This window comes from Dapis brunnea BLCC-M229, from assembly GCF_050015995.1.
In the GTDB taxonomy this organism is placed as follows: Bacteria; Cyanobacteriota; Cyanobacteriia; order Cyanobacteriales; family Microcoleaceae; genus Trichodesmium.
Window position 1 is genome coordinate 1 of record NZ_JBNHEP010000065.1, and the last position, 56769, is coordinate 56769.

Consider the following 56769-nt stretch of genomic DNA (forward strand, 5'->3'; position numbering starts at 1 on the left):
AGTTGAATCTTGCTTACTTCCTGTTTCCTGAAAATTTTTATCTGCTTCGGGTTGCCTATTTCCTGTTCGGGAGTTTCGGTAGAAGTCTAAAGTTAAATCTTGGTTACTTCCTGTTTCCTGAAAATTTTTATCTGCTTCGGGTTGCTTATTTCCTGTTGGGGAGTTCTCCAAGAAGTCTAAGGTTAAATTTCGGTTACTTCCTGTTTTCTGGAAATTTTTATCTGGTTGGGAATGTCTATTTCCTGTTGGAGAGTTCTCCAAGAAGTCTATTTGATTGAGGTAAGATTCTAAAACTTGGCAAGTATTATCAGTAGAACCATCATCAATAATAATAATCTCCCAAAAAGTATAAGTTTGAGTAAAAATACTTTCAATCGCTTTAAGAATATAATCAGCATTATTGAAAGTCGGAATAACTACACTAACCAATGGCAAACCATTTGGCATAATTTTGTTTATTAACAGTTGCCACTCTGGTATTTGATTCAAAGAAACTGAATTAAATGAATAGTTTTCTAGGAAAGCATAATAGTCAAAATAATAAAGCCACTCACAGATAGTTTTAAGCACAGAAACAGGAGAAAATCTTAAAGATTTATACAAATAATCAGCCATTTCAGCAAAGTAGCTAGATTTATATAAACACCAACAATTCCAAATTAGAGAACCGTACCGTAAATCTCTTTCTAAATGTTGAATTTCTGGAGGGAGATTAGGGTTAGAAAAAAGTTCATCTAAAATTTTTTCTTCTACTTCTGTTTGAGCAAGTAAATTTCGCGTCATATTACCACCATGTTGACGATAACAGACCGCAACTTTAGGAAACCAAGTGGCTTGACAACCTGCTAAAGCTAATTGAATTACAATATCAAAATCTTCTAGTCTGCGTAAATTTTCATTAAACCCATTTACTCTTTCCAACCATTTTTTCCGAAACATCATGCCACTAGGATTAGTAGCTTTCCATTTTAACCAACTTACTAAGTCTAATTCTGGAGACTTATGCCAAGGTTCAACATCTTGAATTTTTTCTCCTTTTTCATTCACAACCCGCCACCCACTTTGTACCAAACCTATATTTGGTTGAGCATCGAAAATAGCTACTTGTTCTTGAAGTTTATAACAGAGAAATAAATCATCAGCATCCAGGAGGGCAATTAATTCTCCTTTTGCCATTTTTATGCCTTGGTTACGAGTAGAAGATAATCCTTTATTTTCTTGATAAAAATAACGAATTTTTTTCATGTACGGCTGCAATACTTGATGGGTATTATCTGTGGAACCGTCATTTATAACAATAATTTCATAGTCAGTATAGGTTTGATTTAAGACACTTTCAATTGCTTGGGCAATGTAGAGTTCACAATTATAAACAGGAATAATTACGCTTACTTTTGGATTCAGAAAAGTTTGTGACATGATGGTTATATATTTTTAATTTAGCTACTCTTGTTTTGCTATTCCCTAGAAAAAGAAAAAGAAAGATAGTAAGTATTTAGCTTCTAGCTGACAATAAAATAAGTTAATAATACTATAGCTAATAGCTGAGTGCTGTTTGGGCATAATTCCGCAAGAAATGCTTACGAAAGATATTTTTCGCTTGTATGGATTTGGTGATTAAACTCCTATTTATAATACATCCAGTTACTCAATATATTTGATGCTAAAATTATCAATCATCTTAGCTTGACTATCAACTTATTAATAAATTCAAACATTACCAATATTTATCACAGTATGGGAGCATAAATTATTGAAAATTTTGAAATTACTAAAGGTAGTTGAGAAAATTTGCCACGGGGAAAAAGTAGATTGGAAAATGGAGAGTATATAAGAGGCAATGGTAATTTAGTCTAATTAAAATAATGTAACCATTCAGGTGTGAGCTAACCTCCTGTGGAGGAACTGCTTTATCAGCCATAAGCTAATGGGTGCATCTCATATTTATTTGCAAAAATACTTTTTTTCTATTCCCTGTTCCCTGTTCCCTAAAAGCGATAAATTTTTGGCTTTATTCAAATTGAGATGCACCCTGAGCTAATTGGCTTTATTAGAAGTATTATTGACATATCGAGTAAAAATTATTTGATATCAAATTCCTGAAAATTTCCTATTTTTTAGATCCTGATATTAATGCTAAATGCTAACTGAACTCGTCGAATTGAATGGTTACAAAATAACTAACTATCAAAATTAGGAGAATAACAATGGAGCCAAAAATATCTGTAGTTAATCTACATCAAAAAGCAGAAATATATTTGGCTCAAGGAAAATTTGAAGAGGCAATAGCAGTTTGTCACCAAGCATTAGAAATTCAGCCTAATTATTTGGCAGAATGTCATGCTAACTTGGGCAGCATATATGCACAACAAAAACAATGGCAGTTAGCAAATGAAACCAGACATGGAAAATGTTCATCAAAAATAGCATACGTCTTAAAAAAACAGGGTCGTCACAATCAAGTTCGTACTTAGAAATCTCAGAAAAAATTACCACAAGATTGGCTAGAAAAATTTTTTAATTTAACAGGTAATTTGCAAGTTACCTCAAACACTTCAAAAAGTAATATTACTAGGATAAAAGTTTCGGACTCTAGTTACATAAATCTCTTGCCCTCTCAAACAATTGAGCCACAAATTTATCCAAGTTTCCAGGAGAAAAAAGAAAAGTTAGCAGCAGCTTTTGTTGCAATAGTGTCAGAGGGAAAAGGATGTGTTGATTTAGGAACAACTGTAGTTATTACTTCAGATAATAAAGTTGTCACAGATATTGCAACAAGTTGTGCTGAAATAATCATATCTTCCTCTCAATTACCCCCAGTTTACGAAATTAATGGAACTGTGGCTTTTTTACCAGTAAATCTGGGAATAAATAATTACTTCCACTGGATGTTTGATGTATTTGTCAGAATAGATTTATTACGAAGAAGTAATCTGATGTCTACTATAGATATAGATAAGTTTGTTTTTACTCACTGTAGTAAAAAGTTTCCAAAAGAGAGCATAGAAGTTTTGGAAATATCTCCGGAAAATGTCATAGAAGCTCGCTTATTTCCTAAAATCAAAGCTCGGGAATTAATAGTTCCTTCATTAATGGGTAAGCAAGGTAGTCTTAGGGTGACAAAATGGAACTGTCGTTTTTTAAGAAGTTTATTTTTAAAACCCGAAAATATTGGTAAATTAACTAGAAAACAAGAACGTATATACATTAGCAGGAAGCTGACACCATACCGGAGAATTATCAATGAAGAAGAGGTAGTTAACTTACTAGAAAAATTAGGTTTTATTACTGTGACTCTAGAATCAATTTCAGTAGCGGAACAAGCGTCACTTATGTCAGGTGCTAAAATAATAATTTATCCTCACACTGCAGGACTGGCAAATCTAGTCTTTTGTAATCCAGGAACTAAGATAATTGAAATTTTTTCTCCAAAATTTATTAATTCTATATACTGGCAGCTTAGTAATATATGTCGCTTGTCACACTACCACTTAATGTGTGAAGATTATGAGGATGATAACTCAATAAAGTATCCTTGGGGACCCGATATTATTGTTAATTTAGAGCGACTACTAAAAATCCTGAAACTAGCAGGAGTTTAATCAGTAGATAAACATGAATTATCAAAGATTTGTATTAGATTTATATCAAGAAGCTGAATCTTGCTTTGCCCAAGAAAAATTATATGAAGCAGAAATTATCTGTGACAAAATAATTGAGATACAACCAGACTTTGCTCCTGCTTATAATACTCTGGGAAAAGTTCTACAAGCAATGGGTAAATTAAACTTGGCAAAAGAGAATTATCAACAAGGGATTTCGATAAATCCAAATCTAGTAGAAGCTTATACTAATTTAGGTAATTTACATTCCCAACAAAAACAATGGTCTCTAGCAATTACAAGTTATAGTCAGGCACTTCATTTAAACAAAAATCAAGCAGAAATTTATCCTAAATTAGGAGAAGCATTACTGCAATTAGAAAAATGGGATGAAGGGGCCATTACATATAGAAAAGCAACAGAACTAAATCCAAATTTTCCTTGGTCTTACCACAAATTGGGAGAAGCATTACTGCAATTAAAAAAATGGGATGAAGCTATTATTGCCTACAGAAAATTTATTGAACTAAATCCAAATTTTCCTTGGTCTTACCACAAATTAGGAACAGCTTTATTGGAACTAGAAAAATGGGATGAAGCTATTATTGCCTACAGAAAATTTATTGAACTAAATCCAAATTTTCCTTGGTCTTACCACAAATTAGGAACAGCTTTATTGGAACTAGAAAAATGGGATGAAGCTGTCAAAGTTTATCGTCGTGCTATTGAATTAAAGCCTGATTTATATTTGCCTTACAAAAATTTAGGGGATGCTTTAATGCAATTATCAAAATACTCCGAAGCAGTAACAGTTTATCGCCAAGCCATAGAAATAGACCCCTATAAAGATGTAAGTTACAATAATTTAGGTAATGCTTTAGTAAAACTTGAAAGATATTCAGAAGCAGTAGTAGTTTACCGTCAAGCTACAAAAATTCATCCTCATTACTCTGTATTTTATAATCAATTAGCAACAGCATTAGTTAGATTAGCCGAAGTAGAAAAAACTAGAAAATTTGATATTTATACTGAAGCTGCTTTCTGTTATCAAACTTTAATCAAATTTCAATCTAAGCAAAGAGAAAATTATCATAAATTAGGAGATATTTTCCACAAGCAAGGAAAATTTGAAGCAGCAATTGATAGTTATATACAGGCGATAGAATTAAAACCAGATATACCTTGGTCTTATAACAACCTAGGGGAAGTATTAGTTACACTTCAAAGGTGGAATTCAGCAATATTCACCTTTTTAACTGCCTTAAATATTGAGCCAAATATGCCTTGGATATATCAAAAACTCGGAGAAGCGTTAGGACAAATATCTCAAGGGAATTTAGAGAATAAAATTAGTTATTATTATCAGGCAATACAAAATTATCAGACAGAGATAATTAACTCTAAATTAGTGCTGAGTCTACCGCGAAATTCAGACTTATATCTATATTTAGGAAATGCTCTGACAGAAAAAGAGCAATATAAAGGAGCAGTAATTATTTATAATATGGCTCTACAACTGAAGGTAAACGATCGAGAGATTACAAATAAACTCCAGAAAACTTTAGACAAACAAGTTGAGTTAGAACGAGAAGTCGAAAGATGTCGTACAGCTATTAAACAAAACCCAAAATCTTCTAAATTTTACTATGATTTAGGAATATCTTTAACTCGACAAGAAGAGTGGGAACAAGCAAGTCTAGCTTTCCTCAAAGCTATTAAGTTAAAACCCGAAACAAATTGGTCTTATAGTCGTTTCTGGAATTACTTAAAACAGTCAGATAAACTGCAAGAAGCAGTAAATTTTTACCGGAGAATTCTGCAAAAGAAACCAGACTCTATTTTCTCTAACTTAAATTTAGGAGAAGTTTTGACTGAACAAGGAAAAATAGATGAAGCTATTACTTCTTATCGGACAGCTTGTTACCAGCAAAGTTTAAAATATCATCCTAGTTTTGTGAACAAATATTGGCATCAGGAAAAAGTAGCACATCCTAACTTTATTATTATTGGTACTGGCAAAAGTGGCACTACCTCCCTATATAATTATCTGACTCAACATCCTCAAATTTTACCTGCCATTAAAAAAGAAATATATTTTTGGTCTAGATACTTTGATAAAGGAATAGATTGGTATTTAGCTCATTTTCCTCCCATTCCAGAAAAAACAAAATTTTTAACTGGAGAAGCAACTCCTACCTATATTAATAGTTGGCATACTCCAGAAAGACTATTTAGTATTTTTCCTAAAATTAAACTGATTGTAATTTTGCGAAACCCAGTAGATAGAGCAATTTCTCACTATTATCACGAAGTTAGATTAAAGATGGAAAATAAATCTTTATCAGAAGTAATTTATTCTCAATTAGAAAGACTGCAAAAAATTCCAGAATCTTCCCTTCAAGAAGCTTACTGGAATCATATATCTTATTATGTGAGTTATGGAGTTTATGTTGAATTTATCAAAAAATGGATGACTATTTTTCCCAGAGAACAATTCCTCATTTTGAGGAGCGAAGAATTTTATCAAGAACCAGAAACTACGATGGAAAAAGTTTTTAATTTTCTTGATTTACCAAAACATCAGCTCCAGAATTATCAAAAATTAAATTCTGGGTCTTATCCTAATATTCCTCCATTAATTTACTCCACTTTAAGTGATTATTTCCAACCCTATAATCAAAAACTTGAAGAGTATCTAGGCATCAAATTTAATTGGGAATAATCATTTGTAAGCATTCAGCATTCAGCAGTCAGCTATTAGCTATTAATTCATTGCTTGATAAGCAGGAATTAGTCTTAAGAAAATTAAAATAAAAAAACTGACATTGATCAACAGAAGTCTATATTCATTATTTATAAAACAGCTAAAAGCTGACTGCGAATTAGCTGTTTTTATACCGCACAACTTCGTTTTCATATTCCGTAAGAAAACGCTGTGCGACATGAATGCGGAGGATTTCGGCACAGAAATACTTACTTTCCTTTTTTCCTATTGATTAACTTATTCTGATTCATAAAATTATATTCTGAATTCTTCTGTCTGACTCCTATAATCAAATTTACTGTAAACATTCAGACTTTAGCTATGAGTCATTAACTCATTATTTTGTCAGGAGGAATTAGTATCCAAGAAGAATTCAAAGTTATTCAGAAAAAGTTCATCAGCTAACCTTAGTAGTTATTACTTTCACTCATCCGAATACTGACTAGTAATAGCTTCTTAATGGTAAGCATTCAGCAGTCAGCTATCAGCTATTAGCTATTAATTGATTGCCTGATAAGCAGGAATTAGTTTCCAAGGAGAATTCAAAGTTATGTTTGTGCAGCATTCTACAGGAAAGAATAAAAATCATTAGCTAACCGAAGTCAAGTTAAGTGCTTAGGCAAAATTATACCAAATTCAAAAAAGGCTGTTACATTCTAATTTGTAATTTATTCCTACATTTGAATACTTGATGGTTTGCATTCATTGTCAAAATTAAACTTTTTTCCTCCATTTTTTGTCTATTTATCTTTCCTGATTCCGGCGCTCCGTATTTTCTTTTACCTTTTCTGTTACTGTAGCAATATTTTATGAAAATGGTATTAATTACCTAATTTTATTCCCTATAATTTTTACAGCATTAGATTTTTAGCTGTAAAATATGTGTAATTAATTTTGCATAACTACTTATTATGTTAAAAAGCTGAATACTAATAGCTGAATGCTTACTTTTAATCAACCATTTAGCTCACACCATTTCTCCATAAACTTTCGCTGAATATAAAAATCATAATATAGCAATCATATTTCAGTTGTGAGATTTTAGTGGTAATTAGGAGTCAGTCCTCAATCCTCATTCCTCAGAATATAAAAGAGTTTCATTTATCTTAGTCATTCTTAAATTCTATCAAAATCATTCGTGATTGCTATACTTAGTTTAATAAGCTCTAAGCAACAATTATTAAAAGCATTGTTACAGATAAATAGTATCAATACACTCTTAAAGTTAACTAATATACTTTTACCCATACCTTTAAATTTTTGAAAGCTGTCAACTACTTTTTCCTCTTTTAAACCTAATCAAGCTGATAGCTAATAGCCAATAGCTGACCGCTGAATATTTACAATTTACCTGTAAAAAATTACGAAATTTAGATATGTCTTTAAATCAAAATAGTCAAGCTTTAGTATTGCCAAAACCACAATAAGCTGAAACTTACTTATCCCAGGGAAAATTAGAAGCAGCTTATAAAACTTGTCAAAGCATCTTAGCAGATTTACCTAACTTTGTCCCCGCCTACAATACTCAAGGAAAAGTATTACAAGCAATGAGAAAAATAGAATTAGCAATTACCAATTATCGTCAAGCAATACAATTAAATCCCCAACAAATAGAAACCCATAAAATATTAGGAGATATCTTAGTCAAACAAAAACAATTATCTGAAGCGATCGCCTGTTATGAAACAGCTATTAAATACCACCCAAAAGTCTCATTATTTCATCATAAATTAGGGTTAGTCTTCATACAACTAAAAAACTGGGATAAAGCAGTAAACGCTTTCTGTCGTGCAATTCAATTTAATCCCAACTTTCCCTGGTCTTACTATAAATTAGGAGAAGCTTTAATTCAACAAAAAAAATGGCATCAAGCAGTTATTGCTTATCAACGTGCTATTGAAATTAAACCAGACTTATATTGGTCTTATCAACATTTAGGAAATGCTTTAATTAAACAGGGAAAAATAGATGAAGCGATCGTCTATTATCAAGAAATACTTCAACGGCAACCTCACCTCGATCTAATTCATAAATTATTAGCAGATGCTTTAGTCGAAAAAGATGAAATTGATGCAGCAATTCCTAATTATCTCAGAGCTATTCAGTTAAATCCAGATTCTCCTTGGTCTCATATCTGTTTATGGGAAGTCTTCCTCAAAAAAGACCAATGGCATGAAGCAATTATTACTTATCGTCAGGCAATTAAACTGAACCCTAATGCTTTTTGGTTATGGGCTTACTTAGGAAATGCTTTGGTTAAACAAGGAGATTTAGAAACAGCAATTACTTGTTATCAACAAGCTATTAAAATTCAACCAGAAATATATGAAGTTCATAAATTATTAGGAGATGCTTTTGTTAAAAATAATCAGTGGGAAGCTTCAGCAAATTCCTACTTGCAAGCCATTTCCATTAATCCCGAAATTTCCTGGGCAGATAGTGGGTTATCAATACTATTAAATGTCTTACATAAAACGAATAAGTTAGACGAAGCTGCAAAACTCTACCAAAAAAAAATTGAACTTAATCCCCAATCTATTTTGACTTATATAAATCTAGGACAAATTTTAACTAGCCAAGAAAAAATTGATGAGGCAACTACTTGTTATCAAACTGCTTGTTACCAAAAAATTTTAAAGTCTCACCCTAATTTTGTGGAAAAGCACTGGAATTTAGAACAATTTCAAAAAGCCGTTAGAAAACCAGATTTTTTAATTATTGGAGTAGGCAAAGGCGGAACAACTTCTCTTTATACTTATCTAACTCAACACCCACAAGTTTTACCCCCTATTCTCAAAGAAATAAACTTTTGGTCTGGCAACTTTGCTAAAGGAATAAATTGGTATTTAGCTCATTTTCCTCCCATTCCCAAATCAGAAAATTATTTCACAGGTGAAGCAAGTCCAGGATATTTTGGCAACTTGGAAGCTGCAACTAGAATTTTTAGTTTCTTTCCCAAAATCAAGCTAATTATACTTTTCAGAAATCCTATAGACCGAGCAATTTCTCACTATTATCACTGGGTGAGATTAAATAAAGAAAATCGTTCTTTAGAAACCGCAATAAATTATGAATTAGAGATTCTACAAAATTTTCGGGAGAACTCAAATTTTTGCTTAAATCATTGGCAGCGAAATTTGTATTATTTAGCTCCAGGAGTTTACATAAAATTTTTGGAGAAATGGATGGCTATTTTTCCCAAAGAACAGTTTTTAATTCTCAAAACCGAAGACTTTAATATCAATCCACCAAATGTTATGCAGCAGGTTTTCAAATTCTTAGATTTGCCAGATTATCAAATTCCAGATTATCAAAAATTAAATATAGGTTCTTATCCAGATATCAAAGACACTATCCGGCAAAAAATGGGCGATTTCTTTCAAGATTATAATCATAAATTAGAGTACTATTTAGGTATGAGATTTAATTGGGAAACTTGAGGTAGATGACTAGTACCGCTACGCGGAAGTCAGAATTCAGAATTCAGAATTCAGAAGTTTTGATTAGTAAGGCTTTGAGTATTTTGTCACTGGTCACTTATTTCCGTCATCCTGCACTAGGAGTTAGGAAGAAAATTTCTGGAACAACACTTAGGTGAAAGGGTTACTTTCTCTAACAACTATAAATGTAAGCATTCAGCTCCTAGCAGTCAGCACTTCGGCGTTGCTGAGTGGTAATTATTTTTAGATTAAGTATTAACGCTAAACATAAGTTTTTCAATTTTACCTTCAGCTACTTACCATTACATTTCAGCAACGCCAGCACTTCAGCAAATAATGAATAATTATTTTTAAGGTTAAACGGCTTAAATTTAGCAGTAACTTTTAATTCTCTCTCTATTTCAAAGGTTGCTTTTACCGAATTATTAATTGTTAATAATTAATAATTAAATAATTCTGGTTTAAAGCCTCTCCTTTTAAGGATAAAAAAGCGGTCGTTTGCGGAGCAGTCCGTTAGGATGGGATGCTGAGGAAATCTAGCCATATCCAATCGACCAAGAGAAGAAATAATATTTCCTTAGATTCAATTTCTGTACGGTTAAAACCCGAGGTAATTATCAATTATTCATTATCAATTATCCATTAATGAACTCCTTCTCTTATTAATAGCAGATAACGCATGTCCTCTGTAAAAGACTAGCTAATAGCTGATGGCTGTTTTGCGGAGCATTCCGCAGGAAATGCTTACCTATAAACTGTGCTGAAGCTCTGAAGTGATGCCAAAAATTATTATGAAACGAGTCTTTGAGTTTCTGGATTTATCAAATTGTCAAACCGTTTCATTTTATGAAGCTCCTGAAAAAAAATCGGCGCCTCAAAGGATTTTCGGTTGCATCCCCACAAAAATTTTGATATGATAAAAACTGTAGCGCTTCGTTCACCTATATACATGACTTTTTATTCAACTAAATTCCCTGACTTCAAGACAATCAGGTATTTAGGAATTTCACCTAGAAGCAAGAGGAGAAAATTTTCATTCCCTGAAGCTCTAATACATAAGATAATATGCTTGTTCTTTCCCCGACCGAATCTTTCCATCCATAACTCCTGAGTAGAGAATCACCAACATTTTCATTTTATGAAGCTCCTGAAAAAAATTCGGCGCCTCAAAGGATTTTCGGTTGCATCCCCACAAAAATTTTGATATAATAAAAACTGTAGTGCTTCGTTCGCCTATGTACATGACTTTTTATTCAACTAAATTCCCTGACTTCAAGACAATCGAATATTTAGGAATTTTACTTAGAAGAAATAGTAGAAAGGAAAATCAATCTAAAAGATATTAAATGACTTCTAGATGAAATTTAACTGGGAAACTAGAGATGAACTACTACGAATTAGGAGAAAAATTCCTAAAAGAACAAAAGTGGGAAGAAGCAGTTACTAACTACCGCCAGGCAATAAAACTCAACCCTAATTTTTCTTGGTCTTACTATAAATTAGGGCAAGCTTTAACTCAATTACAAAACTGGGAACAAGCTATTACCACTTACCAAAAAGCTATCAAACTAAATCCTGATTTTCCTTGGTCTTACCATCACTTAGGAAATGCTTTACTGCAACTAGAAAAATGGCAAGAAGCAGTTAACGCCTACCAGAATTTTATTCAACTTAATTCCGATAATTATTGGACTTACCATAAACTAGGAGAAGCCTTATTTAAACTAGGAGAATTTGACCAAGCAATTCTTTCTTATCAAAAAGCAATTCAACTCAATCCAGAAATCAAAGGAACTCATCAAAAATTAGCAGATATTCTCTTTAACGTTGGAAAACTAGAAACAGCAGAAACAGCATATCGTCAGGCAATAAAACTCAATCCAGAAGTAGTTTGGTATCGTCAATGTTTAGGAGATGTTTTACTTAGACAAAAAAGATTAGACGAAGCGATCGCCACTTATTTAGAAGTTGCTCAAATTACTCCTAATCTAACTTGGATGCACCTACAGTTAGGAGATGCTTTTGCCCAACTTAGTCAGTCAAATTTACATCAAACTATCAATTATTATTGCCAAGCTATTAAAAATCCAGACCAATATCCGATTTATCAAAAATCACTATATCTCATCAAAGCAAATCCCGAACTATACCTGAAATTAGGAAATTATCTAGCACAAGAAAATCAAATTCATGGAGCGATAGTTATTTATTACCTGTTGCTAGAAATATTACCCAATCAAATAGATGTTTATCAGCAACTCGCCAAAATATTCCGGCAAAAAATTCAACTAGAACAACAACTAAATTCATTTTATTCTGCCGTTGAAGATGAACAAGATAGTCAATCTTACTATCACCTAGGATTGGCATTAACCAAACAACAAAAATCCTTAGAAGCTACCATTGCTTACCATCGTGCTATAGAACTTAACCCTGATTTTGCTTGGTGGTCTGATATTCGTCTGTGGGAAACTTTTCAGAAGCAAGATAAACTCCAAAAAATAGTTAATTTATTTCAAAAATTTATTGATTCTCCAAATAACTCAATTTGTCGTTATCTCAACTTAGCTGAAGCTCTAACTCAAGTAAATAGAAATACCGAAGCAATAGAAATTTATCAAACTGCCTCTCAACAACAAATTAAACAAAACTATCCTAACTTTTTTCTAAAATCCCAAAATTTAGCTCAAATCTCCACGCCAAATTTTATCGTAATTGGAGTTAAAAAAGGAGGAACTACATCTATTTATCATTATCTAATTCAACATCCACAAATTTTACCAGCGATTAAAAAAGAAATTGATTTTTGGTCTTTCTATTTCCATAGAGGTTTAGATTGGTATCGGGCACATTTTCCACCAATTCCAGAGTCAGAAAAATTCTTAACTGGAGAAGCAAGTCCTAGTTATTTTGATGCTCCATATATTCCCCCTAGACTATTTCATTTTTTCCCGAAAGTTAAATTAATTGTTCTATTAAGAAATCCAGTAGATAGAACTATCTCTAACTATTATCACGAAGTACGTTCAAACGCAGAGAATATGTCTGTTGAAGAGGTAATTAATTCTAGACTGGAAAAACTGATAAAAATTTCATCTAGTTTGCTCAAAGAAAAAGATTATTGGAATTATCAGGGAGATTATATAGCTTCTAGCGTCTATTTAGATTGGCTGAAGAAATGGTTGAATATTTTTCCTAGAGAACAGTTGTTAATTTTGCCTAGTGAAGAATTTTATAGTGACCCTAAAACTACAATGAAGCAAGTTTTCAATTTTTTAGGTTTGCCAGATTATCAAATACAAGATTATCCAAAATTAAATTCTGGTTCTTATTCATCTATTAGTGAGTCACTTCGACAAAAATTGAACGATTATTTTGAGCCTCATAATCAACGTTTAGAGGAATATTTAGATATGAAATTTAATTGGTAGAAGCAAGGAAGAAGAAATAAGGAAAAAGAAAGAAAGAAGGAGGAGTAAACATTGAAAAAAGAAAAAAGGTAATTTCAGTTATCAGTTAGCCTCCTATGGTCGTAACTGCGTTAACAGTACCTCTAGCTGTTTGCGCAGCATGACCTAGGAAAGCTTCGGGATTGAAATAATTCTCTTTTCTCAGGTTTAGACACAAAATTGGCACAATATCTTATGTACAGGGTATGATACCAAATCTATGAAATAACGCAAGCTCGTAAAATAATTTGTCACAATCTTGACATCCTCCCCGGCCTAAAGGCGCGGGGATTCCTACCGAGCCGTAGCTCCTCGGCGAGTTGACGTTTCACAGGCTGCTGCTACTTTGGCAGTAGTCTTCTGCTTGCCTCCACGTCCGTTTAATGTCTCGGACTGCCCGCCCGCGACTAATATATTTATTGCTGCATTTTCATCACGATCATGTTTGGCACCACAGTTGAGGCATTCCCACTCTCGCACTTGAAGGTCTAATTTGCCTCCACGAAAACCACAACAACTGCATTTTTGGCTGGTTGGCTCCCAACGATTAATTACTCTGAAATTACGACCATATTTTTCTGCTTTTCCTTCTAAAAAAGTCCTGAATGTTCTCCATCCTAAATCTGATATGGCTTTGGATAATTTGCGGTTTTTCACCATGCCAGATACATTCAAATCCTCTAAAACAATTGTTTGGTTTTCGCGAATTATTTTAGTAGAGAAATTATGCAGAAAATCTCTCCTTGTATCTTTCAGTTTGGCATGAAATTTAGCCACTCTCAATCTAGCCTTTTCATACCTTTTAGATCCTTTAGTTTTTTTAGATAATGATTTACTTAACTTTCGATATTTTTCAATCCGTTTCTTTAGCGGTTTTGGTGCATCAACTTTTTCTCCATTACTCAAAGTAGCAAAAGTTTTAATGCCTAAATCTATACCTACTGAATTATCAGTTTGAGGTAATATTTCTGGTTGTATTTCTACTACAAAACTGAGAAAATACCTATTAGCTGAATCTTTAATTACTGTGACTGATGATGGAGCAGCAGGTAAATCCCTAGACCAAACAATTTTAAGCTTTCCAACCTTAGCTAAGTAAACTTTGTCCTGGTGTATTTTAAATCCCCTTAAGGTAAACCTAGCAGTCTGTTTTGATTTCCTGCTTTTGAATTTAGGAGGTTTTACAGGTCTACCTTTTCTCTTGCCTTTTGTAGAACTGAAAAAGTTTTGATAAGCCTGGTTTAAGTCATTCAAAGATTGCTGTAATGGTACAACTGAAACTTCACTTAACCACTCCCTATTTTCAGCCTTTTTGGCTTGAGTAATAAACTGTTTTTGCAGTTCACAATTACTAGGTTTCTTTTCTTGGGATCTATACTTTTCTTGACAATAAGCTAGACTATCGTTCCAAACAACGCGAACACAACCAAATAGCTTTGCTAATCGGTATTTTTGTCCTGGTGTTGGATATATACGGTACTTAAATCTAGCTTTCATAATCAAACTTTAACTGACAATATAATAACATATTTAATGAAAAAATTAAAAGTCGCCCTAGAAGGGCGAGGCTTCAAACCCAATTTTTCGGTGAAGTTCTCTCCCACTCCTCTACTCCCCACTCCCTATTCCCTACTCCCTTTGAAATTGGTAACTTTAGCAATTGCTTCTAACTTCATTCCCGACGGATAATTACCTTCTGTTTTAACACGCTTAATTTCCGCTTCTGAAATCTTCAATTTCAAGTATTTAGCTATTCCTCGCACAATATCACTTTTATCAATTATTCCTGCTACTGCTCCAGCAGGTGAAAGTACAGCTATTTGCCTTTCTTGATGAAATTTCATGCTGTTAATAACTTCTAATAAACTAACTTTTTCTGACACAGTAACCATCTGATTTAGAGGGCAAATAATCATCCTTAAAGTTTGAGTCTCCCGATAACTTCTTTCAATATAACGAATAGCATCATCATAAACTAAACCAAGATAACGACCCCTATAAGCAGCAAAATAAGTTGAAAATTTAGAACTTTTTAAAAGGTATCTATCGGCAAACTGACTCAGAGTTAAATCTGCATCTACTACACGAAAATCTTGAGTCATTACCTGTAGAGCTTGAATATTAATTAAGGCTGACTGTAAATCAGTTATGCGCTGATAAATTCTAGCATTACGCATAGCAAACCAGCCAATTAACGCAATCCAAAAACCACCATAATCTCTAATCGTCAAAACTATTATCAACCCTAAACTAATTCCTAACCATCCTAAACCTTTACCACTTTTAACTGCCCATCTTACCCCTGTTAAACGACTACCAGTTATTTTCCAAATAGCTGCTTTTAATATCTGTCCGCCATCCAAAGGTAAGCCAGGAATTATATTAAAAATCGCTAAAATTAAATTTATTTCTGCTACTCTACTAATTAACTTCCCAACCAAACTTGATGTCGGGAATAATAAACTTGTTAAACCTAATAAAAAAAATAAAACTAAACTCACCAAAGGTCCGGCGATCGCTACTTGAAAAGCCTCTCCAGGAGTTCTAGAATCTCGTTCTATTGAAGGAACTCCACCAAATAAAAATAAGGTAATAGAATTAACCTTGATTCCTTGAGAAATAGCAACTAAACTATGACCTAATTCATGTAAAAGTACAGAGCCAAATAGTAGTAGAGTAATGACAAATCCAGCACCCCAAGCTAAAAAAAGCCCACTTTCTTGATAATCTTGACTATTGATGTATGTTACCCAAAATAAAATAATTAACCACGAGTAATCCAGAAATAAAGGGATACCAAATAAATTGCCTATTTTCCAACCTGCCTGCATGATATTTTTTTTGGTTTTTTTATTCAAGTTTTGACTTAATCTACCAAAATTTTAAGGAACAGGGAACAGAGAATAGAGAACAGGTATGGAGGGAAAATATTTTTACTGAAAAGGCACGAAAAATCATTTTTTGAGTAACTTTTACAACTCTAACTTATACTAAATAAATAGCAAATTTATTTTCTGGAGATGTCTACTATATATAGCGGTACTGCCTAAGTCCTAATAATAATACCTGTAATGTCACTACTTTAATTTTATCAAAAGAACAGTTTAACTCCTGTAAGCAGCAACAAAATAAGAACAACTTTTTGAAAAATAACAGGGTTCAAATACTTTGATAAAATAATCCCCGCACCAATTCCTAAACAAACACTGGGGACTCCGAAAAGAAATAACTTCCAAACTTCGGAAGTCAAATCGTGATTCAACCCATGAGCAAAAACAGCCAAAACCATGCTACCAATTCGCACACCTTGAATATTGCTTTTAAATTCTTCAGGATTCCATTGACAAGAATTAGCGTACATAATTAGCTTCTCCCGGGAGAAGCCCCACGCCGAAAGGTAACGTCGGCGTGGGATGAATCCCGGCCTTAACCATCCGGTGTATCCTGAGAGTCTATATACTTTTTCAACACAGAAATAGTTACACCACCACAACTAGCAATAAAGTAAGAACTATTCCATAACACAGGTTTTTTGTAGTAAGTTTTGCTTAATTCTGAACCAAATTCAACACGCATTTTGCGACTAGAAACACTTTTAAGGGAGTTAACTAATTTGCTCAAATGTATATCGGGGTGGTACTGGAACAATAGATGTATATGGTCTTGTTCACCGTCAAAGCTTACCAGCCTACAGTCTTGTTGTTCTAACAAACCAGCAAATATTTCATGTAGCCGTTCAATCATTGTCCCAGTAAAGACTTTACGCCTGTATTTTGTAGTTAATACTAAATGGGCTTTTAAGTCAGAGACAGATCTTCCTTTTGAATACAAATCATTTTTCAATCGACATTCCAGAATATTGTGTTATAATCAGTGTATCATAAAATTTATCACCTATGAAATATACTTACCAATATCGTATATATCCAGAGACTAGCCAGAAGTTTACACTAAACAACTGGCTCAGAATTTGTCGGTATTGGTATAACAGAATGTTAGGAGAACGTTTTAACTGGTGGGAACAAAACAGATGTCCTATAAATGCTTGTCCTCTAATTTGTCATTTACCAGAATTAAAAGATAGACCAAATTACTACAACCAGAAAAAGCAATTACCAGAATTGAAAAAGTCTATAGTAGAAGTCAAACACTCAGGTGAGCATTTAGATTTTTGTAAAGTTTATTCAACAGTTTTACAAGATGTCTGTAAAAGAGTAGAAAAAACATTTTCTAGATTTGTAGCAGGTGATAGTCAAGGTAATCGTAGCGGAAAACCGAGATTTAAAAGTAAATCTAGATATCGTTCATTAAATTTTCCTAATGGGGATGATTCCTGGTTGAAATTTTCATCAATTAATGGTAAATGGTTATATATTTCAATTCCTAAAATAGGTTTGATGAGAGTGAGAACTCACAGACAAATGCCTGATGGAAGTAAAATAAAACAAGTTTCACTAATCAACAAAGCCGATGGTTGGTGGATAAATTTAAGCTTAGAGGATAAGTCAATCCCTGAGTTGAAAACTGATAATATTCAGCCTACTTGGGAAAACTCAATAGGTCTAGATGCTGTACTAGACAAAGATATTTATCTAGCTACTTCAGTTGGAAGTAAATTATCTTCTCTGAAACCTTTAAGAAGCAATCAAGAGAAATTAACAGAAACTTCTCAACGCAAAAACAAACGTAAGCATGGTAGTAAACCTAGACGAAAACTAGCAAAACGCGAAGGTAAAATTCATCAAAAAATAGCGAGAAGTCGTAAAAATTTCCATTACAAAACAGCTTACAAATTAATTCAAACAGGTAAAAAAGTATTTTTCCATGAGAAGTTAAATCTCGCAGGTTTAACTCGCAAAAATCAAACCAAACAAGATAAAGATGGGAAATATTTGCCTAATGGTCAATCCTCCAAGTCTGGATTAAATAAATCTTGGCTAGATGCTGCATTTGGTCAATTCTTTGAAGTGTTGGGTCAGGTAGCCGCAAAAGCTAACGCCGATGTTGTTGAAGTTAAACCAAATTATACATCTCAATTGCTTTCTTATAGAGATGAAATAGTGTTTACAGATTGCAGTATCAGAGAATATTTCGATGAAGAATTACAGTTAAAAATTGATAGAGATATTAACGCTGCTATCAATGTGAAACGAGTCGGGCTGGACTTGTTCCCGACTATAAACCGCCGTCAAAACAAAGTGGTTATAGCTAAATCTAAAACTGCTTCTGTTTCTAAGGAAGTTCTGAGAGTCTTTAAAAGGCATCAGAAGCCTACACAGAAAGCGGATGCGTCTGTGTAGGTAAGTCACTTCTTACCTATTGACTCTTGCCTACCACCGCCAAAAATTAAATTAATTCTGTCCAGGTACTTAACAATCAATACCTAATTTGGACATCTATGAAATTACAAACTAAAAATTGGGGATTCTCTTCTGTAAAAATAGAGAACCCCCTATACTTTTAACTAAAATCAGGTTATGTCTACATTATAGCATACCAGCACTACCAAGCCCTAAAATCATTCCTGCTCCTAAAATATGACCAAAACTTGTAGTAGCTAATAATTCTGGTATTCCAAAGCCAGTAAAAATTGCTGGTAACGATACAGGTAAATCTGGCCCTTGTCCACGATTTTGCTTTGAAATGGCATAGTAGCCAATTACAATTGCCACTAAGTTACAAGTTATCATTATAATTGCTACTTTTGGTGACCACTCTGCAGAGAGAGGATGAGATTGTGCTGCTAGAATTAAACTAGAGTAAATCAAGTTCTTATCTCCGATACGATTTTGCTAACATTTGCTAACAATGCACAGCAAGATTAACCTACTGAGGGGGTATCTCCCAATGTCTACAAGAAAAGCTGTAGACGCTTTGTACAAACTAAGCATTCTTAGTCCCTTACGTCGCCTTGGTTATCGGCTAAACAGAAGTTTTAATTACTTAACCATGCTAGGGGTAACTTATCAGGATAGCGGTTACATAGTGGCCTGGTTTTGCACCACAAACTACTCTGTTTGTCATATTTTAGCATAATCTATACAACTCGATCGGTATAACTATATCAATATATATGAACTTATGTTAATAAAGATTAATAAATCAACAATAGTTAATTAACCTTCAATTGAGTAAATTTAAAATACACCGCCATAAAGGGCAGTGTTTAAATCAACTTATGTTTTGTAAATTATCAAGAAGCTTTAGCTAAAAGCTACAATTTGTTTTAATAATTAACAATAATTTTAAGTTTTGATACAAAAAAGTAAAATTTAGTTAGTAGTAGGTATAATTAATGCGCGTCAAAATTTGTGGAATTACAAAACTAGAGCAAGGACAAGCGATCGCTCAGATGGGAGCAACAGCTCTAGGATTTATCTGTTTTCCCAAATCACCTCGCTATATTACTCCAGAAAATATCAGAAATATTGTCGAGAAACTGCCAATAAATATTGATAAAATCGGGGTATTTGTTAATCCTGAAATAAATTTATTATCAGAAATAATTAAACATACAAAATTAACTGGAATACAACTACATGGCAATGAATCTCCAGAATTTTGTCATCACTTACGTCAGTCAATACCAAATAATATAGAAATAATCAAAGCCCTGAGAATTAAATCTCCTCAAGATTTAAAAAAAGCAAATATTTATGAAAATTATATTGATACTTTACTCCTAGATGCTTATCATCCAGATAAATTAGGAGGTACTGGTCAAACTTTAGATTGGAAAATGCTTGAAGAATTTTACCCTACTTTTCCTTGGTTATTAGCAGGTGGTTTAACCCCAGAAAACGTCACAGCAGGAATACAACAATTTATATTAGATTCTGAACCTAAAATAGAATTTAATCATAATTTTTGTGGCATAGACTTATCAAGTGGTGTGGAAACAACGCCTGGAGATAAAGATTTAGTTAAGGTAAAAAAATTATTTGATAGTCTAGCGAAACTTGGGGTTAAAGTATAGAAAAAGCAGCAAGTATCATATCTGGTACAAGTTTATAGCAGCTTCCTCAACTATCCATAAGGGGTTTGCTCTTGCTTTCACAAATCAATCTAAATCCTGACCAAAATATAGTTAAATCTTCAGGTTTTTATTCTATTTAACTTTCCATAAATAAGAACTGAAATAATACTCCAATCTATCGGATTTAGAAAATATTGGATAATATAGCTTTTTCAAATTAGACCCGAAAATGCCTTGTATTTTTTTATGTCAGGAAAATCAAATAAATTATACTCAACAAAAACTTCAAACATCTTCTTAATTATTGTGAAATTTTTGCAGAAGCAATAACATCTCCTAAACTGAAATAATACTCCAATCTATCGGACTTAGAAAATATTGGATAATATAGCTTTTTCAAATTAGACCCGAAAATGCCTTGTATTTTTTTATGTCAGGAAAATCAAATAAATTATACTCAACAAAAACTTCAAACATCTTCTTAATTATTGTGAAATTTTTGCAGAAGCAATAACATCTCCTAAGTAGATTTTTTAAGGATAGCCAGATCGCTTCTATTGGATTTTCTTCGAGGGCGTAAGGAGCAAACAAATGACAGGTTATTTTCCAGTCTTCAGTAGCTCAATCTTGATTCAATTCTGCCAGGAATTATTGCATATTTTCTCCTCTATGATCAGAAGCTTCATCCCCAAATCTAATGATTTTTCGACTTTTTTCTTGATGTAATAAGTCGGTATTTATTGTCAGCAATTTTTTCAGGAAATCTACGCTACAATCCCCATTTCCTGCGTGATAATTCTGAATAATTAGTTCACAATTAACTAAATCCATTGCACCGTAATATGTTTGACGATTTTGAGAATTTTTGATGGGAATTTTGAGTCGTTCCTTCGTCTTTCCCCAAAGATAGCTAATTAAATGAAAATTCTAGTAAATGAACTTCATCAATTGCATACACTAGAGTCTTTCCAGACTTTATATCTTCCAGATTATCCAGGATTATTTTCTGGATTTCTGCACTCTTTTTTTTGACGATTCCCGACTCAGATGCGAGGATTTTTGGGTTGAGCTTTTTGCCAGCTTATCTTAGCTTCTTTGAAGAGTTTATAATAACTTGTTGGAGATTTAAAAACTACATCAAATTTGTCAATTAAATAACATTCAAGTTCAGATAAATCCCAATATTCTTGCTCGTGAAGCCACTTAAAAACTTCATCCCTTTGTTGATACGTCAGATAACTTTTTGCACCCTTATACGCTAATTTTAATCCCTCAATTCCTTATCAGTTGAAAACTCCTTTCCATTCCCTCACAAAAGTTTTTGACATATTTAAGAGTAAAGCGATATAGCTGCCACAGTAATATTTATGTATTCCGTAACCTGATAAATTACAGATTACATTTAAGGAAATTATTCAGCTATCAGCACTAAAATTTACAACCAAATAAAGCAGTAATTAATATTAATATTATGGGCTAAAATTTACATTAAAAATTACAATATATTAGCTAAATTGAGAGGGTGTTTGTGAGTGGTTATAATTTTGAGATTAAGTATCAAGGAAAGAAATATGTTTTCTGTTTTTACCTTAAGCTATAGCAATCCTCAATAGGTTGTGACAAATCAAAAAGTAGATAAAAAAACTGAAACTATGACCTTTATCCCTGTTCCGAGTTAAGTGTTCCCTAAAAGCGGTAAAATTTTTATACACAAATAAAATAGGATTCCTATACTGACCATTAAATTTCAGCAATGCCACTTTAGCTATCCATAATTAATCTGGATTTTTATGCACAAAACAGGCTGAATTCTGAAACAAATAGGAAACAAAATAGTTAAATTTTAAGTCACAAGTAACTTGTAAGGATAGAGGGACATCGAACACAAAAATCGAATGCTAAAGATGAAAAAAACACAATCCTAAAACCTAGAATATTTTGTTTTTTTTATACAAACCTTACTTTTTAAAAAATCAAATTAGTAGTAACACAGGAGTATCCAAATAATATGGCAAATATTTCAGGAGATAACAATGATAATCTTTTAATTGGCTCTCCAGAACCTGATTTTATGGAAGGTTTTGGTGGAAATGACACTATTTTTGGTGAAGGAGGAGATGATACTCAAGATGGAGGAGAAGGAGAAGATGAAATTTTTGGTGGTATTGGATCTGATTCTTTAATTGGTGGTGAAGATAACGATTTCTTGCAAGGAGAAGATGGACGCGACTCAGCATTAGGAGGTTCCGGAGATGATACTATTGAAGGTGGTCCCGGAAATGATTCTCTAGCAGGAGAAGATGGCAACGACTCTTTATTTGGAGAAACTGGAGATGACTTAGTAATTGGTAATCAAGGATTTGATTTAGTTACTGGAGGAGATGGTAACGATACATTAAGAGGTAGTCAAGGGGATGATAGTCTATTTGGAAATGTTGATGATGATGTAATATTTGGCGACCTAGGAAATGATATTGGTAATGGCAGTATAGGTAACGATTCGCTTTTGGGTGGTGATGGTAATGACTCTTTAGACGGAGGTAGTGGTGATGATACTATTTTCGGAGAAGCAGGCAATGATTTGCTCTTTGGAGCTATTGGCAGTGATTTTATTAATGGTAATAGGGGTAACGATCGAGTTTTTGGTGGAGAAAATGTAGATAATATTCGTGGTGGAAAAGGTGATGATACTATATTTGGTGAACAAGAGAATGATTCTCTCTTTGGTGACTCAAATAACGACTCAGTTATTGGTGGTATTGGTGAGGATACATTGTTTGGTGGAAAAGATAATGATACCCTTCAAGGTAGTGATGGTAATGATTCTTTGCTAGGCGATCGAGGCAACGATATATTATTTGGAGAAGCTGGAGAAGACACATTAACTGGTGGTGAGGGATCGGATATTTTTGTGTTACCTGGAGAACTAGGTAATATTGATGTAATTAATGATTTTAATCCCTTAGAAGATTTCTTGGCTTTAAGTGGTAACTTGACTTTTGAAGATTTGACTTTTGAACAAGGAACTGGTTTAAATTTCAGAGATACATTAATCACTATCGATAATGGCAGATTATTAGCAATATTGGTAAATGTTCCAGCTTCCATAATTTCAGAAGAAGACTTTGTAGATATTAGTCAACCTTTACCTGAAGTTGATTCTAATAATGCTGGTGAAGTTCTATGATTATTAACCATTATCAGACCAGTTTTCCAACAGATAGTATAATCTTAACCTGGGAATATAAGGCCAACCTCCCTTTGTCTCTATATCCTTAAGTAAATTATAGAGTTCCTGACGATTATCTGGCAATGTTTGTTGAAACGAACCTTCTCTTAGTTCCTGATGTAAACTTTCCAGAGTTCGCAGGATAGCCAATATTGCTATTGGATCGTCCTGATAATTTTCAGCTGTAGCCTTTACTGAATCTGCTAATGATTGTAAATCACTGTGTAAATTTATTGACTCATTTTCTATATTTGTGTCCATATTACCACTTAAGAGCAATTTGAGTGAACTACCTGATGCTAGCGTACAGCACAGGTTTCCTAACCAGAGACAGGCGTAGTAGTAGATTGTAGATTTCTTGTGTCCTCTATTACTACTTCTTAGTCGGACGATAGACTTCGCCGTTCTTAGAAACCTACGATAATCTATAGAAATCTATGATTATCTGTTCTATTCCTGCTTCACTCTAGCAATGTCGGCACTCACCAGTCCACAGGATGTCACGGACGAACTGCCCGCCATAGCTAAATTTAACGCTGCATTCAAGTCTCGTTCCCAGTTGAAACCACAATGTTCACAGAGGAATTAACTGCTTAACTTAATAGCCACACAAACCTTTTCCTGTCTCTTTATATGTCTAATTCATTAAGTTGAGGCAATAATTCCACAGCCAACGGCAATTACCAAAACTTTGCTCTAGTAACTGTTGTTTTTCTGTATTTGGATATAGCTTGAATTTAACAACTTATAACATATTAGAATAAATTTGATTTGCCCTAAGTTAGTCTAGCATGAAAAATCATACCAAATCCGTTTTCGGGGTATCGTTGGCGTAACCTGCACTTCGCACATAATCCCTCAATTGACCGCTTATCATCCAGACTATGGCCTATCGGTACAGAGCAAAGATTCTCTGGCTTTAGCTAAAGCCAGAGAAATTTTCACCTCACACTACACAAAAGGATACATCTGTGTTGCTTAGTTTCTTCATGGCAATATTTGAGAATTAAGTATATTTACTTATGCAATTTTAATTTATAAAACTGAATTTAAGAAAAAGTAACCAGCAATGTAAAATATTATTTTGGGTTAATACTAAAGATAAATCTACTCTCACACTAAGCAAATTGAGAATGTGAAGAATAACTTTATCCTAATTGCCCTTACTTTATGATCAAATCTAAAATCTAAAACTGGATTACTCATACTGCGTAAACATATAACGCAGTAGCAATGTTAAATATTGAATGTTGAATCTTGAGGTTGACAATGAGGTATCGCGCTTTAATTGCGGCACTATTAGCTGTGTGTTTGAGTTTTTTAACCGCCTGTTCAGAAAGTCCTGATAGCAATAAACCACTTACTTATGAAGACATTGTAAATACTGGCTTGGCCAACAACTGTCCTGAATTACCAGAAACAGCTCGTGGTTCCATTGCCCTTGAGTCTGATGGATCTTACATTTTGACAGATTTGTGTTTGCAGCCAACTACCTATTTCGTTAAGGAAGAACCAACTAACAAACGCCAAGAAGCAGAATTTGTTGAAGGAAGAAAATTAACACGGTATACTTCTAGCTTAGATCAAGTAACAGGTGAGCTTGTCTTTAATGAAGATAATTCTTTGACATTTAACGAACAATATGGTATGGACTTCCAACCCATAACTGTTCTTTTGCCAGGTGGAGAAGAAGTTCCATTTTTATTTACTGTCAAAGGACTTATTGCTAATAGCCAACCTGGTATTACTGCTATCAATACTTCTACTGATTTTAAGGGAATATACAATGTTCCTTCCTACCGAGGCTCTAGTTTCCTAGACCCGAAAGGTCGTGGTGTGACTTCAGGATATGATAATGCAGTAGCTTTACCAGCTAGTTCAGATGATCAAGAGTTTGTCAAAGCTAATGTTAAGTCAGCAGATACTCTTCTCAAAGCCGGTGAGATGTCCCTTCAAATTACTAAAGTAGACGGGGAAACAGGTGAAATTGTTGGCCTCTTTGAGGCAGTTCAGCCTTCTGATACAGATTTAGGCGCAAAAGAAGCTGTAGAAGTTAAAGTTCGTGGTACTTTTTACGGTCGGGTAGACACAGTTTCTTAGGCTAATTGATATACTCCCCCGACAAATCTAAAGATTGTGTCGGGGTTGAGATTATATGGTTTATACTAGAGCTGCTTAAGAGTCTTTTATTTTTGTCAAAAATAATTGAAGTAGCTATTATTGACATCCTCCCGACGCTGCTCTAGGAGACAGCGTGGGATTCCCTAACATCACTGATAGGGGCTTTCTGCTTCAATGCACCCGCCTTCTGAGACTTGATCCCTTCAGGTCTTACAGTCGCTCCACAGACAAGCCAGCGCGGTCTTGGGGGTTCCCCCCATGAGCGACTGGCGCTGACACTGCGAGTCCCGCAGCCAAAATGTTTATACTTGCGTTGATGTCTCTATCGTGGTCAGCTGCACATTCAGGACAGTCCCCTCTCTTATATGTAGAGGTAGTTTATCTACTACATACCCGCAATTTGAACATCTTTTTGAGCTAGGAAAATATCTATCAATTTTGATTAATTCCCGTCCATACCACTCTGCTTTGTATTCTAGTTGTCTAACTAATTCACCCCAGTTCGCATCACTAATTGCTCTAGCTAACTTATGATTCTTGACCATATTCTTAACTGCTAAGTCCTCAACTACAATAGTTTGATTTTCTCTAATTAGTTGAGTGGTTAGTTGATGAGTATAGTCAAGCCTTGAATCTTTAATTTTGGCATGAATGCGAGCTACTTTAAGCCGTGCTTTCTGATAGTTGTTAGAACCTTTGGTTTTCCTAGATAAGGACTTTTGAGCTAACCTGAGTTTTTTGTATAGTTGATTGAAATACTTAGGGTTGTTGACTTTTGTGCCATCGCTTGTCGCGATGAGACTACTAATGCCGACATCGACACCAATTTGTTTTTTGATTGGCTTAAGCTTTAAATCTCTGGGGTCGTTAAACCTCAAAGATACAGACCATCTACCAGAAGGTTCGAGTTTAACTGTTATTATAGTAGGACTGCATCCTGGTGGTAATTGCCTACTCCATCTGATCGGTAATGGTTCGGAACATTTCGCTAGATATACTTGACCATCTTTCCACTTAAATGCCGACCTGGAGAACTCTGCACTCCCACCATTGCGTTTTTTCTTAAAGTTAGGATATTTAGCACGTCCAGAGAAAAAGTTAGTAAAAGCTGTTTGTAGATGCCTCAAACTTTGCTGTAATGGTACACTGCTGACTTCAGTCAGAAAGTCTAAGTCCTCCTGTTTTTTCCAGCTTGTCAGCATGGCCGAAGTTTGCTTGTAGCCTACTCGCTCTTGTTTCTCGTACCAAGCTTGAGTTCTGGCTGCCAAGGCTTTGTTGTAGATGAGTCTCACGCACCCCAAAGTTCTCCTCAACAAGTTTTCTTGTTCTGGAGTAGGGTAGAATCTAAATTTATACGCTTTCTCAACCATCTACGTACTTATTAAGTCAACACTTACAGTTTAATACATTATTTGTAAAACCGCATGGGTTGGTTGCGATTAATCCCGACGCTTCCTTGCAGGAAAGCGCGGGTCTTCTCGCAACATTTAGATCAACAGCTATTTAATATTATTGTTTATATATACTTATAATATTAAGTAGCGATCCAAAATTAATTACACATAGTCTAAAGCTGCAAAGCATAAGTTGTAAAAACTACAAATCAGTTCTAACTAAAACTCTAATTAAGCAGTTGTGTTTAAGATCACAGTCTAGTATTCGTCAACTCACAGCATTTATTTTACATATCCATTAATATAATCTGTATGCGATCTACCATCAGTGGTTGGCTCTCAAAATCATAATATAGCTATGTCTACCACCGTCACTCAAGAACTAAAAAGTGAAAACCTAGAACTGTTGCATCAGTATCAACAGTCTCCTTCTCATAAGCTCCGGAACCAATTAGTTAAACTTAACATTGGACTTGTAAGGAAGGAAGTTTATCATTGGTTAAATCGATGTACGGAAACCTACGATGATTTACTCCAAGTAGGTTGTATCGGATTAATTCGAGCAATTGAGCGATTTGATATCTCTAAGGGAAGAGCCTTTAGTTCTTTTGCTACTCCTTATATTCGAGGAGAAATTCAGCATTATCTACGAGATAAAAGTCCTTCTGTACGGATCCCCAGAAATTGGTTAGCTATGGATCGGCAGGCCACAAAAGTGATACAAGACCTGAGAATGAAGTTGAACCGGAAACCTACAGATTTAGAGGTAGCTTCTGCTTTGGATATTTCTTTGGACCAGTGGCATGAAATTCAACTTGCCTGTCGTAACCGTGCCCCTCTGAGTTTAGATGCTCCAGTTCAAGATGAAGCTGATGGAACTACTTGTTTGGGAGAATTAGTCCCGGATAGTCAGTATCGTAGTTTTCAGTTAGCTCAAGAAGACCAAATTCGTTTACAGCAAGCATTAGCTAAATTGGAAGAGGGTACTCGTAAGGTTTTGGAGTTTGTGTTTCTCTGTGATTTGACTCAGAAGGAAACAGCCGAACGAATGGGAATTAGTGCTGTTACTGTTTCTCGTAGAGTCAAGAAGGGCTTAAAATCTCTACAAAAAATCATGCAGTAGCACTTGATGGCTTAAAACCAAAATAATACTACTAATCAGTAAATAAAATATATTGCCTTATTGAATTAATTCTAGCTTTTCTATCATTGCCTAAGTGCTAATATCATCAACCCCGCCCATATCTAGTAATTGGGTGGGGTTAGTTTTTAATACTGACTATCTTCGAGTCTTTAGTGAAAGGCATAGATTAAATTTTGCCTTTCATCCAGTGTTTGAATAGGTTCTCCTTAACCATACTTTGTCGCAATACTTCAACTAAATACTCTTGGGCCTCTTCCCGGCTCAAGCTTTTAACTTCGTCCCGTAGAACTTGTAATTTGAATTGTTGCTCCATAGTTAAGCTGCTAGACATTTCCATAGTTGAGTCCTCCTTGTTTAGATAATAGATATTGGCCAATATTTTAAGGCCATTACTATGCTAAATGTATATGTTTCCTAATATGTAAATTATCGTAACATTTACTTGACATACTGTCCATCATGTACATTATGAAATTAATTTACTCGACAAAAGTTAACATTAATTTAATAAAACCTCGCTCTTAAGGGCAGGGTTTAAATAAAACTAAATACGCTATCTTGCCCCCTCTTGCTTCGCTGAAGATGGGGCAGAGCGGTCAGTCTCACTTGCATCGAGCCAGTGAGACGAACATTTCCTATTAGAGGCCTTAGCAGGTTAAAATTGGTATAGCGAGGCATATCTGTAACAGACCCGCAAGCTCGTGAGGATTGCAACCCGTACCCCGATAGGGAGCTTGGCAACAAGTCGGCCATAGCATACCCCAAAGCAAATAAATTGCCGATGGCAGTAACGAGTACCATCCAGACAGAGATATCAATTCAGCTCAAGTCTGCTTGACTTGGGCAAGGGGTCAGTTCCTGACCTCTTTAGACGCAGAGTCGGCCATCCCTACTGATTGTCGAAGCATGAAGCAAATGGTTGTAAGGAAGCGTCAGAAACAATGCTAAATAGGTAGGGTATGGGGTACAAGAAACTCCGTCCTTCTATGAGGCGGAGTAGTTGATGCTAGAAGTTCTATGATAATTAGGTTAGGACTAATGTCTTATGAAGTTGAAAAATGGAGAAGTGGCTAATGGACGCAATGGAATTTTTTCAAAGAAGTGCTGGTAAGTGGCGATCGCAACGGACAACCCATCACCTAGCCTTTAGACAAGCGGAAATGGGCAGCTCAGATATTCAAGTAACCAGCTTAGATGCTAAAGATCCAAAAATAGTAGAAATCTGCAAAATGCACGAAATTGATCCAAATTTGGCAGCCGGAGGGGCTTTTGTTACTTGGGATGGTTCCATGGCATGGGATAAAAATGATGAAAATCATAAGGGGTCTACTGTATTTGCTATTGTTCCTGACCCAGAAAATCCTAGAAAAGGCAGAATGTTGCGAGAGCGTGGCTATGCTGAAATTGTCCCAGTGGTGGGACTGTTTGAGATGGATGATGAGGATGGGCTGAATTTAATTACAGAATATGAAACTATGAGTTCTATTGAAAGGTTTTGGTTTCCTAGCCCTAATCTGAGGATGCGAAGCAGTGCAGTGAAGCGGTTTGGTGGATTTAATACTTCCACGTTTTGTACCGAAGTTCGGCTAGAGGAAAGTAACTCAGACTCAGAGGCAAAAACATTAGAGGATGCTAAACAATTTTATTCTGCTTTTGGCTGGTAGGTATAGCACAAGTCAGAACTCAGAAGTTAAATTCTTGCTGTGACTTTATTTGAGGGGCGCAAGAATGTCCTAACTGCCCTGGTGACTACTATAGAAGTTAGAAGTCAGATGATGAATCTTAGAGTAGGAAATGTTTTTCTAACTGTTCCCTGTTCCCTGTTCCCTGTTCCCTGCTAGATCAAAAATATTACAGATTGTTGCGTAAGTTAATAAAAGTAAGACTTGGATCGCCTCAATCCCTTAATCTAAAGGTTGGCTATTGATGCAATTTTCTGAATCACGGTAAAGTTTAGTGTGCTATGGCCACACTTGATAAATCACATTTAATAATTTTAAGGAGATTCTGACGTGGCGATTCCATTATTAGAATACAAACCCATAAGTCAAAATTCACGGGTTGCGGGTTATGAAGTCCCTGGTGACGACCAACCAATTATTTATTCTGCTGAATCTTTACCTTCTGGTTCAGAGTGGAATGAGTTAATCTGGGCAGCTTATCGCCAAATTTATAGTGAACATCAGATCCTGAAGAGCGATCGCCAAACCTTCCTAGAATCTCAGCTAAAAAATGGTCAAATTACAGTTCGAGATTTTATTCGGGGTTTGGTAATGTCCGATCCATTCCGTCGGAATAACTACGAGACTAATAGCAATTATCGCTTTGTTGAGTTATGTGTTCAACGGGTGTTAGGTCGTGATGTTTACAGCGAAAGGGAAAAGATTGCTTGGTCTATTGTTGTAGCTACCAAGGGTATTGAAGGTTTCATTGATGAGTTGCTTGATAGTGAAGAATACTTAGACAACTTTGGCTTTGATACTGTACCTTACCAGCGTCGTCGGGTTTTACCCCAACGCGATGGAGGAGAAACTCCTTTTAATCTGAAGACACCTCGTTATGAGTTCTACTATCGGACTATTCTAGGCTTCCCTCAAATCGTGTATCAAAATGAAATACGTCGCTTTACTCCTCAAGAAAAGAAGCCTCAGGCAGGCGATCCTTCTCAATTCTTGAGTTTGGCACGGGGTCTTGGTGTACAAGGAAAATCAGCAACAAAACCAAACCTAGGTAGTATTAACCTGGGTATGGTCCCTTATCGTAAAGTATAATTTACGGCTTGGTTTCAACACTTCTGATGGAGTGGAATTAAGTTTTGTAGGGGTGATTATTTGTGCAGAGTATTTGGTTAATTGACTAGAACTGCTGATATGAATATTCTATCCCTACAAAATTCTATCAGGTTGGGAATCTCGTATAAATCTGCATTTTTAAATATATGAACTATGGATAAATAGGAGTTATCTAAATGCGGTTTATTTATGTTGTTTATCAAAGGAAAGAACAGCTTAACTTGGCAAAGGGAAGATTATCAATATATTTTAGAGACGGGTTTGAAGTGTAAATTGTTGAGTTTAACTCTTTTTATCTAACTATGAAACTTCCTACAGCAAGTTTAAAAATTAGACTCTTTACGTAAGGATATCAGAGCAAAAAAGTTAATATGTTTCTGTAATTATAAATAATAAGTTGATTAAGATTAAGAGATGGCTAGTAAGAAGCTTTGGGTAACGTTTTCCTGGGATTTTGGATAGCTTAAATTATTTTTAAGGTAAGTTTGAGTACCTTTAATACAATCTCGATTAAAAAAAACTACACAATCGCGCCCCTTTTCTTTTGCATGGTAAAGTGCTTCGTCTGCTTTAGCAATTAGAGATTGTGGAGACTCTGTTTTAGTAGGGATGACACTTGCAACTCCCATACTCATCGTAACATATTTACTTACTCTAGAAGCAGAATGATTAATGTATAATTTGTGAATAGCTGTACGAATTAATTCTACTACTTTTTCTGCATTTTCACCAGATGTATTTGGTAAAATTATCGCAAACTCTTCACCCCCATAACGAGCTACTAAATCTGCGGAACGTTTAACAGTTTGTTTAATACTTTGAGCAATTTTTCGTAAACAATCATCTCCTGCTAAATGACCATAGTAATCATTGTAATATTTAAAATAATCTACATCACATAAAATTAAAGATAAAGGTAATTTTGTTCTTGTCAGTCTACGCCATTCTTTTTCTAAATATTCATCAAAAGAACGACGGTTAGCAATACCTGTTAAACCGTCTATTTTAGCAACTTTTTGGAGTTGTTGATTAGCAATAATTAAAGCTGTTTCTGCTTTTTGTAATGCTATGTTTTGCTTTGTTAGTTCTGATTCTACTTGTTTTTGAGCTGTAATATCTATAATTAAACCTTTGATTGCTAATACCTCGCCATCTGAACAGTAAACTCCTTTACCCTGTTCCCAAACCCACTTTATTTCTTTCTTAGCTGTAATTATCCGATAAATCAACTGAAATGGTTGATTGTTGAGTAAAGCTTTTTGTCTTTCTTGCCAAAGATATTTTCTATCTTCAGGGTAAATTAATTGGCTATATATAATTTTATTTTGAATCAATTCCTCGGATTGATAACCAGTCAAACTATAAAAATTGTCACTGACAAAGTTCATGTTTAAATTACAATCATTACTACTATAGTAAACCATCCCTGGTAAATTTTCTCTTAGACTTTCTAGCATTAATTTATGCTCTTTTAGTTCATTTTCTACCTTTTCTCTTAAGTATATTTCTTGTTGTAATTTTTGCTCTTTAGATTGTAGTTGTTTTTTCAAAGAATGTATTTGAAGATGGCACTTAATTTTTGTTAAAACATCATCTGCTTGTATAGGCATTTTAATATCATCTAAGTTTTCTATATTTAATTGCTGAACTTGATTTATTTCATTTTGATTGGCTCCGATAAAAATTATCGGAATATTTTTCGTTGATTCTAAAGTTTGCACAAATCTGCAAATCTGCAATTTCTCTTTTGAAGTCAAATTTATTAAAATTATATCTACCGATATATTTTGTAATGTTTTTATCGCTTCTTCTGTACTGTGAGCTACTACAAATTCATACTCATTTTCTCTCAATAGACTAGACAATAACTTAATGTTGCTATAGTTATTTTCTACTATACAAATTACTGGTTCAGGAGATCCTTGTAAATTTTTCATTTTTTTCAAAATCTGAAATTATTGACAATTAAATATATTTCATACAAATAAGAAAAAAACCTCTTGCCAAGTTTGAGGATGATTGTATCCCTTAATCTTTATCTTTCAACAGCACAGATTTTCCTTCCCCACCTAATATTAAAGGTAAAATGCAGGGTGAAGAATTAAGCAAGAGGTTTAACTTTAGATGCTCCTGATGTACTAACTCCCTAGATATTTCCTACGTTCCAAAAAGGAGTTGGTTGTAGGATAACTGAACTTACAAAGGTTTTTAATAAGCTTCGTAAAAGTTCGTAGTTTGTCTGTACTCTTCTATAATAATACTTTTTTTATCAAATTCAACTGGGTTATTACAATAGCCCGATTTTATTCTATGTTTTAGTCACAATGAAGAGGTAATGTTGAATACTGTAATTTACCTAACAGTAAAATTACTATATAGCAATCCTATTTTAGTTGTAATATTTTGGTAAGTACCTAAAAATAATTAATTGCACAGTTATATTCCCTGTAATACCTATATGATCCTGGTTTTAGTATTGCCAAAATTGCAATTAATTTTGTGTACCAACTTAGTAATTAGAAGTCATAACTCAGGAGTCAGGTAGGGGAGTTGTCGGATTGACGACGTACATAATTTAAAAGGCTTTCAGTTAAAATTAACTGTTGTAAAAATTTTCACGAATTATTTCATATTGCTATATATAATTAAGAATACTATTCCTGCTTTAATATTTGTAACCATATAACAACTGTAGTACCACCATTAATTACTAAATCTTGCTCTTTTAAATAACTGGGTAACCATTGAGTATCTACAGGAGAATATACTTGAATTTTACCTTGCATTTCATCTATCAAATTACGAGCAATTACTAATCCTAATCCTGTTCCTGGAATATTTGTTTTAGCTTTTTCTCCCCGATAGTTTCGTTCAAATATAAGAATACTATTCTTGGTTTAATATTTGTAACCATATAACAACTGTAGTACCACCATTAATTACTAAATCTTGCTCTTTTAAATAACTGGGTAACCATTGAGTATCTACAGGAGAATATACTTGAATTTTACCTTGCATTTCATCTATCAAATTACGAGCAATTACTAATCCTAATCCTGTTCCTGGAATATTTGTTTTAGCTTTTTCTCCTCGATAGTTTCGTTCAAATAAATGTTCTAAATCTTCCGATGGAATGCCATAACCTGTATCACTGATAGCTATTGCCAGCATTGGTTCCGTTTCACTATTAATTGATTTCTGATGATTTGGTTGCGGAGCTAAAGTTGCTAATTTAATATAAATATATCCTTTGCTCGGAGTATACTTTAAAGCATTATCAATAATATTACTTAAAACTTCTCGCAAAGCTTTATAATTAGCTTGCACAATTGGCAAAAGATCGGGAAAATAAACTCGTAAATCTATATTACTTTCATCGGCAATTGCTTTGGCAGAAACTAATAAAGGTTCTAAAACTTGTTGTACAGAAACTGACTCTAAAAAATTAGCTCCTGGTAAAAGTCGCAGAGGTTTAGATTTTTGATTAGCTTCTTGATGAGCATCTATTATTTCTTCTATATCTCCATTTTGATTTGTGCTTTGAAGATACTCACTTTCAGCAGGAATACTTAATATGTCTTCCCCAACATTAACAGTTTCATCAATTTGTTCAATTAATTCTCTGAGGCGATCGCTTTCCCGTAAAATACTATTAGCTATATTCCAGTTTTTATCTTCTGGTAAAAATCTTTTCAGTAATAACTTACCAAAAGTTCGTAGTGCAGTTAATGGACTTTTCAACTGATGCAGTATATTGTGCATCGTATCAAACTGTTCAGATTGCAACTGTTGTTGTTGCTGAAATTGCTGCTTTAACCATTCAGAACGTTGATCTAAAATGCAGGCTATGGCAATAGTATGAGCTACTTGTTGAATTTGAGTTTTTTCTGTTTGATTCCAGGGTCGGTCTTCTCTTGCTGTTACCAGTAATCCCATGACTACTCCATCATGGATTAAGGGTAAAACAATTTGACGTTGTTGCCAAGGATAATTTTTTGGCCATCCTGAATTTGATTCTGTTGTATGGTTACTTGCTTCTAAAATTGGAGAATTTTTGCCGATTGTTAAGGGTGCTGCTGATAATTTCGGAAGGTTATCTAATGTTTGTATTTCTGAGGTTACTTTTAAGACCGAAGTTGCTTCCCCACTTTGTGGTATTTCTGGATCTGCGATAATAGGAATTAGCTTTGCTTCACCCCCTTCTACCAGTTTCTCTGTCAAGTAAACTACGCTTAAGGTCGCACCCCAACTGGATACGAGAGCAATCTGGGATCTGCAAAGTTCAATAAATTCTGTACTGGTGGGCATTAGCATTGGAGCTATTTGTGTGATTTTCCACTGGACATCAGTTTATTTTAGATTTTAGATAACAGAGTGTATATTTTGTATCAAAATATTAAAAACACTTGAGTTTTTCTGTTAAAATTTATATAATCTTATCAAATTTGGTAGCCATAACTACACCCATCGGCTAACACAGGAGGTAAGGAAATTGGCTAGAAGACGTAAGCGCAAAAGTCGTCGTAGACAAGAAGGACGCAGGATTCTTGAGCAAGTAGCTCAGTATAGCATTGAAAGTGGTGAAGATAAACCAGTCACTGCTGCTCGTAAGTTTATTCATGCCCAAGGTATTGTCCCACCTGCTGTACTTCTAGTGAGAAGAAATGAGCATACCACCGATAGGTACTTCTGGGCGGAAAAAGGTTTATTTGGAGCCCAATATGTTGAAGAAAATCATTTCTTGTTTCCAAGCTTAAAAGTTTTGATGGAACTTAAGACAGCCGAGAAGAAACAGGTACTTACTTCTGCTCCAAGTATAAATCAAGTTTAAGGACATTGTAGAAAACGTTTTTTTTAGTGATCTAGAATGTTTTTTTTGAGTTATGACCAATAAGTACCAACTTCATACTTAAATTAAGCAAGCGGGTAATGCTTAAGTAGCATTCCCACTTTGTTTAATTTAGTAGTATATAATCACAGATTTTATTGCCCTTGAAGGCTAAAGTAACTAAGATTTCAAGCTTCCATCTGCCAATGGACTTGAAACCTTAGTTATTTTTATTTTTTATAGCTTACCAAAATAAATTACCGATACTATTTTGATAACATTTTTTAACAATGCACAATAAAAATATCTACTGAGGGGTTGGATTATCGCCCAATTTCTGTGATAATTTTTCACAAACCCTTTGATTTTTCGCCTTGGTTATCGGCTATCTAAAAAAAAGAGGATTAATTGCTTGAATCGCCCTTAGGCAAATTACCAGGATAGAATTTACTTACTCGGCTGATTTTCCCAAAAATAACTCTTTACTCAGGAATTTTAGCAAAAAGGTCAACTCTTGATGTTTGTTAGTTTTTCTTAACAAAAAGGCAAAAGTTAATCAATCTCTTAAAGTTTTATATTTTTAGTTTTATTCTTGGTATGCTTTTAAGTTTAGAGCTGTTTTTAAGGATGCTAATTCATCCCTATGAGCTGTGATGGAAAGTAAACTTTTGGTTTGAGAACCCTCAGTCAATATTCCTTCAAGCTTCAGATCGACTTTTTCTGGACGTTTAGACTTTTGCCAATAAAAAATACCTGCTAAAGGCGATACTAAAACTAGCCATATAAAGTATTGACCAAATTCAGGAACTAACATTGATACAGCTAACCCAAAACATAAAGCACCTACTGCTGCTAATAGGGTTAAGAAAAATGCCAAAAACCAACTAGGACGAACTATTCCTTCAAATGTAAGTTGATTCTGAGCTGCATTAACATCAACAATTCGGTAAGCCCTATAGCTAAAATATTCTTTTAGTTGGTTTAAAAGTGAGTCAGCTTCCTGTTCAGCTATCAGTTTCAGATTTTTAGTCCGAGTTTTTACTGATGCCTTGATAAAAAAAACTAGACCAATAGTAGATAAGAATGTGAGTACAAATGACGAGATTAGAGCTGTATTATTCATACAATTTTAGATTTCAATTAGTTTTTAATGTCTTCTTTTTTACAATAGTTTACAAGAAAAAAAAGACTAGCTGCTTTGTGACTAAGATCAGCTAGGGCTTATATTTATATTTAGATTTTATAATTGAAAAATTGGCACAAAAACACTATATTTTTCAGTATTTGGCCAAAAATAGCAGTAAAGTTGCCCCCACCTAATTTCCTATAAAATCTATATTACCGAAAAATTGCGGTATGCGCCTCGCCCTTATAGGGCTACTATTATGATGTAATAGGGAGACATAATCTATAGTATTGTTGTCGTGGGCGGGGAGAAAAATTAAACGGACACGGAGGCAAGCGTAATACTGGCGTCAAGTCAGCAGCAGCCAATGAAAAATCAATCCACCGAGGAGCTGGCTCGGTAGGAATCCCCGTTCCTTAAGGCCAGGGATGATGTCAAAAGCTGGATGGTTGAATTTGAGGCCGAATATGAGCATGATTAGTATATTCATACCACAGTCTTGCCAAATCTATAGCTTGAGGTCGCCATTGGGGAATAATTTGATACATTCTCCGTGGACGTCCTCTTCCTTCCACCTTTTTCCAATAGCCAATAATTGTCCCTTGGTCTTCCAGAAATTTCAGAGCGCTATACAACACAGTGTCAGAAAGTCGATAAATAGGATAGTCCCTTTCTAATTGACCAATCAATTCAGTTCCATAAGAGTCTCTTTGCAATAATACAGATAGGATATAGCACACCGCTAGTTCTTTATTTAGATAGACCGGAGGGGGACTTTGGAAAAATTGATAAATGTCCTCGAAACAAGTCATCTGGATTTACCCACTCACTCTACCTTCCAATCTATCGTGCTAATCATTAGACTGACCACTCATTCTAGAATCAAGTCAAAAGGCAAAAGTTAAGATATCAAGTCAAAAGTCAAAAGTTAAGATATCAAGTTAAAAGTTAAAAGTTAAAAGTAAGATATGCTGTAAGTATTCAACCGTTAGTTATCAGCTATTAGCTTCTGAGCAGATAAAGGATGTCTAAATCAATATTGAAATACTGAGGGATAATTAACAAAATGAATACAATCAAATCAGTTCACCGGAGGTTATCTACCAAACAATTTCTAGATTTTTTTCGGAAGAATTTTAGAGACAGATATGACTTACACTAATTTGTATTTCATTTTTCTTGCTGGGGTGCTAATAGCTAATAGCTGAATGTTTATGTTTTCAGATTAGTTAAGTTGGATTTACTCCTAACATAGCTTGTAAAGTTAAAGTTAGGAAACTAAATGTGCCAATAATTAAGCCAATGAGAGCGATCGCCGTAATAGGTTTATTTAAAAGTGGCTTGAGCTTATCAAATAGAAAGAAGAATATTCCCAGGGTGACGGTAATAAAGTACCTTGGGTAACGTGAGACATTGTTAAAGAATTCTTGCATGATTTTGTTAGATAAAAATTTAACTCTACACAATATTATTAGATTATTAGTTTAATATCTGCTTATTGACATCCTTTCCTTAGTTAATTTAAAAAAGTTTTGATAAGCCTGGTTTAAATCATTCAAAGATTGCTGCAATGGTATGTTATAAACTTCCGATAGCCATTCTCTATTTTGAGTTTTTTTTAGCTTGAATAATGAACTGTTTTTGTAGCTCAGAATTAGTCGGCTTCTTTGCTCGTGATCTGTATTTTTCCTGACAACAACCCAGACTATCATTGCAAACAACACGGACACAACCAAATAGCTTTGCTAATCGGTATTTTTGTCGCGGTGTTGGATATATACGATACTTAGATACTTAAATCTAGTTTTCATGATATGACTTTAAACTAAAATTTAGGATAACATATTTATTGAAACACGCATCAACTAAAAAATCTCCTTTCTAGGGCGAGGCTTGAGACCCAATTTTTCGGTCAATTTGTGACCAAATCCAATATATCCATCCTTTTACAGTAGATGCTCGTCTATCTATTGTTGTATTTGTGATTTTTAAATTACTTTCAGACATAATTTTAATAATTTGTTCTTTTGCGGGAATATCCCCAGTTTCTAAAGACAACTTAAATGCTTGATTAAATACTTCGTGTTGTAATATTTTGGTGATTAATCTGAAATATTTAGGTTGATGTGGTTGACACAAAATATCTTTTGCTTCATCAGTTAATGTGAATATTTTTCCCTGTTTTTCTATGAGTCCTAAATATTTTCCCGCACTTGTATAATAATCTGTTTGTCTTTTATCAAACTGATAATTTTCTGTAATCTCATTTGGAGTTAAATCATTTTCTAGTAGCAGGGAGATTAAGTCTATTAGTCTGTCAAATTTATCTGCTTGTGGAAATGGTATTTTTGGCGGTTCTGGAATTATTTGAATCTGAGTTAGTAATAACTCTACCTCACTTCTCTGTATTTCTTCTGAAGCAATTTCATAATTTTTCTGTTCTACTAAGGTGATAGAGTTATAGTCTGATATATCTACAAATTCATAAATAAAAAAGCTGAAAATATCGTTGGAATAAGTCATTAATACTGGTACAACTTTTTTACTGATTTTTTTTGACCATAATCTATAGGGATAATAGAGTTGTCTGATTAAAAAATCCTCAACTTTGTAGTTTTTAGCTTCGATTAAAATGAAATAATTATCAGTTTCAAATCCTGCATCTATTTCACACTGAGAATTAGTAACATTGATTGAATATGACTGCTTGTTAATAGAATTTTTAATGTAGAAGTCGAAGATTCCAGTAGACATTCTACCTGAGACAGTGAATTTAGTTTTTGAGTCTACTAAGTCATCAATAATACCTATATTAGATGCACAAAGTAATGCAGAACTTTCAGAATATAAATTAGTGTAATCTATAGTTTCTATTTCTCTGGGAAACTGCCAAGGAATAGTTTTGATTTCGAGGTTGTATTTGACTGGTAAATGTGTATGAAAATGACCGATAATATATTGATAACGAGAAAGCGGTAGGATTGATAAATTATTATCTCTGAATATTTTTGGCAAGTTAACAATATGATCAAATTTTGCCATGAGTCTACTTTCTCGTTCTTGATTAATTTGAGATGCTTCTATTTTGAAATAGCCGTTTTTATTTACCTCTTCTAATATTTGATATCTCTCAAATAGCTTTTCCCATGCATCATCATTCTTAGTCATAATTAATCTTGCTTATACCGAAAAATTCAAGACTAGAATTTCATTGACTATTCCTCTTTTCAATTCTTTGAAATTAATAATTAGTTCTGATTTAACTAGAACAAGCTATTATACTTTTATTTGGATTTTTCTTTCTACAGCCTAAGCGATCGTCTAGAAACAATAATATTTTTAGTTGAATAAAAAGTCATGCGTATAGGCGAACAACCCCGGTTAAATTATATAATATCACAAGAATTTTGAAGATGCAACCGAAAATCCTTTGTCCTGCGATTTTTTTTGGGAGCTTCCGACAATGAAAATTTTGATGATTTTCCACTAAGGAGGGATGGAAAGAAAGATTTGATGAGGGGAAAACCAGTATTTCTAGGTGCTTGACAAAATGAAAATATTCCTTGCATTGCTGCTGTAGGAAAATTCCTTATCGAAAAATTAAGGTATAAAGCCCCTTCATTGATAGAGAAAGAAGAAAAAAATTCCTTGAGCGCCAATCCTTCTATTACAGAAGAGGTAATTATTCATCATTGAAAATTGAAAGGAATCTTGGCTGAATAAAAAGTCATGTGTATAGGCGAACAACCCCAGTTAACTTGTATAATATCACAAGAATTTTGACGATGCAACCGAAAATCCTTTGCCGCGCGATTTTTTCTAGTGCTTCATAGAATGAAAATGTTAGTGATTTTGTACTAGGGAGGTATAGATGGAAAGATTTAATCATGGGAAAAATCTGATTCTAATCTTAAAAGTAGGGGAGTAAGAGAGTAGGGGAGTAGGGGCAGGGCAAACGCATCTAATTTGCTAATTCCTATATATAGTGTTTTTAAAATTAAATAAACACTATATATATAAAGTTTATTGTCAACAAGCGCAATAAAGCTTGGTTTATTGAGAATGATACCCGATTTATTGACAAGATGCGTTTGCCCTGGGGAGTAGGGGATATCTATTGGAGTATTTTTCAACCTTTCTTTATTCTTTGATATCTGTGAAATAACTTTTCCCATGCGACATCCTTTTTAGTCATATTTAATCTTGGCTATACTGAAAAATTTAACACTAGAATTTCATCAACTTTTCCTCTTTTCAAGCCTTTAGAATTAATACTTCTTGCTGCCCTTACTACTTTAATTTTATCCTGATAATCTTTATACAAATCCATAATAAAATCTGTTTGAGAATTACTTAAAATAACCTTGCAACCTCTATCCGTTAATTTATCAAAAACTTGCTTTAATCTTTTCTGTTCATCCCTGTTAAAACCATTGACATCATATCCAGTGAAAGAGGCAGTATCAGAAACAGGATCGTAAGGAGGATCGAAATAGATAAAGTCATCTTTTTTTGCATTTTGAACTGCTTCAGCAAAATCCCCATTTAATATTTTTACTTTGGGTTTGCTTAAATATTTACTCACAGCTCTTAAAACAGCTTCATCTAAAATATTAGGTTTTTTGTACCTGCCAAAAGGAACATTAAACTGCCTCTGAGAATTAACCCTAAATAAACCGTTGTAACAAGTTTTATTCAAATAAATAATTCTGGCTGCCTTTTCTACTTTTGACAGATTTTTATACTTTTTCGGCGAACGATCTAAATCTCTAATTTCATAAAAATAATCAGCACTATTTTGTTCTTGATGTGTTCTTAATTCTTCAATTAAATCATCCAATGAATCTCTAACTACCTCATAACAGTTGATTAATTCCTGATTTTTATCGCTAATAACTGCTCTGGTTGGTTGTAATTCAAATAAAAGCGCTCCTCCACCAATAAAAGGTTCATAATATGTACATTTTTTTAGGGATTCTTGGTTGATATATTTTGTTAACTCAGATAATAATTGTCTTTTGCCTCCTGCCCATTTCAAACAAGGTTTAACTACTGGATTTTTGCGCACTAAAAAATACCTCTATATGTCATTTCAGTTATCAGTTATCAGTACCTCTGCCTGTTTGCGCAGCATGACCTAGGAAAGCCAGAGGCTTGAAATATTGAATAAAATATTTTTTTCATCCCCTTGAAAAGTTTTCTGAAAAAGCCTTAGATTTTTCTGCCCTTGTCTGCCTCAAATATTAACTTTATGCAGCTTTTTAGACCTATGCCCCTACTATTATTTTTGGCTTGTAGGTCTATTATACCAATTAAAAAATTATAAGTCATTGCGACTGGAACGGAGTGGAAGGAAGCAATCTCAGAGGTTGCCCAAGATTGCTTCCTATCGTCGCAATGACGAATTTTCAGCCAGATTCTATATGATTCCTGACTCCTAAGAAATATTCTACAATTATCTATCTCAACTCAACTAAAAATAATGCCTAGAAAACTTCGTAATTTTCTACCAGGATATTCCTATCACATTACTACTCGCTGCAATAATCGTGAGTTTAAACTTTCCAGAAGAGAATGCCGAGAAGTATTTCTTTTTGCGATTAAAAAGGCTCTCCACAAATATAATTTTCATCTCTATGCTCTCTGCATTATGTCTAATCATGTCCACTATTTAATCGAACCTGCACAACCAGATGATTTGCCGAAAATAATGCACTTTCTCAACTGGTATACTGCGATGTGCTTTAATCGGATGTTGAAGCGTACTGGACATTTTTGGGAAAAACTTTATTTTGCTGAAGGTTTTCCCAATTCTGACCGAGAAAGAGCATTGAATACTCTGCGGTATATTCATGGAAACCCCAAAGCGGCGAAAATGCGAGGGGGGTTTTTCTATGATTTTAGTAATTATGGTAGTTATGAATGTTTGACTGATGATGGTCTGACTCAATGGCACCCAGCTTTTTTAGATTTGGGTAATACTCTGGAGGAATGTGCCAGAAAGTACAAGGGTTTTTGTAGTCGCTATCCGTCAAAAAAGAAGTCCCCTAGAAAATGCCACTGGGGAAGTAGATTTCTAGGGGATGTTGTTTGTATTTCTGGGGAGAAGAGGCGATCGACGCAACCTCACTCACCTTTTCTAAAGCCGTACCAGTCGTGAAAACCCCGAACTGACGAGGGTAGTGAATCAATTTGTCAGGGTAAATAGACCTAACGAACATTGAGTCAAGAGAATCTTGACAATCAAGTTTGAGTAATGTTACATTACCTGCGAGAGCATCTCCTTTTCTCGGTTACTCTGAAGTTTTTGTTGCGTTCTTCCTTCGATTTTTTTATCGTCTCGTATTATATTTTTCCTAACCATTCAAATTCAACTGTCAGCTATCTACTTTTGAAACACATCTATAATTTCCTGTCATAGAATTGTATGGGTTAACAACTCAAACTCATTGTTTAAGTAGGTAAGCGCGAATAAACATCACTATATAACGAAATTTTTAAGCAGTTAAAACTCTTGAGATTGCTTCCTTCCACTCCGTTCCAGTCGCAATGACAGACTTTTTTTTGTACTTCAATTCTCTGGTTTAAAATATAGTAGAAGTTAAAATAACGCTTGCTTTATTTATTAAAAAAATACCCCTAGCTGATAACTGATAACTGATAACTGATAACTGACTTACAACCCATTTCCAATTAAAAGAAATGGTGCCCAATAATAGGGATGACTATACTCACTATTCATCATAGAAATTTGTGCCTTTTGTACTGCTGCTGCCTTGCTTACTCCATTCTTCAAAGCTGCATAAAAATCATTCATAAATTCTTGAGTACCTTGGTCATCAACTCGCCATAAAGTTGCGATGCTTGCTGCTGCACCAGCTTCTTGTATTTTATAACCAAAACCGAGTATTTCTTCACCATTTCCTACCTGTTTTCCCAAAGCAGTTTGACAAGCACTTAAAACTACTAATTCTACATTCTTTAAATTCCAATCTTCCACATCTCGTAAAGTAGCGCGGTTCCCATCTCCAAATAATATGAAAGATTCTTCTGGATGACCACTTACAAAAGCAGAATGAGTAGCAAAATGTACAATATTATAGCTATCCATTTTTGCTTCTATAGCTTCTTTAGTAAAAGCATTACCTAACAATTTATTTGTTTCAGTAAATGTCTTTTCTATCTCCCCTACTTCTACTCCTGCAAAGGGCAATGATTCAAATTCAAATTTGCGTTGACCGACCTGAAAATTATAACTTCCTTCTGTTAAAGCACCTGCCAAAATTAAAGGTTTAAATTTTTCTCTAGGTTCTAAATCCATTAAACTTGAAGCAGTAATATTATTAATTTGAAACCTTTCTGCTAACCATTTTTTTCCATCATGTAGTGCTGCTAAAGGAATATAACGTAGTTGACTATCAGGTGCATAAAGAATATTTTTAGCTTGAGTAAGTTTTAGGTGAGTTTCTATAGGTTTAATCAACCAATTATATAATTTTAATCCTGCTTGTATAACTCTTTGGTCAGATTTATTTCTATTTGTTAATTGTGCTCTTAATCGAAATATACTTTGATTAAATTCTTTGCGATTTACTAAAACAGTGCGATGAAATGGAGGCGAATTAGCAGTTACTAATATTAATTCTAGTCGGTCTTCTAAAAGTAATGGATATAAGACTACAGTATTTTGTTGGTTATGTTCCTGTAGTTCAGACTGTAGCCAAAGTGCAATATCTGAACTTAGCTTTTGACTCCTAGCATTTTTCTCTAATTCTGAAACTATAGATTTGACTTCTTCACTATCAATAAATTCTTCAATTTTTTTCAATTTTTCCTGTAAGTTATTTTGATTATTACCATTGCTTTGAGCAACTTCATCTATTAGCTGAGTATACTTTTCCCAAAACACCTGTTCTGACTCTAGTAATGGAACTTCACTATATTCATATTCATCAGTTTGTAAGCTCCCGATATATTCAAATGTCTCTTGTATATGCAGTAAATCTAAAATTTGATGTGCTTCTAGAGCACGTTTTTGTTGCAGCAATAAGTCAGCCAAAGTGCGATATATTTCAGCAATACTTTCTATATATAAATTTTGCTGTTCTACTGGTAATTTTTTCAAATCTTTGCGAATATTTTCAGTAATATTAACTGATTGTTTATAGAAAATTATTGCCAATTCATCTTGATTTTTTCTTTCTAAAAATTTACCTATATCAGCAAGAGTAATTCTCTCTCCATCTTGGTCTCCAAGCTGTCGTTCAATAATCAAAGTATTAGTCAAAAATTTTAGTGACTCTGAATGTTTATGTTGATTTGACTCTCGATGAACTATGCCAATATGATGAAGAGTAGATGCACGATCCTGGCGATCGCCTATTTCTTCTTGAATAGCTAATGCTTGCTGATGATATTTTAATGCTTCAGAATATTTCCCTTGTTCTCGATAAATTACACCTATATTATCTAGAGTTTTGGCAATACCAATATTGTCTTTATTTTTCCGATTAACCTCTAAAGCTTGTTGATAATATTTTAAAGCTTGAGGAAATTCCTTTAAGTGATAATAAATTGCTCCAATATTATTTAAAAGTTTCGCTTTTTCTGGATAATTTTTATTTAAAGCCTGCTGATAAAAATTTATAGCTTGCTCATACTGCCCTAACTGGGAATATACCAAACCAATATTACTTAAAATAGCACTGATATTTTCATTATCTTTCTCCTGTTGAGCATTTTTCAAAGCTTCCTGATAAAATTCTAAAGCTTTAAGATATTTACTTTGAGCATCATAAACAACAGCAATTTTATTTAAAGTTCTGATAAATCCAGAGCGATCACTCTCTTGAGTATAAATTTCTAATACTTGTTTTAATTTTTCTATAGCAACCTCAAATTGACTATTATTAAATTCTTCTGTTGCCTGTTGCTCAAGTTTTTGCGCTTCAGTTTTTAGGTTGTTTTGTGAAGTTAAATAAGTCTCATTTTTTGTAACTTGTGCCAGTGCTTGTAAATTTATATTCTCTTTTTTCTCAACTACTATAGATGGAGGAATCATTAATAAACATATAGTAGGTATAATTAACCTCAAATTTTTCCAAATCATCATTTTATTAACTAATTTTTTTGTGTGTAAATCAGGAGACAGGAGTCAGGAGACAGGAGAAAATAATGGTCAGTAATTATAGAAATAAATTAAGTATAAATACTTAGGGCTTGCTGATTAAATATCAAATAATTGACAGATAAAGGTTTGAGCAATTTTAGGTCTTGAAAAAGTACCAGCTTTTCGGTTGATAGGACTGAAAAAGTGGGCATTTTGGGGTAACGTGAGGCAGAAAAATTAAGGGACTATTCTCCTGACTACCTACTCTATAACTCCCATTTCTCCTGACTCCTGACTTATGTACTATTTGTGTGTTCTTACATTCTGACTCTCTTGAATAGTTATTTTTTATTGGATGTCTTTCTTAAAAAAACTAGCAAAACTAGCAATTTAGTACTAGCATTACCTAACTCTCTTGCCAAGAGTATTTTCTCATTGATAAGAAATTATATTAATCATAGGAAATTTAAGGAAATTTGATAAGGGTGCCCAATCATTGGGATGACTATACTCACTATTAATCATAGAAATTTGTGTTGTAGTGCTGCTGCCTTGCTTTCTCCATTCAATAAGCTCCATAAAAATCGCAAAAATCAAAAATCATTCATAAATTCTTGAGTACCTTTGATCGTCCTCCGGACGGTGCGGAGCACGATCGCCAATTCACCAGGAAAAGTATAAGTATTTATACTTAGGGCTGGCTGATTAAATGTCAAATGATTGAAAGATAAAGGTTTGAGCAATTTTCAGCCCGGAAAAAGTACCTGATTTTCAGTGAATAGAGAGGAAAAATTGGGGATTTTGGGGTAAATATGGCAGAAAAATCACTTAAGGTATGCGCCCCTAGCAACTTCTCTATAACTCAAGATTCTCCTAGACTCTTAACTACTCCCTACTCCCTACTCCCTACCTCAACAAAAAGACTTTCTCAACAAAAAGACTTTTTCAGCAAACCCTACTTAATTTATTTCTATAATTACTGGCCATTATTTTCTCCTGTCTCCTGGCTCCTGACTCCTATCTCCTGATTTTTTGTAATACGTTTTGAAGTGCGGAATGTAGGTTATAACATTTTATCTAAAGGCATTTGGTCAGATAAATCCCATTTTCACTTGAGTTTGGAGAGCAAAATCCTTCCATTGAAGTAACAATTAACAATTAATTATTAATTGTTGAAGATTCCTATATGGGGATTTAGTATAACTACAATAATAAAATAGGGAATTGATATATGGTTTTACCTTCCAATTCCCTCTATATTTTGTATGTACTATTGTGTGTTCTTTGTTTTGACGCTTTTAAATTTTGATGTTACTACTCTAATGACTTATTTGTACTATCCTTTGATAAATCTAATGGTGAATTATCAGTCTCATTTGTCTCATCAGCAGAAATAGTAGTTAGTTTTTCTTCCTCATTCTGACTCTCTTGAATAGTTATTTTTTCTGATGAAGGAGAGCTATCTTCAAGTTCAGAAACTTCAGCTAATTTAGAAGTTTCTGAAATAGATTTTTCAGTAGATGTAGATTCTGCTTCTGAAGATAAAGTTACTTCTTTTTCAACTTCTACCAAAGTAGTTTCCTCTACCTGAATATCAGATATCACAGACTCTTCTTTTTCCATTAAAGATTCTTGTTCAGGTTGAGTATCTTCAGTCTGACTGATAATCTCATTAACTTCTGAAATAACTTCTTCACTAGAAGTTAATTGCTCAGTATCAGCTTGGATTTTTGTAGATGTTAAATCAGAAGAAGTATTTTTACTGTCTCTACCTTTAATTGCATTTTTAATATTACTCAATATTCCACTCACAGGCGTCAATAACTGAGAAAAACCACCAGCTTTTTTAGATGAAGTTGTCTGTAATTCCTGAGATGTTTCTGGCAAAGTTGGAGCATCGGTTAAAACATTTTCTTCTGTCATACTTTCAGTTGTATCTACTTGAGACTCTTCTGTCACTTTGCTGGAGTCTGAAGTAGTCTCATTTGATAATAATTCAGATTCAGTTTCTCCTGGTTTTACTTCATTAACAAACTCTTCAAGAGAAGTTTCTACTGACTCACTTAAATCTAATTTCGGAATATTCTCTAATTTTGGTATAGATGTTGCTTCAGAAATAGATGTTGCTTCAGAAATAGTTGTTGATTTTTCTTGAGTATTATCTTGAGTGCTTTCCTGAGTAGATATTTTTGTTTGCTCTGCAACTGGAGTCACTTGGCGACGCAATGTCAGACTTTCCCAGGCAAACCAACCTAATAAAGCGACACTCGCCACTTGACCCAATAGCACTGCACCTGTAATTCTACCCGCACAGAACCATAATACTAGAGCATAGAAAAGACCTACACCACTCCAGATAAAATCGTTTTTCCGATGGACTTCTGGAAAGAAAAAGGCCACCATATATAAAGCTAAACTACCAAGACCAACAGCTAAGGCCAATATGTTTGCAAGCATAAGTTTAGGTACTCCCACTATATCTTCCTATATGGGGTCATTTTATCGTTCATTGACATTCTCCCGACTTTGGACTTGAGGGACAATGTAGAATTCCTAAACCCTTCCTTTTCATGTGGGTGTACAGCCAAAAACACTGTTTGCAGACCATTTCCCCAGGAAAAACTTAGCCAGAGATACTTTTGACTTTTGACTTTTTAATTATAACTTCTGACTTATGTACGTCGCCAATCCGACGGCTCCCCTATGCGCATAGCGCTATAGCACCTGCCTTCCTAGAAAATATGTAGTGAGATAATGCCGAGTCTTAGAAATGATTATTGGACTAATCAAATTTTCCCTACTAGGAAAAATTCTAACTATTATAGTTCAGAGTTAAAGATTTGTTAATTAAATCGTGAGTTTAATCACTTTTTTACCTAATTTCAAGTCACAGACGATTACTAAAGTTGTCTCGTAAGATAGAAGTATTAGACAAGTTTAAAAATAAATTGTTCTATATTTTCATCAAAATGAAAGGAGGGTTTGGAATGTGGGAAAAAATTTTGTTAGCAACTGCTGTTACCTTTTCTTTACATATCTTTGCGGGGATAGATTTATCTGATCTTAAGTCACCTGTTTCCTCTTTATCTCCTTCTGTAACTACAGCAGACAGTAAAATGCCAAATTTATCATACCCTTCCTTATCATATATTCAAGAAACTTTTCCATCTTCAACTCTGACAAATATCAAAACTTTTATGAACCAATAATTTAATATTGATAGAGTAGTTCTGAACTTCTAATAAATCAGAATAAATGTGTTTGAAATATTACTAATTTTTTTGATCGGCATAACTCCTTGCCTAGTTTCTTTATGGATTATCCAAAAGTTTGCACCAAGGACTACAGAAAGACTTAACTCAGTTAGATTAATTGTAAACTATAGACAAAGAACAGCTATATCTAACCAACCAGAACAACAATATATTGAAGGAGTAGGATATATAATAGGAGACTTAACTTGTAAGTTTAATGCTAGGTCTTCTCAAGTTCGTTGTGCTGTTAATCCCCTAGGTCCATGTAAAGATTGTCGTGATTATCAGTCAATAGATATTCATTAATTCAAGTAATTTGGTAGTTCTTTGATTATTGTGATTTATTCTGAGTCTCAATGTTTTAGGAATAATTAATCACCATAATTATCTGGAAAGTTATGTTTCAACTCAGACAATTAATTCGGATGTAATTATTTTTTGTATATAGCAATCCCCTGTATATTTGTGTATAAAAATCTTACTGCTTTTAGGGAACACTTAACAGGTGGGAATTTCAGTTTTTTTATCTACTTTTTGATTACCTGCAACCTATGCGCGGATTGCTATAGATACTTTTTTCCTACTATAAATAAACCCACAGTGATTAGACATCTTGCCAAATTTTTTCATGATATAATGTAAGGCTATTCCTTTTTAGTTTTTGGGCGGCAGTAAGTATCATAAAACAGCGATCGCTAATCGTCAAAAAATAATTAAGCTTTAAAACAAGAATTATTGTTTAATAATTAAAGACAATTATTCATCTAATTAAATTGATTTAATAATGAAATCTTGGCAAGCCAAAAAGTTAAAACTTTGAGAGTGATGGTTTTCAAGGTTAAAGCTTGCCTAATAAAGAAAAAAGAAACCAGGACGTAAACCCAAGTTAATAGTTGAAGATAAAATTCTCATAACGGTTCAGTATTTGAGAGAATATAGGACTTATTAAAATATTGGTCAAGAGTTTAAAATTTCCGAATCTAACGTCTGTCGTATTGTCTATAAAATAGAAAATATATTAATTAAATCTCATCAATTTCGTCTCTCTAGAATTAATTATTACTAACACTTTATAAATCATATAAATTGTCAATATTCAAAATTTTTTATCCCTTTTTTAGATATTTACCTGTTCCCTTTTCCCTAGCGATACCAACATGTTATCAAATTAGTATAACTGCTCAATAGTTACGATTCAAAATTTAGACTTTTGCAAATATTCTAATCCTAAAAATATAGCTGTAATAGTTCCACAAACAGATATTTCTCCTATCAATACTCTCTCAAGAACTTCAGCAACAGGTATTAAAACTACTTCAATTTCTTCTGTAATATCAAGTTCTTGTAGCTGAGACTTGATGACATTTTCAGCAATAAATAAATGAATATAATTGGTATCTTTAACAGGATTACCATATAAAGTTGCTAACTTAATTAATTTCTCAGCCACATATCCAGTTTCTTCAGTAAGTTCTCTACTAGCAGCTACTTCAGCCATTTCCTCTTGAGGATTAAAAGCTCCTGCAGGTAGCTCTAATAAAACTTCACCAACTCCATGTCTATATTGACGGACAAATACAATTTCTTGTTGAGCAGTTACAGGAAAAACAAGAGCAATATCTGGTCTAACATTAATAAAAAAATCATCTATAATTTTGCCATTTGGTAACTCAACTTCATCCTGTCTTACCTGACACCATTGATTACTAATTACCAACCTAGATTGTAAAAGCTTCCATTTTTTTAAATCAGTCATAAGTACCTGTGCAAAATTAATTTATTTAAGGGAGTAGGCAGTAAGAGAAAAAATATACAAGTATACTTTATAAGTAGAGCCAAAATAATTTAGCCTATCTATTTTAAAGGAGTAGGCAGTCCGCAGTAGGGGAAAAAATATACAAGTATAATTTATAAGTAAAGCCAAAATAATTTAGCTTATCTACTTATATGGAGTAGTACAGTAGGGGAAAAAATATACAAACTTTATAAGTAGAACCAAAATAATTTAGACTATCTACTTAACTTCAGCACCAAACATACAATTAATTTTGCTTGAATACTTAATTAATAAGCATGAGTAAGGATTTAATCAACTCAACCAGACTAACTCAAGATTTACAAAAAGTCACCTCAGACTTGCATCAAACTAACTCCTTTGCTGGAGTACTTCGCTTTATTGTATTAGGTTTTGCCTTTCTCAGTTTAGTCACAATAGCCTGGTCAAAATCCAATAACTGTTTATTTTCGGGTATTAGCATTTTCGCGGGACTCTTGTATGCTTTCTGGCTAATTTGTACCCATGATATGACTCATTACACCTTAACTGGGTGGAGATGGTTTGACAGTATTATGCCTCGACTAATAAGTTGGCCCATGCTGTGGCCTTACAGTGTTTACGCTGCACTGCACCAACTACATCATGGCTGGAATGGTAGTGACTTACGAGACCCAGAAAGGGTGCAGTGGACATGGCAAGAATATCAAAATTCTTATCCTCTTGTGCAATGGTATGTGCGTCATCAATGGAGTATTGATATTTTTCTGGCAGGAGGAGTGGGTTTAATTCTGAAAACTTTTATTCATGGTTGGCGTTACCGAAAGTTAGTTTCTCGCTTCCACCAAAAAATATTTCTAGATGTAGGAGGAATGGTATTAGTGCATGGAGTTTTGATCGGTTTTGCGATGACAAATGGGGAATTATTACGCTATTTACTGTTTTGGTTAATATTAGAAAGAGTAATTGGCATTGTGATGCAAACTCGTGACCATCTAGAACATTATGGACTTTGGGGTAAAGCGAAAACTTATCAACTTACTCAACTTTATGCCTCTCGTAATCTTAAGGCAAATTTTGTTGTTGAATGGTTAATGGGAGGGTTAAATTATCATGGAGTTCATCATGCTTTTCCTGGCATTCCTTTTAATAATTTGCCAGAGGCTTTTCAGCGTATTCAAGGCGTTTTGAAGAGTCATAATTTACCTTTGATGAAAGTTGATGATGGTTATTGTCAGAAAACTTGTTTTTTGAGCAGTCATCCTGCTTTAATTGGTGAGGATAAGTCTTCTGAGATTAGAGAATATAATCAAATCATTTTGACAAGGAATAATATTGTTTCTAATTAATATGTTGTCCTGTTTTGATTCTGATTATTGGCTATAAATTAATGTAAATTTGTATTGGGAAGAGTAAAAATAACTAGCCTAAGTAACAGGGAAAGACTTTGAAGTCGAAGGGCTACTTTTTATAGTTATATAAAATCTGGTTATACCATTTCTCAAAAATTTTTCTAGATTTTCTTGAGCCAGGGAGTAGGGTCGGAGGGACGTCGCATGCAACGTCCGTACAGAGTAGTAAACATAAAAATAATTAACACCCTTGGCTGATTACTGATAGCTAACTGCTGAATAATTACAATTGTTCTACCTAAATAAAAACTGCTAGAAACACTAAAAAATTACCGAATAATTAATAATTAATAATTATGAATTAAATATCTTGGTTAAAAGCCTCCGCTTTTAAGGGGAAAAAAAGTGCTAGGGTATTTCCTTATATTCAATCCGATGGTTTTAACCAAAGGTAATTATCCATTATCCATTATCCATTAATGAAATCTGACTTTTAGAGATTATCTGGCAGTAACTCTTTAAATAAATTATTTAACTCTTGAGGATGAATCGGAGAAAATATAGCATCATCTGAAACAACAGCAGCTTCCAAATGTCGATTGTGTAAAATTTCCCAGTCAATAATAGTTAAATGATTGCGTGTTATCAAGGGCAGTTTTCTATGCCAATGTATCTTCATTTCTAATACTGACCCCCCACCTTCTCTCTCTGCTAACAAAATTGGTTCTGTTCTGTCATACTCTCCTTGGGGATGAATAATTAATATAGCTAATTTCCCAATTTCATTCCTTTTACTGTTGAGACTTTTCTGTAAATCTAAAGCTAATTTATCGGCTGATTTTTGACTTTCCCCTACGGTAATTTGCAAATTATTTTCTGCAGAAAAGCCAAATCCTGAGAGAATATTTCCTGCATTAACTACAGGTAGATTAAGGTTAGGTATTGCAACTGATAATAAAATCAAAACTATAGCCAATATGAGAGAATTTACCTTGTTAATCATTTGAAGAAAAAATAACGCATAAATAAAAACTGAAAATTTAAAGAAGTCGTATAAGCTAAGTATAGCATTTTCAAATAAGATAAGTTGTCAAACAACTGTTGGTTATTTTCTGACATTAAAAAGTCCGGGAAACCTTTTTACCGAAAAATAAAGGTATAAAGCCTCTCTATTCATGGAGAAAAAGCGGTCGAGAGATGGGGTTTCGCTGCGCGACATGAAAAGCGGAGCGGCTCTGTAAAAGTGGCTTTCCTCGCCATCTCTAATCGACGAAGAGAAGAAAAAAAATTCCTTGAGCGCAAATCTTCTTCTTTATAAGAAGAGGTAATTATTAATTATTAATTATTAATTGTTGCCTTTTGCCTAAAGAAAAGTGAAGTGGTTAGTTTTTTTACACAACTTAAATAAAATTGCTATATACTTAGTTTATACTATCAATTATAAATTTAACCACTGTATTACCATCTTTGGTGCAGGCAATAAAATCATTACCAATAAACCTAACATTAACAATCCTAAAAAGTCACGTTTATCATCTAGTTCACTAACATCATTAAGAGCAGGTTCATCAGCAAGAGGAAGTAAAAATAAAAAGATTGCTAAAAATAAAAATTCCTTATTTATAAAAGCTAATAGTAATAACAAAAAACGAGAAATTTGACCAATAACCATGCCAGTGCGTTGCCCAAACATGGCGTGTACTATATGACCACCATCAAGTTGCCCAATAGGTATTAAATTATATGCAGTAACTACTAAACCTATATAACCTGCTACTGCTACTGGATGTAAATCTATACCTTTGTTATAAGTTAACTCTGTACCTAATGCTAATTTACTTAATACAGCTAATAAAAAAGAAAAAGTCGGATTTAATGAATCTATAGATAATATTCCTGAATCCTCAGAAAGAGGCACAACACTAGAGTTAGATAAACCCCAAATTAATAGAGGTATTGTGACTACTAATCCGGCAATAGGACCTGCTATACTAACATCAAATAAAGATTTACGATTAGGTACAGGACTTTGCATCCGAATAAATGCGCCAAAAGTTCCCAAGAAAAACGGCACAGGAATAAAATATGGTAAAGTTGTACGAATTTTGTATAATTGAGCTGTTATATAATGACCAAATTCATGGCATCCTAGAATCAAAATCAGAGCAATTCCATAAGGTAAACCCTGAATTAATAAATTAGGGTCATATTGTATTGCATCTTCAGAAATACCAACTATTTCTCTCGCCCCTACTAATGTAGTAGTGAATAAAGTAATTAGTAATAATCCTAAAGCCAACATTATAGGTCTTTTATATTCTTGAGACTCTTGAGTTTTATTCTTACTACAACTTGGGTTAGGAACTAGAGCAAAGAAAGGTTTACCTTGAAAGCTATTTTGAAATACCACTAGGAAGCGATCGCCAAATTTTCCTTCTACATTTTCTCGTACTGTTTGATAAGCTTTTTCTGGGTTAGAACGTAAATGACCTCGACAAATAACTGCTTGAGCTCTATACTCTAAATTCCTTAGATAGTAAACTGTCCAAGGAAAACAATTTCGTAGGCTGGTTTCTTCTGTTTTGTCTATTGCTAGTTTTGGTGGAGTTTGGTTGATAGTTTGAGTAGGGTCGATTTCTGGTTGACTCTGGGAGTTACTATTTTCTATTTTTGATTTATCTGATTGATTAGGAGTATAACGTCCCTGTTGTACCAATAACCAGTATAGATAAGGACAAAAAACAAAAGGGATGATAATTAATGCTGGTGGTAGTTGCTTTTGACCATAGATTAACATCCAAGTGGTCCATATTAAAGCAGGTGTCATCATTACTAGCCATAATATCCAGATAGGAGTGCGAGTAATTTTACTTACACTACGCTGCAACATAAAATATGTAATCAACCCTAATAAAATTAATAAAAAGAGCATAATAGTTTACTGAGTTCTGTCTATTTCTAAATTAAGTAAGAATACTGCCTTGATACAACAGCCTTTTGTTTCCAAACCTCCCCAATTTGTCCTAGAAAATATTTTTGCTTTTTCGCCAAACCGAGATACTTTAGGAGGAACTTCTTATCTTATTGTAGAGAATCAGACCAACATTCTGATTGATTGTCCTGCCGATAATGAAACAAACCTAAAATTTCTCATGGAATACGGAGGAGTAAAGTGGTTGTATATTACCCATCGTAGTGCTATTGGCAAGGCAAAGAAAATTCAAGAATATTTCAAATGTGAGATTCTAATTCAAGAACAAGAAGCTTATTTGTTGCCTGGGTTAAAAGTAACTACTTTTGAACAGGAGTTTAATTTGAGTCCACATACTAAGATTTTCTGGACTCCTGGTCATACTCCTGGTTCCTCTTGTCTATATTACTCAGGGAATGGAGGGGTATTATTTACAGGTCGTCACTTGTTACCTAATAGTCAGGGCAAACCTGTTCCGTTGCGTATTGCTAAGACTTTTCATTGGCCTAGACAGGTTCAAAGTGTTAAATTTTTGATTGACCGATTTTCTTCAGAAACTTTACAATATATTTGTCCTGGTGCTAATACTGGTGCTTTGAGAGGTAAGCGAGTAATTGACTCAGCTTATGATAAGTTAGTATCTTTGAATTTAGATACTTATTCTCAAGTTAAATCATTGTTTTGAGTTACTTAACTTTAGGTATCACACCTTGTCCGTGCATATTATTGCTATAGTAGTGTCGTGTCAACCTTAAAGTAGTGTATCTAAGAACCTATCCCACTATTCTTGAAACCCTTACATTGAGCTAATGGAAAAATTGTGAAATGTTTAAAAATCCTATTAGTGGGATAGATTCTAGGTATTTAATGATATAGCAAAGGGCAGAAGGCAGAAGGAAAAATCTTGCTTTGTCTGGATTTTTAGGCTTTTGATGCGTCCTAACCTTTGCTTCGACTACTATATTACTAATAACTGAAAAGACACTAGTATAAGAGTAAGATGTCCCTACTGGCGTTTCTAGACTAAAATTGTGGGTGTTTGAGCGAGCACCTAGAAGATATCTCCTCCTTGAATCTTCCCCTCCTTTCAAAGCTATGCTTTATAAACATCTTTAATTAACATAAAATTTTACTTTTAGAGACAAGTTATGTATAAGCATTTGAGAGGCTTTTTCCTGAGAAAAGTGTATTGAAAAGTACATTTTTTTAATAAATGCAGACAAGATTCTTACTCCCCCCTCTTCCCCCTCTTCCCCCTATCCCCAGCCTCCCACAAGGTTTTCAGGAGTTCCTTATAAGGGATAGCTTTCACGCGGGGGGTAAGGGGGGGATAGTTGTGGGGTTGGGGGTTTAGGTTTTTTAACTCACATTTTTAAGCCAGACACCCTACTACTGCCGTGTCAAGCTTAAAATGGTGTATTATAGTTCAAAAATACTGGGGCTT

45 protein-coding genes and 2 pseudogenes are annotated in these 56769 nt (G+C 33.9%); 20 read left to right on the forward strand and 27 right to left on the reverse strand.

Annotation, left to right across the window (positions count from 1 at the left end; all coding sequences use genetic code 11):
• The coding region (locus ACP6PM_RS07545) for a glycosyltransferase family 2 protein (protein WP_426583300.1) at positions 1-1419 on the reverse strand (1419 nt) is incomplete at its 3' end.
• Between the two features lie 788 nt (positions 1420-2207).
• Here ACP6PM_RS07545 and ACP6PM_RS07550 point away from each other — a divergent pair.
• The 5 genes from ACP6PM_RS07550 (at position 2208) to ACP6PM_RS07570 (ending at position 13237) form a co-directional block, all read left to right on the forward strand.
• Positions 2208-2474, forward strand: coding sequence for a tetratricopeptide repeat protein (locus tag ACP6PM_RS07550; protein WP_426583302.1), 267 nt, complete (start codon positions 2208-2210; stop codon positions 2472-2474).
• 135 nt (positions 2475-2609) lie between these two features.
• The gene (locus ACP6PM_RS07555; protein WP_426583304.1) at positions 2610-3602 is read left to right on the forward strand and encodes a glycosyltransferase family 61 protein; all 993 of its coding nucleotides are present in this window, start codon (positions 2610-2612) and stop codon (positions 3600-3602) included.
• Positions 3603-3615: 13 nt separating this feature from the next.
• The gene (locus ACP6PM_RS07560; protein WP_426583306.1) at positions 3616-6324 is read left to right on the forward strand and encodes a tetratricopeptide repeat protein; all 2709 of its coding nucleotides are present in this window, start codon (positions 3616-3618) and stop codon (positions 6322-6324) included.
• Between the two features lie 1526 nt (positions 6325-7850).
• Positions 7851-9806: a tetratricopeptide repeat protein gene (locus ACP6PM_RS07565; protein ID WP_426583373.1), complete on the forward strand. Its 1956-nt coding sequence runs from the start codon at positions 7851-7853 to the stop codon at positions 9804-9806.
• A gap of 1382 nt (positions 9807-11188) precedes the next feature.
• Positions 11189-13237, forward strand: coding sequence for a tetratricopeptide repeat protein (locus ACP6PM_RS07570; RefSeq protein WP_426583307.1), 2049 nt, complete (start codon positions 11189-11191; stop codon positions 13235-13237).
• Between the two features lie 312 nt (positions 13238-13549).
• Here the strand turns inward: ACP6PM_RS07570 and ACP6PM_RS07575 are convergent, their stop codons facing one another.
• The 4 genes from ACP6PM_RS07575 to tnpA form a co-directional block, all read right to left on the reverse strand.
• On the reverse strand, positions 13550-14752 hold the full coding sequence (locus ACP6PM_RS07575; RefSeq protein WP_426583309.1) for an RNA-guided endonuclease InsQ/TnpB family protein: 1203 nt from the start codon (positions 14750-14752) through the stop codon (positions 13550-13552).
• A gap of 125 nt (positions 14753-14877) precedes the next feature.
• Positions 14878-16086 (reverse strand): site-2 protease family protein, encoded by a 1209-nt coding sequence (locus ACP6PM_RS07580; protein WP_426583374.1) that lies wholly within the window; start codon positions 16084-16086, stop codon positions 14878-14880.
• A 260-nt stretch (positions 16087-16346) separates the two neighbouring features.
• Positions 16347-16616, reverse strand: a complete 270-nt coding sequence (locus ACP6PM_RS07585) for a hypothetical protein (protein ID WP_426583311.1) — start codon at positions 16614-16616, stop codon at positions 16347-16349.
• A 65-nt stretch (positions 16617-16681) separates the two neighbouring features.
• Positions 16682-17098, reverse strand: coding sequence for an IS200/IS605 family transposase (tnpA, locus tag ACP6PM_RS07590; RefSeq protein ID WP_426583313.1), 417 nt, complete (start codon positions 17096-17098; stop codon positions 16682-16684).
• A gap of 53 nt (positions 17099-17151) precedes the next feature.
• Here tnpA and ACP6PM_RS07595 point away from each other — a divergent pair, with 53 nt between their 5' ends.
• Positions 17152-18555, forward strand: a complete 1404-nt coding sequence (locus tag ACP6PM_RS07595; RefSeq protein WP_426583315.1) for an RNA-guided endonuclease InsQ/TnpB family protein — start codon at positions 17152-17154, stop codon at positions 18553-18555.
• A gap of 186 nt (positions 18556-18741) precedes the next feature.
• Here the strand turns inward: ACP6PM_RS07595 and psaK are convergent, their stop codons facing one another.
• Positions 18742-19023 carry a photosystem I reaction center subunit PsaK gene (gene psaK / locus ACP6PM_RS07600; protein ID WP_426583317.1) on the reverse strand — a complete coding sequence of 94 codons (282 nt, stop codon included), beginning with the start codon at positions 19021-19023 and terminating at the stop codon, positions 18742-18744.
• Between the two features lie 79 nt (positions 19024-19102).
• On the opposite strand from psaK, the gene ACP6PM_RS07605 reads away from it, so the two are divergent.
• Positions 19103-19291, forward strand: coding sequence for a hypothetical protein (locus tag ACP6PM_RS07605; RefSeq protein ID WP_426583319.1), 189 nt, complete (start codon positions 19103-19105; stop codon positions 19289-19291).
• 259 nt (positions 19292-19550) lie between these two features.
• Positions 19551-20231 carry a phosphoribosylanthranilate isomerase gene (locus ACP6PM_RS07610; RefSeq protein ID WP_426583320.1) on the forward strand — a complete coding sequence of 227 codons (681 nt, stop codon included), beginning with the start codon at positions 19551-19553 and terminating at the stop codon, positions 20229-20231.
• Between the two features lie 648 nt (positions 20232-20879).
• On the opposite strand, the gene ACP6PM_RS07615 is transcribed toward ACP6PM_RS07610, so the two are convergent.
• Together ACP6PM_RS07615 and ACP6PM_RS07620 are read right to left on the reverse strand one after the other, a co-directional pair.
• Positions 20880-21062: a hypothetical protein gene (locus ACP6PM_RS07615; protein ID WP_426583322.1), complete on the reverse strand. Its 183-nt coding sequence runs from the start codon at positions 21060-21062 to the stop codon at positions 20880-20882.
• A gap of 212 nt (positions 21063-21274) precedes the next feature.
• Positions 21275-21508, reverse strand: coding sequence for a winged helix-turn-helix domain-containing protein (locus ACP6PM_RS07620; protein ID WP_426583376.1), 234 nt, complete (start codon positions 21506-21508; stop codon positions 21275-21277).
• Between the two features lie 731 nt (positions 21509-22239).
• Between ACP6PM_RS07620 and ACP6PM_RS07625 the strand changes: the two genes are divergently transcribed.
• On the forward strand, positions 22240-23418 hold the full coding sequence (locus ACP6PM_RS07625; protein WP_426583324.1) for a calcium-binding protein: 1179 nt from the start codon (positions 22240-22242) through the stop codon (positions 23416-23418).
• Positions 23419-23421: 3 nt separating this feature from the next.
• On the opposite strand, the gene ACP6PM_RS07630 is transcribed toward ACP6PM_RS07625, so the two are convergent.
• Together ACP6PM_RS07630 and ACP6PM_RS07635 are read right to left on the reverse strand one after the other, a co-directional pair.
• The gene (locus ACP6PM_RS07630) at positions 23422-23721 is read right to left on the reverse strand and encodes a hypothetical protein (protein WP_426583326.1); all 300 of its coding nucleotides are present in this window, start codon (positions 23719-23721) and stop codon (positions 23422-23424) included.
• Positions 23722-24097: 376 nt separating this feature from the next.
• Positions 24098-24190 (reverse strand): annotated as a pseudogene (locus ACP6PM_RS07635) (helix-turn-helix domain-containing protein); the annotation flags it as partial.
• A gap of 539 nt (positions 24191-24729) precedes the next feature.
• Between ACP6PM_RS07635 and psbO the strand changes: the two are divergent.
• Positions 24730-25560: a photosystem II manganese-stabilizing polypeptide gene (gene psbO / locus ACP6PM_RS07640; RefSeq protein ID WP_426583328.1), complete on the forward strand. Its 831-nt coding sequence runs from the start codon at positions 24730-24732 to the stop codon at positions 25558-25560.
• 323 nt (positions 25561-25883) lie between these two features.
• Here the strand turns inward: psbO and ACP6PM_RS07645 are convergent, their stop codons facing one another.
• Positions 25884-26951, reverse strand: coding sequence for an RNA-guided endonuclease InsQ/TnpB family protein (locus ACP6PM_RS07645; protein ID WP_426583330.1), 1068 nt, complete (start codon positions 26949-26951; stop codon positions 25884-25886).
• A 382-nt stretch (positions 26952-27333) separates the two neighbouring features.
• On the opposite strand from ACP6PM_RS07645, the gene ACP6PM_RS07650 reads away from it, so the two are divergent.
• Complete coding sequence (locus ACP6PM_RS07650) at positions 27334-28098, forward strand: RNA polymerase sigma factor SigF (protein ID WP_426583331.1); 765 nt, start codon at positions 27334-27336, stop codon at positions 28096-28098.
• Positions 28099-28285: 187 nt separating this feature from the next.
• Here the strand turns inward: ACP6PM_RS07650 and ACP6PM_RS07655 are convergent, their stop codons facing one another.
• Positions 28286-28456 (reverse strand): NblA/ycf18 family protein, encoded by a 171-nt coding sequence (locus tag ACP6PM_RS07655; protein WP_094673865.1) that lies wholly within the window; start codon positions 28454-28456, stop codon positions 28286-28288.
• Positions 28457-29192: 736 nt separating this feature from the next.
• Here ACP6PM_RS07655 and ACP6PM_RS07660 point away from each other — a divergent pair.
• On the forward strand, positions 29193-29783 hold the full coding sequence (locus ACP6PM_RS07660; protein WP_426583333.1) for a phycobiliprotein lyase: 591 nt from the start codon (positions 29193-29195) through the stop codon (positions 29781-29783).
• Between the two features lie 348 nt (positions 29784-30131).
• Positions 30132-30890: a phycobilisome rod-core linker polypeptide gene (locus tag ACP6PM_RS07665; protein ID WP_426583334.1), complete on the forward strand. Its 759-nt coding sequence runs from the start codon at positions 30132-30134 to the stop codon at positions 30888-30890.
• A gap of 428 nt (positions 30891-31318) precedes the next feature.
• Here ACP6PM_RS07665 and ACP6PM_RS07670 read toward each other — a convergent pair whose 3' ends face one another.
• The 3 genes from ACP6PM_RS07670 to ACP6PM_RS07680 all read right to left on the reverse strand — a co-directional run bounded on the left by ACP6PM_RS07670 (position 31319) and on the right by ACP6PM_RS07680 (position 35219).
• On the reverse strand, positions 31319-32848 hold the full coding sequence (locus ACP6PM_RS07670; RefSeq protein WP_426583336.1) for a GGDEF domain-containing response regulator: 1530 nt from the start codon (positions 32846-32848) through the stop codon (positions 31319-31321).
• Positions 32849-33565: 717 nt separating this feature from the next.
• A complete protein-coding gene (locus tag ACP6PM_RS07675; protein WP_426583378.1) occupies positions 33566-33796 on the reverse strand; it encodes an ATP-binding protein in 231 nt (76 codons plus the stop codon).
• Between the two features lies 1 nt (position 33797).
• The gene (locus ACP6PM_RS07680) at positions 33798-35219 is read right to left on the reverse strand and encodes a GAF domain-containing sensor histidine kinase (protein ID WP_426583338.1); all 1422 of its coding nucleotides are present in this window, start codon (positions 35217-35219) and stop codon (positions 33798-33800) included.
• A gap of 184 nt (positions 35220-35403) precedes the next feature.
• Between ACP6PM_RS07680 and ACP6PM_RS07685 the strand changes: the two genes are divergently transcribed.
• The gene (locus ACP6PM_RS07685) at positions 35404-35742 is read left to right on the forward strand and encodes a DUF3155 domain-containing protein (protein WP_426583340.1); all 339 of its coding nucleotides are present in this window, start codon (positions 35404-35406) and stop codon (positions 35740-35742) included.
• Between the two features lie 583 nt (positions 35743-36325).
• Here the strand turns inward: ACP6PM_RS07685 and ACP6PM_RS07690 are convergent.
• The 7 genes from ACP6PM_RS07690 to ACP6PM_RS07720 form a co-directional block, all read right to left on the reverse strand.
• Positions 36326-36862 carry a cofactor assembly of complex C subunit B gene (locus tag ACP6PM_RS07690; RefSeq protein ID WP_426583342.1) on the reverse strand — a complete coding sequence of 179 codons (537 nt, stop codon included), beginning with the start codon at positions 36860-36862 and terminating at the stop codon, positions 36326-36328.
• Positions 36863-37299: 437 nt separating this feature from the next.
• Entirely contained in the window at positions 37300-37677 is a 378-nt protein-coding gene (locus tag ACP6PM_RS07695; protein ID WP_293110054.1) for a PadR family transcriptional regulator, read from the reverse strand.
• Positions 37678-38094: 417 nt separating this feature from the next.
• Positions 38095-38298, reverse strand: coding sequence for a DUF751 family protein (locus ACP6PM_RS07700; protein ID WP_426583345.1), 204 nt, complete (start codon positions 38296-38298; stop codon positions 38095-38097).
• Between the two features lie 169 nt (positions 38299-38467).
• On the reverse strand, positions 38468-38644 hold the full coding sequence (locus ACP6PM_RS07705) for a helix-turn-helix domain-containing protein (RefSeq protein WP_426583380.1): 177 nt from the start codon (positions 38642-38644) through the stop codon (positions 38468-38470).
• A 102-nt stretch (positions 38645-38746) separates the two neighbouring features.
• Entirely contained in the window at positions 38747-40033 is a 1287-nt protein-coding gene (locus ACP6PM_RS07710; protein WP_426583347.1) for a type II restriction enzyme, read from the reverse strand.
• A gap of 713 nt (positions 40034-40746) precedes the next feature.
• Positions 40747-41040, reverse strand: a complete 294-nt coding sequence (locus tag ACP6PM_RS07715; protein ID WP_426583349.1) for a hypothetical protein — start codon at positions 41038-41040, stop codon at positions 40747-40749.
• Positions 41041-41072: 32 nt separating this feature from the next.
• The gene (locus ACP6PM_RS07720) at positions 41073-41933 is read right to left on the reverse strand and encodes a DNA adenine methylase (RefSeq protein WP_426583351.1); all 861 of its coding nucleotides are present in this window, start codon (positions 41931-41933) and stop codon (positions 41073-41075) included.
• A 414-nt stretch (positions 41934-42347) separates the two neighbouring features.
• Between ACP6PM_RS07720 and ACP6PM_RS07725 the strand changes: the two genes are divergently transcribed.
• On the forward strand, positions 42348-43025 hold the full coding sequence (locus ACP6PM_RS07725) for a transposase (RefSeq protein WP_426583353.1): 678 nt from the start codon (positions 42348-42350) through the stop codon (positions 43023-43025).
• Positions 43026-43541: 516 nt separating this feature from the next.
• Here ACP6PM_RS07725 and ACP6PM_RS07730 read toward each other — a convergent pair.
• Together ACP6PM_RS07730 and ACP6PM_RS07735 are read right to left on the reverse strand one after the other, a co-directional pair.
• Positions 43542-45977, reverse strand: coding sequence for a CHAT domain-containing protein (locus ACP6PM_RS07730; RefSeq protein WP_426583355.1), 2436 nt, complete (start codon positions 45975-45977; stop codon positions 43542-43544).
• Between the two features lie 1311 nt (positions 45978-47288).
• Positions 47289-48431, reverse strand: a complete 1143-nt coding sequence (locus ACP6PM_RS07735; protein WP_426583357.1) for a Ycf66 family protein — start codon at positions 48429-48431, stop codon at positions 47289-47291.
• 530 nt (positions 48432-48961) lie between these two features.
• On the opposite strand from ACP6PM_RS07735, the gene ACP6PM_RS07740 reads away from it, so the two are divergent.
• The 3 genes and pseudogenes from ACP6PM_RS07740 to ACP6PM_RS07750 form a co-directional block, all read left to right on the forward strand.
• On the forward strand, positions 48962-49183 hold the full coding sequence (locus tag ACP6PM_RS07740) for a hypothetical protein (RefSeq protein WP_426583359.1): 222 nt from the start codon (positions 48962-48964) through the stop codon (positions 49181-49183).
• 48 nt (positions 49184-49231) lie between these two features.
• Entirely contained in the window at positions 49232-49534 is a 303-nt protein-coding gene (locus ACP6PM_RS07745; RefSeq protein ID WP_426583361.1) for a DUF6464 family protein, read from the forward strand.
• 553 nt (positions 49535-50087) lie between these two features.
• Positions 50088-50273: pseudogene (locus tag ACP6PM_RS07750) on the forward strand (helix-turn-helix domain-containing protein); the annotation flags it as partial.
• A gap of 150 nt (positions 50274-50423) precedes the next feature.
• On the opposite strand, the gene ACP6PM_RS07755 reads toward ACP6PM_RS07750, so the two are convergent.
• Positions 50424-50984, reverse strand: a complete 561-nt coding sequence (locus ACP6PM_RS07755; RefSeq protein ID WP_426583363.1) for an NUDIX hydrolase — start codon at positions 50982-50984, stop codon at positions 50424-50426.
• Positions 50985-51301: 317 nt separating this feature from the next.
• Here ACP6PM_RS07755 and ACP6PM_RS07760 point away from each other — a divergent pair, with 317 nt between their 5' ends.
• On the forward strand, positions 51302-52351 hold the full coding sequence (locus ACP6PM_RS07760; protein ID WP_426583365.1) for a fatty acid desaturase family protein: 1050 nt from the start codon (positions 51302-51304) through the stop codon (positions 52349-52351).
• Between the two features lie 496 nt (positions 52352-52847).
• Here the strand turns inward: ACP6PM_RS07760 and ACP6PM_RS07765 are convergent, their stop codons facing one another.
• Positions 52848-53357, reverse strand: coding sequence for a hypothetical protein (locus ACP6PM_RS07765; protein ID WP_426583367.1), 510 nt, complete (start codon positions 53355-53357; stop codon positions 52848-52850).
• Positions 53358-53792: 435 nt separating this feature from the next.
• Positions 53793-55286: a site-2 protease family protein gene (locus tag ACP6PM_RS07770; protein ID WP_426583369.1), complete on the reverse strand. Its 1494-nt coding sequence runs from the start codon at positions 55284-55286 to the stop codon at positions 53793-53795.
• A 49-nt stretch (positions 55287-55335) separates the two neighbouring features.
• Between ACP6PM_RS07770 and ACP6PM_RS07775 the strand changes: the two genes are divergently transcribed.
• On the forward strand, positions 55336-56010 hold the full coding sequence (locus ACP6PM_RS07775; protein ID WP_426583371.1) for an MBL fold metallo-hydrolase: 675 nt from the start codon (positions 55336-55338) through the stop codon (positions 56008-56010).
• Positions 56011-56769: the final 759 nt, after the last annotated feature.

What these genes read in the sequence shown, in the direction of transcription:
- ACP6PM_RS07550 (WP_426583302.1), top strand. Translation starts at nt 2,208, where the DNA reads ATGGAGCCAAAAATATCTGTAGTTAATCTACATCAAAAAGCAGAAATA.
- ACP6PM_RS07560 (WP_426583306.1), top strand. Translation starts at nt 3,616, where the DNA reads ATGAATTATCAAAGATTTGTATTAGATTTATATCAAGAAGCTGAATCT.
- ACP6PM_RS07570 (WP_426583307.1), top strand. Translation starts at nt 11,189, where the DNA reads ATGAACTACTACGAATTAGGAGAAAAATTCCTAAAAGAACAAAAGTGG.
- ACP6PM_RS07575 (WP_426583309.1), bottom strand. Translation starts at nt 14,752, where the DNA reads ATGAAAGCTAGATTTAAGTACCGTATATATCCAACACCAGGACAAAAA.
- ACP6PM_RS07580 (WP_426583374.1), bottom strand. Translation starts at nt 16,086, where the DNA reads ATGCAGGCAGGTTGGAAAATAGGCAATTTATTTGGTATCCCTTTATTT.
- ACP6PM_RS07585 (WP_426583311.1), bottom strand. Translation starts at nt 16,616, where the DNA reads ATGTACGCTAATTCTTGTCAATGGAATCCTGAAGAATTTAAAAGCAAT.
- ACP6PM_RS07595 (WP_426583315.1), top strand. Translation starts at nt 17,152, where the DNA reads ATGAAATATACTTACCAATATCGTATATATCCAGAGACTAGCCAGAAG.
- ACP6PM_RS07605 (WP_426583319.1), top strand. Translation starts at nt 19,103, where the DNA reads ATGTCTACAAGAAAAGCTGTAGACGCTTTGTACAAACTAAGCATTCTT.
- ACP6PM_RS07610 (WP_426583320.1), top strand. Translation starts at nt 19,551, where the DNA reads ATGCGCGTCAAAATTTGTGGAATTACAAAACTAGAGCAAGGACAAGCG.
- ACP6PM_RS07615 (WP_426583322.1), bottom strand. Translation starts at nt 21,062, where the DNA reads ATGGATTTAGTTAATTGTGAACTAATTATTCAGAATTATCACGCAGGA.
- ACP6PM_RS07625 (WP_426583324.1), top strand. Translation starts at nt 22,240, where the DNA reads ATGGCAAATATTTCAGGAGATAACAATGATAATCTTTTAATTGGCTCT.
- ACP6PM_RS07630 (WP_426583326.1), bottom strand. Translation starts at nt 23,721, where the DNA reads ATGGACACAAATATAGAAAATGAGTCAATAAATTTACACAGTGATTTA.
- psbO (WP_426583328.1), top strand. Translation starts at nt 24,730, where the DNA reads ATGAGGTATCGCGCTTTAATTGCGGCACTATTAGCTGTGTGTTTGAGT.
- ACP6PM_RS07645 (WP_426583330.1), bottom strand. Translation starts at nt 26,951, where the DNA reads ATGGTTGAGAAAGCGTATAAATTTAGATTCTACCCTACTCCAGAACAA.
- ACP6PM_RS07650 (WP_426583331.1), top strand. Translation starts at nt 27,334, where the DNA reads ATGTCTACCACCGTCACTCAAGAACTAAAAAGTGAAAACCTAGAACTG.
- ACP6PM_RS07655 (WP_094673865.1), bottom strand. Translation starts at nt 28,456, where the DNA reads ATGGAAATGTCTAGCAGCTTAACTATGGAGCAACAATTCAAATTACAA.
- ACP6PM_RS07660 (WP_426583333.1), top strand. Translation starts at nt 29,193, where the DNA reads ATGGACGCAATGGAATTTTTTCAAAGAAGTGCTGGTAAGTGGCGATCG.
- ACP6PM_RS07670 (WP_426583336.1), bottom strand. Translation starts at nt 32,848, where the DNA reads ATGAAAAATTTACAAGGATCTCCTGAACCAGTAATTTGTATAGTAGAA.
- ACP6PM_RS07680 (WP_426583338.1), bottom strand. Translation starts at nt 35,219, where the DNA reads ATGCCCACCAGTACAGAATTTATTGAACTTTGCAGATCCCAGATTGCT.
- ACP6PM_RS07690 (WP_426583342.1), bottom strand. Translation starts at nt 36,862, where the DNA reads ATGAATAATACAGCTCTAATCTCGTCATTTGTACTCACATTCTTATCT.
- ACP6PM_RS07695 (WP_293110054.1), bottom strand. Translation starts at nt 37,677, where the DNA reads ATGACTTGTTTCGAGGACATTTATCAATTTTTCCAAAGTCCCCCTCCG.
- ACP6PM_RS07700 (WP_426583345.1), bottom strand. Translation starts at nt 38,298, where the DNA reads ATGCAAGAATTCTTTAACAATGTCTCACGTTACCCAAGGTACTTTATT.
- ACP6PM_RS07710 (WP_426583347.1), bottom strand. Translation starts at nt 40,033, where the DNA reads ATGACTAAGAATGATGATGCATGGGAAAAGCTATTTGAGAGATATCAA.
- ACP6PM_RS07715 (WP_426583349.1), bottom strand. Translation starts at nt 41,040, where the DNA reads ATGGGAAAAGTTATTTCACAGATATCAAAGAATAAAGAAAGGTTGAAA.
- ACP6PM_RS07725 (WP_426583353.1), top strand. Translation starts at nt 42,348, where the DNA reads ATGCCTAGAAAACTTCGTAATTTTCTACCAGGATATTCCTATCACATT.
- ACP6PM_RS07730 (WP_426583355.1), bottom strand. Translation starts at nt 45,977, where the DNA reads ATGATGATTTGGAAAAATTTGAGGTTAATTATACCTACTATATGTTTA.
- ACP6PM_RS07735 (WP_426583357.1), bottom strand. Translation starts at nt 48,431, where the DNA reads ATGCTTGCAAACATATTGGCCTTAGCTGTTGGTCTTGGTAGTTTAGCT.
- ACP6PM_RS07740 (WP_426583359.1), top strand. Translation starts at nt 48,962, where the DNA reads ATGTGGGAAAAAATTTTGTTAGCAACTGCTGTTACCTTTTCTTTACAT.
- ACP6PM_RS07755 (WP_426583363.1), bottom strand. Translation starts at nt 50,984, where the DNA reads ATGACTGATTTAAAAAAATGGAAGCTTTTACAATCTAGGTTGGTAATT.
- ACP6PM_RS07760 (WP_426583365.1), top strand. Translation starts at nt 51,302, where the DNA reads ATGAGTAAGGATTTAATCAACTCAACCAGACTAACTCAAGATTTACAA.
- ACP6PM_RS07765 (WP_426583367.1), bottom strand. Translation starts at nt 53,357, where the DNA reads ATGATTAACAAGGTAAATTCTCTCATATTGGCTATAGTTTTGATTTTA.
- ACP6PM_RS07770 (WP_426583369.1), bottom strand. Translation starts at nt 55,286, where the DNA reads ATGCTCTTTTTATTAATTTTATTAGGGTTGATTACATATTTTATGTTG.